This window comes from Exiguobacterium sp. s152 (assembly GCF_018618335.1).
Taxonomy (GTDB): Bacteria; Bacillota; Bacilli; order Exiguobacteriales; family Exiguobacteriaceae; genus Exiguobacterium; species Exiguobacterium chiriqhucha.
In genome coordinates, this window is sequence record NZ_JACSLX010000001.1 from 1 (window position 1) to 56,231 (window position 56,231).

Consider the following 56,231-nt stretch of genomic DNA (forward strand, 5'->3'; position numbering starts at 1 on the left):
GAATAGGTTCATTATAGCGATTCATGCGCACACGAAAAACCCCGAGTGAGGCACTTTTTTCAAGTGTCCATCATTCGGGGTTCAGTTCATAATTCGTCTGAGGGTCTTTTCTGTTCGTCATATTCAAGTTCTTTCGGCGATTATAATTCTGTACTTCTCACCATTTTCAGACACGTAGTCCAAGTCTTGTCCATACAATGACTTCAGACTCATTTCCTCTATTTCATCTGTAAGATCCATGACAAGGTGTACTGTTCTATCTAGTAACTTCACCAAAACCCCTCCGTTTACGAACGACCGTTCATGTATTTATTTTGTACCCTAAAGATACCATCACATTTTGAATCACAGTCAATAAAATCCAAATATTCAATTATATCTTTGAAGTATATGAAACAACATAAAAATGTTATAAACATACTATAATTATGTTATAAACAAGATATTAGGAACGTTTGTTCCTATTTATGTACTCAGTATGAGCCCAACACAAAATATTTTCAACAATTTTCCCCATTGAGACAATCTGAGATGTTCGACAAAGTCCCAAAAATAGCATATTTTTGTCGAATGATTCTCATTTGAAAAATATGGGTGCTCTATATTCTGAATGGTACACTTATTTTGTATTCGGATAATTACATAGACGCAATGTCCTATTGATTTAGCAAGTAATAAAAAAGTGGCAAGGCGAAACAATCGTCCTGCCACTTTTTCATGTTCAGTAAAACTTTGGAGGGAGATGAATTACATGGGTTGGTGGCAAGATATCATGAACGCCCGGCAGAACCGGGAGGAAGTCGAGCGTTTGACTAAAGAGATCGAACGGATTGAGCTGACGAAGGAAGAGGTTCAGTATTTAGACCTGAAAAAGGAATCAGAATTCATCAAGTGGGAGAATCAAAAAAATCTTCAGTCTCATAAAGAAGAACTGGAGTCTATTACAGAAGCTTTGAAATTAGAACATGGTAAACTTCGTAATGAAATTTCTTCGTTGCAGAGTAAATGTGTTCTATTGAAATCTGATATTGGCGAATACGAAGGAATATTGAATTCACTTGAGCATGGACTTTATTCACCACCGCGTTATTTAAGCGATGAAGATTCATCGGAGAAGTTGAAAGCTAAACTCGGCTCTGTGCGCGCTAAACAAAAAGCTCTTATTAAAAATAAAAATGCAACTACACATCCACCTGCTTACACAGTTGATGGCGACAAAAAGAAAGGTAAGGAATTTGTTAACGACACAATTAAATTGTTACTACGAGCTTTTAATAACGAGTGTGATGTGATTATTTCTGGAGTCAAACACACAAATTTTGAACGATCTGTCGAAAAAGTTCAAAAAAGTTTTCATCAGCTGAACTCCTTGACAGATATGCAAACAGTCTTCATGACAACAGAGTACAAAAAACTAAAAGTCGATGAACTTACTATAATGTATAAATATCGCGTGAAGAAGCAGGAAGAGAAAGAGGAGCAACAAGCCATCAAAGAGCAGATGCGTGAAGAAGCTCGTGTCTTGAAAGAGATTGAGGAGGCTCGGAAAAAGGTCGAAAAAGAAGAGACTCATTTCAAGGCCGCCCTACTCGCTGCACGCACCAAGATCGAGAACGCGAGCGAGTCTGAGCGTACGGCACTCGAGGCGAAGATCGCGGAACTTGAGGCGAAACTTCAAGAAGTCGAAGAGATCAAAGGCGACATCGAGAATCGTGAGCGCAACACGCGCGCCGGTTACGTCTATGTCATTTCGAACATCGGGTCATTCGGGGAACATGTCTACAAAATCAGCATGACCCGTCGTCTCGAGCCGCTCGATCGGATCCGTGAGCTCGGGAGCGCATCGGTTCCGTTCACGTTCGACATCCATGCCATGATTTTCTCAGAGGATGCACCGAACCTCGAGAACAAGCTGCACAAACGTTTCACTGACCGTCGCGTGAACCAGGTCAACTTCCGTAAGGAGTTCTTCAAGGTCAACATCGACGAGGTCGCCGACGTCATCAAGCAGGAATTCGATCAGACGCTTGAAATCACTATGCTCGCGCAGGCTGAAGAGTATAATCGAACGCTTCAAATCATCTCTGAAAAGAAGGTTGCAGTGTATTAAGCTTATTAATAAATTTTACGTTTTGAAACAAGGGGAGAATTTACAGTGCAAATTTTAATGGATGTTCAATTTTTTAAGTGGAACGGAGACTTTGGTTGGTCTGATTTGATCAGTGCAATAGCTGCTATATTAACTTTAATTGCTGTTTTCATAAGTGCCAAAGCATCAAAAAGTGCCCAAAAGTCTGCAGAAATATCTAGTGCAGCTGCTTTGCTAGCTGATGAACAAACAAAATTAATGAGAGAAGAATTGGAGTATAATCAGCTTCCGACCGTTCTCCCTATACAAACACACGCAAAACTTAATCTTCAATCCATTACTTCTTACTCCAAAGAAGATCTAAATCCTTACACTGGTACTATACATTTTTCTTTAGTAAACATCGGACAAGGAAATGCGTACAATATAAACTCTTGGTTCAACTTAGAAGATAAAGATTTCTTGTTTGAACATAATCCAATAAAATCTGGCGTATTATATAATCAACTTTTTAACTCAAGTGGCTATTTACTTCGCTTCGAAAAAGATTATAAAACTAAAGTAATCGGACTTGTAGACACCTTGAATATAACTTTTATTGACGAGGATTCGATTAGAAGATTATCTATAGATGATTCTAAAAACTATAATACATATTTGAGGAACAATGAAACTTTTAAAGTGAATTTCCCTTCGTTTGCTCAGGTGATTATAGTTGATCATGCTCTCAGACGAAAAAATTATTTTCATCAGTACGTTGCAAAAAAAGTAGAGGGATCATTATCAGAGACAATGTCACCTGTTTTAAGAAGTTTTGAAGAGGCAGACTATATTAATTTAATCAATAATTTAACACTCAATGTAAAATACAAGACAGAAAAACAATTGAAAACTAATTCATCCTTACTAATTAAATATAAAATGAGTGTAACAGAGACAAAAATAGAGTCAGTTGTAAGTGCGAGTGTAGCATTTAAAATCTCATTTAACTACCTCAGTGAGGAAATAATCGAAGATGTGAAGCCTGACTTACTTCAAGATTAAACGAAAAAAAGAAGAAACCTTCTACGTAATCTTGCTGCAAAGATACGTAAAAGGTTTCTTTTAATTACTTTTCAGTTTCTGATTCAAGTTCGTCCACAGGGATGAACCAGGCTCTCTTGCCATATGTCTTCGCATAAATCTTTTGTTGGGTGCGAGGGTCAATTCTCCATGCACGAAAAACTCCGTAGCAACCAAACTTCTCACTGTATACCATTTTCGACATATATATCATGTCCCTTCTTTACAAGTTTTTACTTGTAGAAGGGCCGAATATTTTGTTATCATATTTAAGTACACCACTCGGCAAAGTATGTACAAGAACATGATGCAGCAAACAAAATGATGTATCTTAGTTCGTCGGCCCTCTACAAGGGCTATTTTTTTTGCCCATTTTTTTCTCCTCACTTTCGGATGTTATTAAAACGATGCGACGCTACAGACCAAGAAACTCCGCATTGCTCAACAATCTGATCAACGTCCAAATCTGCAATTAGATGTGCCGGAGCTAACAATTCACCAGCGAATTCGTTGGCCTGCCATTCCGGATTTTCGTAAGCCTTGATATTAGGAAGCTTGCCTTGAATACGTGCAAGCTTCCTAATGTCATTATGCAGCACAGCGTGACCAATTTCATGAGCGATGGTGAAACGGTGCCTCGGATTTCCTTTGAGAGCTTGTTCATAAACATCTTCGCGAATCACAATTGTTTTTATATCCGGTAGATACAGAGCGTACTCGTGCATTTCATCTCTATCTACAATTTGCAATTCGTACGCTTCCCCAAAGAAATTGAACATCCCAGCCTCAAGTACATCAATGATGTCTAGATTCATATTCATTCCTTGCCCAAAGATTCCTCTTAATACAAACGCTATATCTCTGATGTCTTTTCGTGATAGTGGCTTCGTTTTATATTGTGATTGTGTCATCGTAACCTCCGGGTTATTGGAATTATTTAAGGATGTCAAAGACTTTTTTCAGTTGTTCCTCAGAAATGTCTTCGGATTTTCTAGCTAATGCTTTGAGCAATACTTGGTTGTTCTCGCCTGTCTCGTTCAAATTAAAGGCGATGAGATTTTCTGTCTCGATGACGGATTCTTTGAGCTCCCATCGTTGGATATCGTCAAATTGATACAGAAGCGGGATTGATGTTTCCCATTCGTTAGGGATAGGACGTTTACCATGTTCGACCGCCGATAGATACGATACGGTCACACCGAGTTTGGAAGCCATGTCTTTCAAGATTTCATTGCGATCAATTCGAAGCTTGCGACAAAACTTCCCGAATGGAGTAAGCATAATAGTTCCTCCTAATGTTGATGATAAATTTTTGAGGCAGTCGGTTATTATCGACTTAGAAAGTCATTTTGCACTTTCTATGTATAATATAAACCTAACTAACCGAACTAGTCAACACTTATAATTTATAGTTCAACAAATTTGTTGAACTAACTTTTTTTATTTTCGATTTGTTTAAAATCGTATCGTCTTATAAACTTATTCCAAAGGAGTGAACATCATGGCAAACAGCAAGAAGAACGAGAAGACCGGCAAATGGGAGGTTCGACTCTCCGGGGTTCAACGAGGAAGGCAAGCGCGTGCAGCGCTACTTCTCCGACGAGCGAAAGAAGACGGTCGAATATTAGGTCGCCGACCAAATCCGAGCGCAGAAGGAAGGCGAGTTCGTCAAGGTACGTCCGAAAGGACGGGTCGGCGAGGTGCTCGATGGCTGGCTCGAGTTTTACATCAAGACGACGATGGCCAAGACGACGTACCACTCATACACGAGTTTAGTCGAGAACGTGCCGGGTTGGTTCAAGCGCCTGAACATGGACAACGTGAAACCGCAGCACTGCCTACGTTTACTCCGTGAATACCTCGACTCTGGCTTACAGCCGAACACCGTCAACATTCGCCGGAGCGTCTATGTCGGCTTCTTCTCCTGGGCGCGCCGTCTGGGCTATTATAAAGGTGACAACCCGATGGCTGCCGTCGAGAAACTGTCGGAGGGCTTAAAAGAATACAAGACGCTCACGCCTGATGAGCTGAGATGTTACCTCGAGACGGCGGATGAGACGATGGCGAATGGTTATCGTACAGCGGTCCACCTGATCGCCTATACCGGCATGCGTGCCCGCGAGGCGACGTCCCTCCGTTGGTCCGACATCGACTTCGACCGGAAACAGATCACGATTGCCCGTACCGCCATCGAGACGAAGGGCGGCTATTCGTTCGAGCAGACCAAAGGGAAAAAGGTGCGGGTCGTCACCATCCCCGACCAGTTGATCCGCTTCCTCGAGAAGTCGCGGCTTCGTCAGAAGTATGACATGGTCAAGTTCGGATGGCGCAACGACGAGGACCTTGTCTGCCTCGGCATCAAGGGCGCCTATGTCTGGTATTCCGGATTGCGACGACGCCATACCCTGACCGTCAAAACGGCCGAGATTCCTGAGATCACGATGCGTGAGTTACGACATACCCATGCGACGCTGCTCATCAAGGCCGGTGTCCATGCGAAGGTCATCCAAGAACGTCTGGGGCATGCCGATGCCAAGACGACGATGGATATCTACGCTCACGTATTGCACACTACTCAGGGAGATACGGCCGAGCTCTTCTCCACCATGATCGAGGACGTAAAAAAACCGCTCTAGGGAGCGGTTTTCGTGTGTCTGCGGCAGAAAAAAATAAAAAGTGTGCAATTAGTGTGCAATGGGTGATTACTTACCCTCTACAAACGTCTCTGTTGAGCGTCTTTTTGGACGTAAACCATAATACTGGTAGTATTGCGTCTCAATATTTCCGTTGTACAGCTTACGGCGTTTCGTCGCTGGACGGCCGTACGCTTTCTCGAAGTCCTCATAGCTCGTCAACATATAGACGCTGTAACCCGGATACTTGGCGAACTGTTGCCCGATCCGCTCGTACAGGTCGATAATTTCTTCTTCGGTCTGCAACCGTTCCCCATATGGCGGGTTCCCGATGATGACGCCGTACTCTTCTTTCGGCTTCAAGGCAGCCGCGTCACTGTGGACGAACGTGATCGCGTCACGGACGTCGGCGAGCTCGGCGTTATCCTTGGCGAGCTTGACCATGCGTGGGTCGAGGTCGATGCCGTAGATTTTAAGCGGTTTGTCCCACTCGGCTGTATCGTTTGCTTCATTGATGGCATCATACCAGGCCTTCTTCGGCACGCACGGCCAGTCTTGTGAACAGAACTCACGGTTGAGACCCGGCGCGATGTTGCGGCCGATGAGCGCCGCCTCGATGGCGAGCGTCCCCGAACCGGTGAAGACGTCGTAGAACGGCATGTCCGGCTTCCAGTTCGTCAGCTGAATCATTGCCGCAGCCATCGTCTCTTTGAGCGGTGCCTGTGAGTGGAGCTCACGGTAACCACGACGGTGAAGCGCGTCACCTGACGTGTCGATCGTGATCGTCGCCACATCTTTCAACAAGGCGACTTCAATCGGATAGTAGGCGCCCGTCTTCGGCAGCCACTCGCCCGGCTTATCGTATCCGCGTTGCATCGCGTCGACAATCGCCTTCTCCGTGATTTTCTGACAGTCGCGGATCGAGAACAACTTCGACTTGACCGAGCGGCCGTCGACGATGAATCGAGCGTCCCACGGCATGAGATCCTTCCAAGGCAATTCGACGACACCGTCGAACAGTTCCGTGAACGTCGTCGCTTTGAACTCGGCGACGACGAGCTTGACGCGGTCTGCCGTCCGGAGCCATAGGTTCAATCGCGGAATGTCTTCCATTTCTGCATCGATATAGACGCGTCCGTTCTCTATCTCACACGTGTAGCCGAGGTCGCGCACTTCTTTGGCGACGAGTGCTTCGATGCCCATCGCTGCGGTGGCAATCAGTTTTCGTTTTGCCATACTATCCCTACTTTCTATAAGTGTTACTCCTAAAATGGTCATGTAAAAAGGAGCTCAAGTAGGATTGCTTGAACTCCTGGTCAATGTTAAATGAGAGACTATGCTGCCCTGTAAGCCATGTTCTGTACTCCGGTGCTCATAACGGTCTCCCTGGCACGATGGAGTGACAATCATCTATCTGCGCCGATTGGCGCCTTCCGTCCCGTTCGGTTCCAGTCAGGAAGTTCCCCTACCATAGTTTGGGTTTCTCGCTCGTGGGGTTTACCTCGTTCCACTCTGAACGTTTCCGATCAGACTCCGTCACTGTGGCACTTTCAAGAAGCTTGCACCATATCCGAGGACTTAGGTGCTTCTTCTGCCGTCAACTTGCGTTGCCTACACTTATCTTTTCGTGTAGCACGATCACTACAGCCATCACAGGCTGTGCGAGCATGGACTTTCCTCAAGACTTGCGTCCCGCGATTGCCCAGACCTCATAGTCACTTTACCCATTGTAGCGGATAACCCGTGAAATGACAACCGAGAACCTGAACTTGATTTTCACCGGCGTCAGCGCTAAAATAAGGCGTGTTCCATTGAACAAGGAGGGATTTTGATGCGTCAAGATGCAAAAAACGGTTGGATTCAACGACTGACCTATGTGATTGAAATCGATGACATTAAAGCGCTCCACCCGAACAACGGCGTGTTCGCCTTCTACCGGAATAATCGACTCGTCCGAGGATTCGAGCCGTTTGACATTAAAGCACCGAATGAACTGTCTAAACGCCCGTATCACTTCGACCATCATAACTTGGCCCACTTACAGGAACGTTTTCCTGAATCGATTCCGACGTTCGACGCGTCGACTCAGACACGTCGCGCATGGAGCGAGGATGTCCGTGTCGGTCTCTGTGAGATTATCGTCGACGGGAAACTGAGTTTTGAACATATCGACGACAACGGCAACGTCTTAGAAGCGAACATTCGTTGGAGCGGTGAAGCCATCACGAAAGTATAAATCAACACCCGGAGCCAGCGCTGGCTCCGGGTGTTTTTTCATGTCGATTCCGCCGAGGTGTCCGTCTCGGCTTGGACCGGTTGTGGCGCATACTTGACCGTCACCACTTTCTCAGAGACGTCGGTCGGTTTCAAGACAACCGTGTAAGCGACGCTTGTGTTGCTCCGGACCGGGAACTTGCCTGGTACATGAAGCGCCTCATAGACGACTTTTTTGTTCGCATCGATTACGGTGACGACCCCTTTTCGCGTCGTCGCCAATTCGAACATACCGACTTCTGTAGCTTTAATCGAAACCATTGTCTTAACCGGACTAATATAAGAAAATGAGCGAGTAAAAGAGCGTTTATACTTTCCATCGGTTACTGCGCCTTGCAAGGTATACTTTCCAGAAGGTAACCAGTCACCAGATGCATACATTGTAAACGGTGAATCTGAAATTGAAAGAGTCTTAACTTTTCGAGTTCCCTGATAAAGTGCATACGTTGATTTTAAGTTCTGTTTCTTCATAGTCGTCATTCTTGCTTCCTTAACGTAGTTACTTTTAATTACTAAAGGTGCCGTAATGGTAATCGGTCTCGGTGTGTGATCGAGGAGCCGCTTCGTGTTCAACTCCGTATATGTCTTACCACTAGCCTTTGGCATCTTTTGAATCAAGCCTTCCACTTCGGCCGGTGTCAAGAACGGATTGACCGACTTGACGAGCGCGAGACCCGACGATACCATCGGCGCGGCCATTGACGTGCCGTCCATATAAACAAAACTATTTTTCACTCCGAGTGAGAGGACATTCACGCCTGGTGCAACGATTTTGACTTGGCTGCTCATATTGCTGAAGTTAGCGACGCGACGGTTCGCATCAATCGCCCCGACCGCGATGACTTCCTTCATATTGGCCGGGAACGAGACGGTCTTCTTCCCATCGTTTCCGGCCGACGCGACGATGATGACTCCTTTAGCTCGGGCCCGGCGAATCGAATCGGCAAGGACTTGATCGTAATCTTGTCCGCCGAGCGACAGGTTGATGATGTTCGCCCCCTTCGCCACGGCCGTATCAACCGCTTTGGCGACGGTCCAAGAATCTGTGTACTCCGAGTTCTTCCCATAGAAGACGTTATAAAAATGATAGCGTACGTTCGGAGCAAGTCCGGCCATCCCAAACTTGTTATGACGACCCGCCATGATGCCGGCCGTATGCGTCCCATGATAATCGACGCTGTATGGCCCTTTCATCGAATTGACGACGCGAGGGACATTATAGAGTTCTTTATGACTACGGTCTGCCGACGAGTCAATCAGAGCGATTACGATGTCTGAAGCACCACGCGTCGTGTTCCACGCCAAATCGGTGCCCGTTTGCTTGATATAATATTGGTTCCCAACCCTCGGCTCGGCCACGACGTAACCATGTTTCTCCAACACGACCGGTTTCGCCGCGTCCACCGACGTCGGCACGAGCAGCGCAAGCGCCGCCATAAGCATCATTTTCTTCATCGCCTACCGCTCCATTCCAAACTTCCTAAGATACCACCATTATCTCAAATTACGGAATCAATTTCCCTTTTTTTTTCGAAAAATAGATTGTGACATTTTTCCGACGCTCACCAATAGTTCGGTTCGTCGGGCTCGTCCATCTCATAGTCGACAATCTTTCCGATGGTCAAATACGTATAATAACGCGCCAGTTCTATCCGATATGGATCGGGTGTGAACCCGTCGAGGTCCTCACCGAGCGGAGAGCCGTCAATCGTCTCGAACTGTTGACAGAAAAACGATTCCGTCTCTTTGTCCCAGACGATATTATCGCCGATATATCCACTACCGAACCGAATATAGTCGATGATGGAAGGGACGATCACCTCGGCCGGGAGCCGTTCACTCATCCGGCCGACCAGTTCATAGCGGTCTCGGTCGACATAGTCGGCCTGATCAAGGGACGTACATTTTAATACTTCCTTGTTGATTTCAATCAACACGACATAATCCCCCGGTTCTATCGATAGCTTCATCTCATCACCTCATCTCAACATCCGCATAGCTCTATCATATTCAAGTATTCGCAATCAATCCACGAAATCCTGTATGCCTGTAAAATTTTCCATCTGGTCGATTCGTACAACATGTCGAATTTTGTTTTTGGTATACTAATTCATATGAATGCAAGAAAGGAAGTGCAACATGGCCAAACGTCCTCTGACCCCTCGCGAGAGTGAATTGATTGCCACCGCCTTGTTCGTCGTCGGACACGTCCCGTACGTTGGGCATATCGACCGTCTCGAATCAATCACACTCCGAGATATCGCCGACGATTATTTGAGCGGAAAAAATTCCGTCACCGACGCCGTAGAGGCGCTCGATCAATACATCTTCGTCCGCCGGCATCGTTTCAAGAATGTCACACCGAACAATCTATGGACGCTCGACGACAAGACCGAGCAAGAAGCGCTCCGCTACATCGTCCGTCGGCCAGAACTGAAAAAAGGCGAGACGCTCAACAAACAGAACCAACCGTTCACGGTCGGTCAGGACATCGAGTTCAAAGTCGATAAGCAACTCGACCGCGGCCAGTTCCGGATTTATATCGGCAAACTGAACGGCTACACGGTCAAAGCCCAGTCGAAAGACAAGGATAAGCTCAAGACGGTCAAAGGATGGATCACCCACCTCGATCGCAAGGACCGTCTCGTCTTCGTCAACATCTCCGAATTCGGACGCGAACCGATCGAGCCAGAAGCCAAGGCTCGACTCGAAGCGATGAGTGCCGGACTGCTCGGCTGGTTCGCCACGGCCACGCTGCCGTCCGAGGCGGAGGCACAGACGGCCAAACAGATGATTGCCACGTTGCAGCGTCGGGACCAACCGTATTGGTTCACGCTGACCGTCGCGATGGACCATCCGAAGCCCGAGCACGTCAAGCGCTGGGGAACGGTCGTCAACCTGCTCGTCAAAGCGAGCGCCGGCGATACGACCGCGCTCGAGACGCTCGAGGCACAAGAAGACAAATATTTCAAAGATGCCTTCCTGCGGGCGCTCCGGGCACTACACAAAGAACTGACCAAAACGACATAACGGCCAGGTGACCTGACAAAGGTCACCTGTTTTCGATGTCTTCACGAGAAAGGAAGAGAGTCATGCACGTACTGATTGTAGAAGACGACCTGGCCATCTTGCATCTGATTGAAACGACGCTGCAGCGGGCCGGTCACACCGTCACCACGGCCATGGACGGAAACGTCGCCGAGCGATTGTTTTTAGAGCGACCTGCAGATGCTGCCGTGATTGACATCCTGTTGCCGGGCCAAGACGGGCGAACGCTCTGTTCACGGCTGAAACGATTGACAGATATCCCAGTCATCCTATTGACCGCCCTCGGGGAATGGGAGGAGAAACGGAGCGGTTTTGAGCACGGGGCTGACGATTACATGACGAAACCGTTCATTCCGGAAGAACTGCTCTTCCGGCTCCAAGCCGTTGCGAAACGTTACGCCAAGAATGCGGCCACGGTTGTCACTGCCGGACCGCTCAAACTCGACTTGCGTGATTATCGGCTCGAACTTCATGAGGAGACGATCCACTTGCCGAAAAAAGAGTTCGAGCTGCTCTATCAGTTGGCAGCATTTCCAAGTCGCGTGTTCACCCGAGATGAATTGATTGAGCAAGTATGGGGCCTCGAGTTTGAAGGCGATGACCGGACGATCGACGTCCACATCAAGCGATTGCGGGGTCGCCTCCGTGACGAAGGCAACATGATTCGGACGGTGCGAGGCGTCGGGTATACGCTCAAGGTGACGCCATGAAGACGCTATACACACGGATTGTCTTGACCGTGTTTATGATTTTATTGTTGTCGGGCGCCATCGCCCTGCTCGTCAGCAACGTCGCCTACTACGTGTGGTGGCAACCGTCCTATAGCGACAAGACCGAACAGACGGCTGAAGCCGCGAAATCGTACTTCGAGACCCATACCGATGGTGAGACGTCTATGTTTTATACACTGCTCGCTCAGACCGGCTATCAGTTGTTCGTCGTACGACCGGACGATACGATTGAACGCTATGGCGGAGCGTTCCGGGATGAGCGGCTCGACACCGACGTCATCGCCTCCATCCGGACCGGCGAAACCTACGACGGGATGCGCACTTATCCGTTCCACTTGTTTTTGCTCGGACTCTTCGACAACGAGGTCGTCAATACGTACGGATTTAGCATCGATGGTGAGGATGCCGTCTTCATCCGTCCCGACCTGAGTGCCCAAATTCGCGAGCTGCATTTATTCGTCGGGTTATTCTTCGCCTTGTTGACCGGGCTCGCCTTCATCTTGATTGCCTTGTCGACGAGTCAACTCGTCCGCCCGTTGCGGACGTTGACCGCGGCGACCGATTCGGTCGCGTCCGGGGGACGGCCGAGTGACCTCCCGCTCGAGCGCAACGATGAGATTGGCACGCTCTCCCGTCGCTTCAACGATATGGTCGACTCGCTTGAAAAATCGGAAGGCGAGCGCAGACGATTTGTCTCGAGCGTCTCCCATGAGTTCCAGACCCCTCTCACTTCCATCAAAGGCTACGCCTCGGAACTCGTCGGGACAACCGACGGTGACGCGAAGGCGCATGCCGCCATCATTCGTGACGAGGCTTCGCGCCTGTCCGAGCTGACGAGACAGTTACTGCTCCTCGCCCGGCTCGACGAGGCCAACGTGTCGTTAACGAAACCGGTCGATGTGCGTGCGTCCATCGAGGATGTCATCCGCCGGCACACGTTCCAACTCGACGAGAAAGGGATTGCTGTCGCCACAGAACTCGATTCGACGCTCATCGTGACCGGCGACCCGCTGTTACTGGCACAAGTGTGGTCCAACTTGCTGACGAACGCGATTCACGCTTCTGCAGACGGTGGCCTCATTACCATCAAGGCGTATCAAGGCGAACGCCCGACCGTCTCGATTCAAGACGTTGGTGTCGGCATGGATGAAGCGACGCAGGCACGGCTGTTCGAACGTTTCTATAAAGGAGACACCTCACGATCCGGACGAGGCACCGGGCTCGGCCTCGCCATCGCCCGAGATATCGTCCACCTGCACGGCGGCACGTTGACGGTCGAATCTCAGCTCGGGTCGGGTACCGTCTTTTACGTCACGTTGTAGTCATGTTCATATTCCGTTCATCTTGGTCGGTTATGCTTCCTTCATCGCTATGAAGGAGGCTTTTTTTATGAATTTAGGATTGAAAGAAATGTGGCGGCAAAAACGAAAATTTTCTCTCATCTTCGTGATCACGCTACTCATCGTCTTGTTGTCGACATTGATCACCGGACTCGCGGACGGCCTGGCTTATGATAACGGGGCCACCTTGCGTGAACTCGATGTCGAGTCGTTTCAACTGGCCGATGATGCCGACGGGCAATTGACCCGCTCGTTCATCGAACTGCCGACGCCCGATGCGCTCACCCCGCTCGGCGTCAAATCGATGACGCTCGTCCATGGGACGAAAAAACAGGATGCCACATTATTCACACTACCGAAAGATTCGACAATCGGCCCCGAGCTTGACCTCGCCGTCGGGGACGTGCTCGTCGACCCAAGTTTTCTCGGTGACGTCGAGATCGGAGATACGGTTCGCGACTTTACGTCCGGGTATGCATTCACCGTCGTCGGGACGACGGACGGTCGCTATAGCCACGCCCCGGTCATCTGGGCAACACAGGACACGTGGAAAGCGTTCCAGACGTCTAGCGGTCAGCCCGCCTACGTCTCGGCCTGGCTCGGGAAGGCTGACACCTCACTCGCGCCGATGACGAAACAGGAAGTCGTTGAGGCCGTCCCTGGGTATACGGCAGAGCAAGGCACATTCATGATGATGCGCGGCTTCTTGCTGTTCATCGGAGCGTTCATCTTGACCGCGTTCTTTTATATGTTGACGCTCCAAAAGCTCCCGGAGCTCGGGATTTTGAAAGCAATCGGGATTCGTCCCCGTGTGATCGGCACGGCACTCGTCATCCAGGTCATGGTCACAGTGCTCACGGCGAGCCTGCTAGCCACGGTGCTGACAGGGCTCACCGGCACGTTCGTCCCCGACGCCATCCCGTTCCGGTTCGACTTGGGCAACGTGCTCGCATATGGTGCGATCATGGCCGTCCTCTCACTCATCGGGACGCTGTTGCCACTTTGGAAATTACGCCGGCTTGACGCCGCCGACGCGCTAGGAGGAATTGGACAATGAAATTGACGAATATTTGCCATACGTATGACGGACAGCCCATTTTGCGTGGCATCAATTTACAGGTCGAGCCCGGGGAATGTATCGGCATCATCGGACCGAGCGGGAGCGGGAAGAGCACGTTGCTCCAAATTCTTGGTTTATTGAAACAACCTGATGTTGGGCACATCGAGCTTGAGGGACGGGAGTTGCTCGCTGCGAGTGAAGAAGAACGACGCTTGCTTCGCTTGAATGAAATCGGCTTCGTGTTTCAGCAGGCCCACCTCGTTCCATATTTGACGGTTCGAGAACAACTCGAGCTCGTCCAGGCCGACAGCGAATCCAAACAAGACCCGCTCCACCTGCTCGACGTCCTCGGTCTGAGTCATCGCCTCAATCAACTGCCGAAACACTTGTCGGGCGGCGAACGGCAGCGTGTCGCCGTCGCCCGTGCCCTCATCAATCGGCCTCGGCTCTTGTTGGCCGATGAACCGACAGCGAGCCTCGATTTCGAGAACGGGCGCCGGGTCATGGAGTTGCTCGTCGCTGAAGCACGTAATCACGGACGTCGAGTCCTCGTCATCACTCACGATGAACGCATGCTAGACGTCTGCGACCGGGTCCTGTTGCTTCAGGACGGACAGCTTCAACCCTCGCCCCGACACTAACAAAAAGGGAAGACCGCGTCGGTCGCGGCCTTCCCTTTTTGTTGTTCAAGTATGTCACATGGCGTGCACGCGAGGCGGCAGCTCGACCCACTCGCCCGATAGATGGTCCAAATGATGCGTCAGCCAAGCGTTGAAACCGATGACGAGCGTCAATCGACCCGCTTCATCGATGCCCGCCGAGACGACACGAATCAATCTCTCCTCGATATGTTGCGAGACGAGAGTAATGCGGGCGAGCGCGAGCACAGACCGGACAATTTCGTCCGCCGACACGTCGATGGAAACGGCGATGTCCGGGACCGATAGTTCGATTGCCTGCCCAGGCCGACATAAGTAGCGGTCAATTAACACGTCCAAGACGATTCCATGTTGCCGTTCCCCGTTCGTCGGAGCGCGATAAAACGTCACCCCGTCAGTCGTCGTATAATCCGTCTGTCCCATCAAACATGCCTGTAAAAATTGATACATCGCCTGTCGCTCCATCGGTTCATATCCTCCCACTTGGTGACTATTCGCTACCATCATATGTGGCAACTCTATTCGGCACAATGTGTCTTATCTTACATAAGCCTTGGCGTTCCGTCATTGAAAACTCACCATGATCCATATGGCACGTGAATTGGGAACGCGTTTTCGGGTACAATAATGGAGAAAGGAGCGGTTCACATGCAGAAGAGATGGAAGGTTGGACTCGCAACATTATTCACTGGCTATTATGCCATCAGCTACTATGCGTTCAAACGCATGACACGAGGGAAACGCAAGACGCCCGAGATGCTGTTGGCCCCCTACACGAAGGAAGATCAATCCTTTTATCACGACGTGCCATTTGAGCACGTCTCGCTCCGCTCGCAAGACGGATATCGCCTCTATGGGCGTGTCTACCGAAACGAAGGCTCATCGAAGTGGATCGTCTTCGTGCATGGCTATACGGCGTCCCACAGCTTCATGGCCCCGCATTTGGCGATGTTCCATCGCCTCGGCTACAATCTGCTCGCCGTCGATTTGCGGTCCCACGGCGAATCCGAGGGCGTGTACGCCTCGTACGGCTATCATGAGAAACATGACATCGTAGATTGGGTCGACTGGTTGCGGGTTAATGAGTCCGTCTCCGAGGTCGGGCTGCATGGCGTGTCGATGGGCGCCGCCTCGATTTTACAGGCCGGTCCATTGACAGATGTCGATTTTTTGATTGCCGAGTGCCCGTTCGACGACATGAGACAACTCATGCGCCATCAGTTGAACGTCTTACACCGACTGCCTGGTGATTTGTTGTTGCCGGGAATCAATTACTTCCTTTGGACGCGAGCCGGATTCCGGATGCACCAAGTCCGACCGAAACGAGCGCTCGCGGCAATCGATGTGCCGGTCTTGTTCATCCATGGGACAGAGGATGATTTCGTCCCTACCTGGATGTCCGTCGAGATGAATGCGCTCAATCGCAAAAATGAGATCGCCCTCATCCACGGCGCGGAACATACGAACTGTATTTTGAAAGACCAGCCCGCGTATGAGGCGGCCGTCAGTCAGTTTCTGAATCGACGACGTGAATCGGTCCAGCAATAAAATCGAGCAAGGCATGAACGATCATCACCGGCCAGAGGATACCCATCGCCACATATAAATAACCGAGCCCCCACCCGACGAGACCGGTCACGAGGATGCCTCGGACACCTTGATAAGCGTGGGCCAACCCGAATAACGCTCCGCCGATCAAGGCGAGCATCAGGGGCGAGACGTCCACCCACAATGTGACCGTATAGAGCAGCACGCCACGGAAGATGAACTCTTCGGTCACTCCGGCCGTCCAAGACACGGCGCCCCACGCTCTCGCCTCCTGAATCGTCTGAGGCAACAGCAACCGTTCAATCTCGAGCTCATAATATGGCCGTAACCGGCGCCGCAAACCTGGGGACGTTTTCACGAGCAGATAGAACGCAATCAATGCCGAGATGAGGACACTCGTCAAAAAGAAGAACTGCCAGGCGCGCAAATCCCCTTCAGCCGGGGCGAAGCCAAGCCCGACTGCTTCAGGCGGGACCTGGAACAAAAAGACGAGGGCGAGCAACAGCAAGCAGAGTCCCCACGCCGATTTGATGGTCTGATCGTACACGCGGCTTCGCCCGAGCGTTTCAATCATCGGTTTCATCAACCGGGCGTTGAACAACTGGACAATCAATAAGTACACGAGAATGATGGTAAAGACGGCCTGTTCGAGCATGAATATCCACTCCTGTCCTTCCTGTTAGCTATATGCTACACTATTCGGGTATTGTCTAGAAAGCTAGGAGGCGGAATCTTGAAACGATTGATTTTGCGACTGACCGGTCTCTTGCTTGTGATCGTGCTGTGCCTCGGCGCAATCGGCTGGTTTGGTCAACATGATAAAGTGAACAACGCCCTTTACCGGGCCTATTACGGGGATCATGGCATCCCCGCCGTCCATCGTGACGTTTATGAGGATGCGGCGGCGACCTATGACGTCGATTGGCGACTCCTCGCCGCGGTCCATCGCGTCGAGACGATTTTCTCCCATAGCTCATCGATGCGTTCATCGGTCGGGGCGATTGGTCCGTTCCAATTCATGCCGCGGACGTGGCTCGGTTGGCAGTACGACACCAACGACCAAAAAGGAGATGTCCCCGAGGATGAAGTCGATTTGACAGACCTCGCCCTTATCGAACAGTATGGCGGTCTCGGACGGGACGGCAACAACGACGGTCAGGCCGACCCGCACAGTCTCGTCGATTCGGCCCATACGGCCGCATATTATTTGAGTGAGCACGGTGGGACGACGGCAGACTCGACGGATTCGATTCGGAACGCCATCTTCGAGTACAACCGAAGTGAGCAGTATGTCAACGATGTGATGTCGTTTTATGAGTCATATCAAACTGACGTGTCTTATTTACCAGATGACAAGGCGTCGGCGACGCAACAAGTCGCCCGCTATACGATTCGCTATTTGGAATGGTTCGCCGGCTGGGTCTGACCTGGCACTATTTGAGCAAAAGTGAGGAAACATTATGAACACCCATATCGAGGAAGTGACGATTCGCGTCAAGTCGGTCTTCAATGAGGACAAGACGAAACGATATATGCGAACGTACGAATTCACCGATGTCGTCGACGGCGTCATCTGTGCCGTCATTATCTACTCGCCCCGGATGAGCGATGCCTTCTTGTCCGGCACGACCACGCAGCGGGCGTATATGCTCATGCGTAACCATCTCGATCAACCAATTCGTGAGATGCGCGTTATCAGTCTCGTCCCGACGCTTGCCATCAATGACAATCTGCCTTACGTCGAGTCTCAGCTTGACGAGGTCAACTTTCATTACGTGGAGGAAACGCTCGACGAGGTTGAGGCGACCGGCGGGATGATCATCGTCGGCTGGGGCTCTCCAGGACGCTTGATGCACCATGCGACTCCGTATAAGACGCTGTTCGCCGACCATGAGGCTCATATGTTCTGTATCGGTACGACGTCCAAAGGCGAGCCGCAACAGATTCGTATGGCCAACGAGAACACTGTGCTCGAGGCGTTCAATAACGAATCGGTCAAACCGAAGTTTAGAATCGTGAAAGAAACGAAACAAGACGACTCCGAGTGAGTCGTCTTGTTTCGTTTATATGCCAATCCATACGCTCACTCCGAACAATACAATCAAGAGCGACGCCAACAGAAAGTCGTACCGAGTGATGGCGACGACTTCATACGTCGCTCGTGGTTCGCCCGTGAACCCGCGTGCCTCCATCGAGAACGCGATGCGTTCCGCTTGTCGGATCGATCCTGCCAGAAGCGGGATGATTAAATTCGGAACGTGCCGAATGTGATCGAGTCGCGTCTCTAAACGAACGCCTCGCAAAGCATGCGTTTCATACAGCTGCATCAGTTCATGCTTCAAAATCGGAAAGAAACGAAAGCCGACGAAGACACTGTAAGCGATTTTAGGCGACAACTTCCCTTGTTGCATCAAGCTGTAGACGAACCGTTTGGGGTCCGTCGTCAGTGTGAATAGGAGTGATAACGCGGTGAATGCTAATACCCGTAAGGAGAGCGTCGATGCTAGCATCACATTTTCGACGGTCACGTCGTTGCCGAACAGCGTGAACATGACCTCCCCGCCCGCCTCTTTTCCAAAGACGAGCGTCGTCCACAATGTCCCGAGCGCGGTGAATAAAAACGGAATCATGAACAGCCCCCAGCGTTTCCAGTTCACGTTAGAAAAGAGAATTTGAAGTATAAGCGTTCCGATGAATACAGCAAGCGGCGTCCATGGATTGTACATAAAGGCGAGACCGAACATGAGCAACGTGACGGTCAGAAATTTAATCGTCGGGTTCATCTCATGAAACGTCATCACGATTCCTCCAGCAATAAACCGTGAGCTTGTAGAAGCTCTGTCTCATTCCAGAGCGATGCATCATATGGCCCACTCAAGTAACCTTCACGCATCAAGTAATATGTGTTCGCGATTCTGGCGAAACTAAGGTCGTGCGTCACAAACAGAACCGTCTGGCCGGCGCGGGTTCGTTCAACCATCAATTCATAAAGCGCACGAAGCGATATCTCATCCTGTCCAGCAGTTGGTTCATCGAACGCGATGAGCCGTTTATTCGAGAGCATCATCACCCCGATGGCGAGCCTTCGTTTTTGACCGTGACTAAGCGAGAGTGGATGGTCGTTACGAAACGGTCCAAGCCCGAGCCGGTTCATGATGTCCTCAATCGGACGATTATGGCCATATGCGAGTTCACGTGTCACATCACTCGTGATAAACAGACGAGCCGGAGATTGTGGGACGAGTCCGACTTCTTGATGTTCGCGGGCAAGGCTCTTGAGCCAAGTCGATTTGCCACTGCCGTTTCGACCAAGTACGGCAATGAGATCACCCTCGGCGACGGTCAGCTCGCTCGCTGCTAGTTTGAATGTTATTCGTTTCAATTGCGGTACGTGAAATAAAACAGTATTTCCTTGTGTCACCTTAACCGGAGAGAACGTATAATCCGGGCGGGCAACGAACGGTCCGTCATAGTTGATGCGTCCGTTCACGAGCTCCACTTCTCTATCGAAGAACCCGCCCCATAGGAAGGGTCGATGTTCGATGACGACAACGTTTACCGTCTGTGCGACGTTGTCGAGCCACTGAACGAAACGGGTTGAGGTTTCGGGATCAAGGTGCGCGAGCGGCTCATCGAGTAGTAGCCATTCCGGCTTCCCGATCAAAGCACAGGCGACAGCGATTTGTTGCTTTTCACCACCTGACAGGTCATGAATGACTCGGTCACGATAATCGGTCAACTGCAATTCCGCTAAAATCGTGGCCACACGCGCCATCATCTCGTCCCTCGCCACGGCAAAATTTTCAAGTGTGAAAATCAATTCCTCCTCGACCGTCTGCATGACGAATTGACTGTCAGGATCTTGAAACACCGTTCCAACACGACGATTCACCTCACCAGCTGTATACGTGTCGTAAGAGCGGTCAAACAAATGTAATTTGCCTGTCACGATGCCATCGCAGTTATCCGGGTACAGACGATTCATCAAAGAGAACAATGTCGATTTCCCCGATCCGCTCGCCCCTGTGATGAGCGTCCTCCCAGCCGTTAATTGAAGCGTGATGTCTGTCAATACTTCGCGCTGTTTGTCCGGATAGCGGAACGCCAGCTGTTCTGCCTCAACCATGTACTCGTCCCTTACGCGCGAGGGCATACCCTTCGAGCGCACCCGTACGAAGCAACAAGTCGCTCAAAATCTTACCTCCCAGACCGGCAATGAGCATTCCGCTTGTCGCACGTAACGCGAACATCGTCGCTACGTATGTCGGACTGAGGGCAACGAGTCCACCCATGACATACGTATACGCGAAACTCGTCGCAGCTGCACCAAATCCGGCCAGCATGAGCACCCAAAGGTCATATCGCTTGTAGCCCGTGACCGCAAACGCCGCTTCAGCACCAAGTCCTTGAATGATCCCGACTAAAATAATACGAGGTCCAATCGCGTTACCAATCATCATCTCAATCGTCGCCGCAAGCACTTCTGACAAAAATGCTGCGCCAGGTCGGCGGATGATATAAGCCGCAATAATCGAGACGATGAACCAAATCCCAAAAATCCATTCGTACGCGATTGGTCCAATCAAGCCTGCCCATAGATTCCCGACATGGACGAACGCCAAATAGACGACAGCGAATACGACCGATAAAATGGCCAACAAGACGATTTCTTTTAACTTCCACGACTTAAGCATGCTGCTGTCCCTCGTGTGACGGGCTGTTCACGCTGAACGTGACCGTCATGACGACATGGCTCGTCTTCGCACGGACGCGGTCGAACGTCGCCTCGTAAAATGAAAACACCGGTTCGATGTCGCCGTGAATACCCGAGGCATAATGCATCGAGTCATTGAAAACGCCACGCTCTTTCGCAAACGCAATTTCTTCGTAGATGATGTCCATATACTTCGGGTCCCCGAGCGGATAGAGTGCAAATTGTGAAGATACGTACTGCGAGCCCGCCGTGCCATTCCCCGGCTCAGTCGTCACGTCGAGCAGATTGTCTCCTGCCGTGTCGCCTGGGCAGCCGACCGAGAACGTCCCGCTCATCGACACATGTTCTCCTGTCTTCGTCGCATGTGACAGGACGGCTTTGGCCACATCGAACACATGCTCACTTCGTCCACGGATGACCGTCGAGACGTCGTCGGTATGTCGCCAGACGTTTTGCAAGTTCGTCTCCTTCAATGCCCCTTTGATGACACTCACAAAATCAGACGTCATTGGGCTCAGCGTAAAGCGGAATCCGACGATCGGACTCCTTTCACATTGATTGTTCATGTTCTATTCCCCCTTAATTGTATGTACACAAAAAAGCCGCATCCATGAGAATGCGGCCACTCGTCCAATTTACAAATCCATTAGAAAAAGTGCCACACTTCCTCACGCCGGTATTACCCGGATCGAGTCATAAGGGATTGGAGCCATGCTCACATCTCAGCCGAAGCACCCCTAGTGTAGTCCAATGTATGCGGTTGTCTATGCAACGAAAAGTATAGACGACCACTCCGGATTTGTAAACGGTTTATGTGAAAGTCACGATACCGTTCCCCGGAAGCGTATCTTGCAACGTCGTCCAATCGAGGGTCATCTCCTCGTCTGTCAACAGACACGCGTCGAGTCCGGCCTCGATGACCGAACGCTCCATCCGCTGCCCAATCAAGACGAGCTCCGTCTGACGGTCCCCGTACGGCTCGACGTAATCGGCGGCGAGCTCGGGTTCTGCTGCGAACATAAGACGACGCTCTTCCTTCGGCAGCGTCGCGAGCCAACGTCCTGCGTGTTCAAGCGTCGAGGCGTACCCCGCTTGCGAGAACAGGCAGGCGAGGTCGTTTCGAGAAGCAATCCATAAGAACCCTTTGGCGCGGACGACTTGTTCCGGGAACGCCTCGATCCACGCATGAAGCCGCTCCGGGTGGAACGGACGGCGTCGACGATAGACGAACGAGCTGATGCCGTACTCTTCTGTCTCCGGCGTATGTACTTCCGCCTCAAGCTCGTGAATCCAGCCGGCGGCATGCATCGCCTGCTCGAAATCGAACAGATTGACGTCTAACAGCTCGGTCAATTCTACGTTCGCAAGGACCGACGTCAACAGTTTGGCGGTAGGATTGAGCGCCTTTAACAGCCCGGCCATCTCGTCGACTTCCGTCTCTGTCACGCGGTCCGCCTTGTTCAAGACGATGATGTCCGCGAACTCGATTTGATCGACGAGCAGATCGACGACTTCACGGACGTCCGTCTCATCGATGGCCTGCTTGCGTTCATGGAGTGACTCGCCCGAGTTAAAATCTTTCAAGAATCGATATGCATCGACGACGGTCACCATCGCATCGATATAGACGCGGCTCGTTAAATCGATCCCGAGGGCGTCATCGGCGTATGTAAACGTTTGAGCGACCGGAATCGGTTCTGAGATGCCGGATGATTCGATGATAATCCCGTCGAGTTCACGGTCGTTCGTGATGTCCTGTACCGCTTCGAGCAGGTCCTCACGAAGCGTGCAACAAATGCAGCCGTTCGATAGCTCGACCAATTTTTCGTCCGTCCGCGAGAAACCGCCCTGCTCAATCAATCGTTCGTCGATGTTCAACTCGCTCATGTCGTTGACGATGACCGCATATTTCTTACCTGACCGATTGTTCAACAGATGATTCATCAACGTCGTCTTGCCGCTCCCTAAATAACCGGACAGCACCGTGATTGGAATTCGTTTCATATATCCCCACTCCTAAATCGTAATCATTACTTTTTAGATAATGACGGGTCACCATTGTCTTGTCAAGAAAAAAACACGCCCGTTCCCAGACGTGTTCCTTTCCCTATTCTTCCAACGCCTTGCGTTCCGCCTCGGAGCGGGGATACGTGTTCGCCTGCCACTCGGCCCGATAAATCGAATCGAGCTGCGTCAGACCGACCTCATCCTCATCCTTATCGGCATCGACACTCGGGGCCTCATCCCAGCGCGGATTCAAATACGTGTGGTCGTCTTCCCGGTTCGCATCCAATAGTTTTTGGATCCCGACCCGGGCCACTGCCGCGAGTGCCAAACCGATGCCTGCACGAACGAGCAATCGCTTCACCATTTCTTTACCTCCTTATCGTCCAAACCGATAGAGCGGCATCCCTTTCACGTCTGTATCGATTTTAAAGACCGACCCTGCGTCCGGATGGGCTTTGAGCGCCTCGTCATCCATCCCTTCACGAGCCGTCGTGATGGCGAGTTGGTTCAAGTTGTCGCCGACAAAACAGCACGACGTGACGTTCGGGGCCGGCACGAGCACCTCGAGCACTTTTTCACCCGTCTCCGGGTTCCAGCGCGAGACGCGGCCGCCGGCAAAGTGCGCAATCCATAAGAACCCTTCCTCATCGGACGTCATGCCGTCCGGGAATCCTTCTTCGACTGTGAAATCGATGATGGCCTCCCCTTCGCCGAGCGTACCCGTCTTCAAGTCAAAGGCGTATTTACGGACCGTCTCGGTCGGTGTATCGATATGATAGAACGTCGAATGGTCGGGTGACCATGTCAGTCCGTTCGATAATGTCAACTCGCTCAACATGACCTCGGTCGTGCCGTCGCGATTCAGACGGTATAGCGTCGCTTGTTCCGCCTCGTCTTCAAGATGGAGCGTGCCGGCGAAGATGCGTCCGTACGGGTCGGCTTTGCCGTCATTGAAGCGGAGCTTTCCTTCTGGGTCGTCGAGTTCGACGATTTTATCGAGCTCTTTTGACGTCTCGTCCCACTCATAAATCCCGTCTTTCAAGCCGACGACGACGCCGTCCGTCACTTTCGGGACCGCGAACCCGATCTGTTGTCCCATATCGAACGACGACAGTTCATCTTCTTTCTCATCGTACCACCAGAGTGTATGTCCCTCGATATCGACCCAATAGAAGCGTTTCAGTTCCGCATCCCAACACGGCCCTTCCCCAAGCGTATTTCGAACTCGAATCCATAACGCAGCGTTTACTGTCTCCATTGAATTGCCTCCACTCTCTACATTGATTTCAAGTGACTATTCCCTGAGGGGGCAATCTCTATTCAACATTTCCCAAAATAGCAACCGCTCGGAAGAAAAATATTGAACCGGGCCGGCATCCTTCTAGGGCAGAAGACAAAAAAACTCCTTGAATCATGAGATTCAAGGAGTCTCTGTCATTTTGCGCCTTCGACATTCATATGCTTGCTGCGCAACTGGCCACAGGCCGCATCGATATCGGTCCCGTGCTCGAGGCGGACCCCGGTATTGATGCCCCGTTTCTTCAAGACGTCATAAAACGCCATGATGTCCTCGGACGTGCTCCGCTCATACTGGATATGCTCGTTGACCGGGTTGTACGGAATCAAGTTGACGTATGACTTGTCTTTAATATCGTCAATCAAGTCGGCAAGTTCCTCGGCGTGCTCAGGCAAATCGTTCACTTTCGATAAGAGAATATATTCGAACGTGATCCGCTTGTTCGTCGTTTCGACGTAATAACGGATGGCCGGCATGAGCTTGTCGAGCGGGAACGCCCGGTTGATTTTCATGATTTGCGTCCGAAGCGCGTCGTTCGGCGCGTGGAGCGACAGCGCCAAATTAATGCGCAAATCGAGGTCCGCGAACTTGTAAATCTTGTCGGCGATTCCGCTCGTCGACACGTTGATTTTACGCGGTGCGATCGCGAGGCCGCGCTCGTCCTTGACGACACGGAGGAAGTCGACCAAGTTGTCGAAGTTATCGAACGGTTCCCCGATTCCCATGACAACGATATGGCTGACGCGAGCACCTTCCCCGACCTCGTCCAAGTAGTGTTGCACGGTCATGATTTGTTCGACGACTTCACCGGCCGTCAAATCGCGTGTCTTCTTCAACAGACCACTCGCACAGAAGCTACAGCCGATATTGCAGCCGACCTGTGTCGTCACACAGACCGAACGTCCGTATTTGTGACGCATGAGCACCGTCTCGATATAGTGCCCGTCGTGTAATTTAAGTAAAAATTTGACCGTCCCGTCGCCCGCTTCTTGTTTGACGAACAGGTCTTGCGTCGAGATGACGTATTCGGCGGCGAGCGCCTCACGCACTTCAGCGCGAACCGAGATGTCCTCGATGTGCTTGACTCGGTCGATATAGAGTGAGTCCCAGATTTGTCTCGCGTGGAAGGCACTGTATCCCCAAGAGACGCACGCTTCCGACAGCTGATCGAATGTCAGCCCGTATATAGATGGTTTCATTGCTATCTGTCCTTTCTTCAATCCGCATACGTACCATTGTAGCGGACGTGGACGACCGGTGCAACGTTCTTATAACGGTGGGACGGGACGTGTCACATGACGCTCGAACGCGTAGGCGAGACGAATCAAGTCGCATTCGGCATAGCTCGTCCCGGTGAACGATAGACCGAACGGGGCCCCGCTCGCCTTCAAGCGATACGGGATCGTGACGGTCGGATGGCCGGCTTTCGCCGCCATGTCATAATTGTGGTCATGCGGCAAGACGAGGGCATGAAGTTCCTGCTCGGCCAACAATCGGTCGATGCCGTCCGTCTTGGCGTGATAAACGTCGTCGAGGCGGCGCGTCAAATAGGCGTCCTCAATCAAGCGGCCCGATTGTTCATCCGCTTTCTCGAACGTCTTCTGTCCATGCGGAATCGTCTCGGGATGACTGTTGTTACAGTTAATCAAATCCGACAACGTCTCATACGGGAGCGTCGTCGAGGCGAGATACGCCTCGATTCCGAGCTTGAACTCATGGTACAGGATATCCCCTTGGTCGAGCCCTGCTTTCGACGGCAGTTCGACGGTGACGACCTCGATGCCGCTCTGTTTCAGCAATGCGATCGCTTCGTCGTAGAGCACCTGCTCTTCTTCAGACAGATCGGTCTTGACGACGCCGACACGCATACCGACTGCTTGCCGCTCATCAAGACAAGTCCGGTAAGGCGGACCGGCCGGAAGATGCGTCGTCGCTGGGTCAGCGGGATCTTCCCCGACCATCGCCTCAAGGGCGAGCACCGCATCCCGTAGTGTCCGTGCCATTGGGCCGGCCGTGTCCTGCGACCGGGAGATCGGGATGATGCCGCTGCGGCTAATCAAACCGACGGTCGGTTTGATGCCAACGATTCCATTATGGACGCTCGGGTGGATAATCGAGCCACTCGTCTCGCTGCCGACGGCAAGCAACGTCAAGTTGGCAGCGACCGCCGACGCCGAACCTGAACTCGACCCTCCGACATCGAGCTTGTCCCCATATGGATTGAGCGTCTGGCCACCAACCCCACTCCAGCCGTTCGGCATGCCCTCAGTCAAAAAGTTGGCCCATTCGGATAAGTTCGCTTTTCCGAGGATGATGGCCCCATTCGCGCGCAGGCTTTGAACGAGATGGGCGTCCCGGCCGGCGAAGTGATGCGCGAGGGCGACGGCCCCGGCCGTCGTCTTCATCAATCCCGCCGTCTCGACATTGTCTTTAATCAACACCGGGATGCCGAGCAACGGCAAGCGGTCACCTCGTCGAAACGCCCGGTCGGCCGCCTCGGCCTCGAACAAGGCGTCCGGGTTCACTTGAATGACCGCTCTCAGCTTGTCGTTCAACTGGGCGATCCGTGTCAAATAGTAGGCCGTCACGTCACGCGCCGTGAACGTTCCTTCTTTATATCCGCGCTGGGCGGTCTCGATATCGAGTTCGAAACATGTGTTTGGTTCAGTCATATAGATTCCTCCTTTGGTCACTCGATGGTATTCGCTATCTCCAGATGATTTCCTGTTTTCGTTCGCCAACGAATATGTAACTTGGTACACTGAAAGAAAAGGGAGGTTACTATGAATCGTTCGTACGTACTCGTCTTATTGTCCGTCTTTGCCTTGTTCTTCTTACAGCTATATGCCGGGGACGCTCCGTATACGCTACCGCTCTCCATCGTCCTCGTCATCTTGATTCTCGGCGCCACCTTGTTCCAACTTCGACGCAAACCAAACCGTTGACGCCGCTTCAAATCTGATGGTATGATGCTCTCACCAACTACATATCGATATCTTGAGTGAACGAGAGACCTGGCTCTATGACTTCACAGCAACCTGCTTCGGCAAGGTGCTACTTCCAGCAAGGCATGTGCCTTGGCCGATATGACAGAGCGCTCATGTCGATGACATGAGCGCTTTTTTTGGGAAAATTGATCGAGGGGGACTTACTAATGGAAAAAGCAACATTCGCAGGCGGCTGTTTTTGGTGCATGGTGACGCCGTTCGAGGAGCAACCTGGCATCGAGTCAATCGTATCCGGTTATACGGGAGGTCACGTCGATGACCCGACGTATGAACAAGTGAAAACAGGGACGACGGGACATTATGAGGTCGTCGAGATCACGTTCGACCCGACGCTGTTCGTTTATGAGCGCCTGCTCGAACTATATTGGATTCAGACCGATCCGACCGATGACGGCGGCCAGTTCCAAGACCGCGGCAGCCAATATGCGCCGGCCATCTTCTATCATACTGAAGAACAACGCGTGAAAGCAGAGCAGAGTCGCGACGCGCTCGCGGCGAGCGGACGATTCAAACAGCCAATCGTCACGAAGATTCTACCGGCCGACACGTTCTATCCGGCCGAGGAATACCATCAAGACTTCCATAAAAAAAATCCGGCCCACTATAAAGAGGACCGGAAGAAATCTGGGCGCGACGCATTCATCGAGCAAGCCTGGTAAACAAAAGACGGGTCGTCTGACCCGTCTTTTTAGCTTTTCGCAATCCCGAGCATGAATCCGGCCACGACGATGAGCCCGATTCCCATAAAGACGAAGACCCGTTCTTTCGTCGTCTTCTCTTCTTTCAATAGATAAATCCCACCGAGCGTCGCCACGACGACGTTCAATTGCGACAAGGCGAACGACGTCGCGATGCCGACCTCACCGCTCGACACGAACAGCCCGAAGTTCCCAATCCCCCAGGCGAGACCGGCCAAGATGTTTTTGAACGTCTTCGGGTCGAACTTCTTGACATCTTTCTCGCGCAAGCTGAACAAGAGCGCTGCGATGAACATCCCGACCGATTGCGGCAAGATGGCCGTGATGCCGTCGACCTCGAAATAGTTCGTCAAGACGGCATACGTCACATAACCGATACTCGACACGAGCAGGACGAGCAAGCCTTTCTTCAAGGCCCCGCTACTGTCGCCGTCTTTGTTCTGCTGATATGACGTCAGTGCCGCCCCGATGATAATCAACACGAGCGCAGAAAAACCGAGCCATAACTCGGTCGACGTCTGCCAATCACCGAGCACGATGACGCCGAACAAGGACGTCCCGACGAGTTGCATACCGGTGCTGATCGGCATCGCTTTCGATACACTTAAAATTTGGAACGATTGGAACTGTAAATATTGCCCGAGTGCCCAGAACACACCGGAGATGAAGCCGGTCACGATTGCTAGCGTCGTGAACTCCGGATTGAATACGAGTGCGATGATGACCGCCATCACCATCGCCCCAATCGTCGTCCCGATTAACTGTTGAATCGGCTTACCACCGACTTTCGACACGATGAGCGGGATACTCCCCCACATCAAGGCAGGTAAGAGTGCGAGTAAAATCATTTCCATAGATAACACCTGCTTTCGTAGAATAACATTACCAATGATTTTCCCACGTTTACGCACGATTAAACTTTGTTCGAAAAAATTTAAAAATATCCATTGCCAAATGTTTTACTAGGATGATATAATAATTTTCGAACGGGGCATTAGCTCAGCTGGGAGAGCGCCACGCTGGCAGCGTGGAGGTCAGCGGTTCGAGCCCGCTATGCTCCATTATGGAAGTCACCACTCATTTGAGGGGTGACTTTTTTTTGCGTCTCCGCCCGGTTTAAGTCACCTGGTAGCGGGTAATGATTGTAAGACATCATTATTCTAAGGGGGACTTACTATGGATCGTGCCTCTGTCGAAGAGACCATTTTAGCCGTCATCGACTGTATGCGGGCAAGCAATCACTGTTTCTCAAAATGTTTACAAGAAGAGGATTTATTGATGGTCGCCGAGTGTATCCGGCTGACGAAAGAATGTTCGGAAGTGTGTGCGCTCGCCTTGAACGCGCTCGAGACCGATTCGGCTTTCACCAAACCGATTGCTGCACTCTGCGCCCAGGTGTGCGACACGTGCGCCGTCGAATGTGGCCGCCACTTGCATGACCATTGCCAACGTTGTTCCGAAGCGTGTCTCCGCTGCGCAGAGGCGTGTCGCAACCTCGTGGCCGCATAATCGCTTTTTAGTCTAACGATATGTTAGACTTTTTTTATACTTGTTTTATGAGAAAGGGACCGATTATGTCATATTCAATTCTTGCCATCGACGTCGAGACGGCCAACCGCGATAGTCGCAGCATCTGCTCTGTCGGCTGGAGCCTACTCGTCGACGGTGAAATCATCGAGACGAACCAACTACTCGTCAATCCAGAAGAAGACTTTGACGCAGGCAATATCCGCGTCCACGGCATCCGGCCGAGCGACGTCTGGGACGCCCCAGCCTTACCCGAGGTGCTTGAACAGCTCTATCCGACGCTGCGGGATGTCGACCTCGTCATGGCGCACAATGCCTCATTTGATATGGGCGCTTTCAAGAAAGCAATCGCCAAATATGATTTATATACGTTTCCGACGATCGAGTACGGCTGTACCGTCAAGCTGTCGAGAAAACTGTATCCTGGACTGCCGAATCACAAGCTGAATACGATGGCGGAATATTTGAACGTCCCGTTCATCCATCACGATGCGGCTGAAGATGCCCGCGTCTGCGCATTGCTCATGCGCGATATGATGCAGAAGACCGGGATACATGACCCGCGTGAACTGCACCGCTTTACATCGGTCAAGCTCGGGAAGCTTGCCTATTAATCGAAATGTACGTCAGACAGGCCAAGACGATCGTCTTGGCCTGTTAGCGTTTAAAGATCCATCTTTTTTGGATGTAATAACTGACGACGAACAAAAGGCTGTCGACAAACACTTTAATCCATACTTCCCCGTCCCGAAACAACAGGAACAATACATAGACGAGACCGGCCGACAACGCCATCTGCAAGCCGACGAGACCGAAGTATTTCGGCATCGCCCGTCTCGCTTTCGAGTCGAACACGACTTTTCGATTCACCACGTAATTGAATAAGGACGAGATGATGCGGGCCAATACCGTCGCAATTAAGACATGGGTCGTCTCTAACCACGGATTCAATAAAAAGATGAACAAGGCATAGGCGCCGATATCTAATAAAAATGAGGCGACCGAGGATAACGAATAGGCTAAAAACATGCGATAAATCAGAATCGAGTCGATGACCGGGCGAAAATGGGATGAGGCGTTCTCGGCCACATACACGGTTTGAATCGGAATCTGTTGAATCGGGACTTGCCAACGTTTCGTGAACGTCAACATGTTCATCTCGAACTCATAACGGTTCCCGGGCACGTCGAGCAACTGTTCCGCATAGCGCAACGGAACGGCCCGTAGACCGGTTTGGGTGTCTTTCAGTCGAAGCCCGCTGCCGACGAGCATGACACCACGTGTCATCTGGTTCCCGAATCGGCTCCGAAACGGAATATGCGCGACAGAAAAATCACGACAGCCCATGACCAGATGGTGCGGCCGTTGAACCCCTGCTTCATACAAGCTTTTTACATCCTCCGGCAGATGCTGTCCGTCCGCATCGACGGTGATGACACCATGCGTACCGGGGAATCGTTCGACGACGTAACGAATCCCCGTCTTCAACGCCGCACCCTTACCTTGATTCCGTTCATGGACGAGAACAGTCGTCACCCACTTCCCGACCTCATCGAAGACAGTTTGGGATGTCTCGACACTCCCATCGTTCACGACGATGACATGGACAAATCCCGTCTCTTTCAGCTCGCGGACAAGTGTGACGAGCGCTTGATCCGGATTATAGGCTGGGATTAAAACGACATACTCATCTAAACGTTCTACGGAATGCATTTGCATCGCCACCCCTCCTTCCCTCCTTCTATACCCAAGACGATGAAAAGTGATTCCTCTGACCGCGGTAAACAAAAAAACACGGTGTCTCGGAGGACACCGTGCCAGATTAACCGATGAAGATGAAGTAAGACGAAGCGAAGTAGACGAGTACGACAAGCACTGACGGCAAGACATAGCGGAACTTCGACGTCACGTCTTTACGAAGGAGCGTATACATGACGAGCACCGACAAGATCGTGATCCCAATCGCAGTCACCAAGTGAGACGCCGACACGTCGGCCAGAATCGAACCGTTGCGGTAAAACACGTCCGACATGGCGATGATAAGCATGTTAAAGATGTTACTTCCTAAAATCGAACCAAACGCCAAGTTGACGTTTCCAAGCTTCAAGGCGACGAAGACAGCCACTGCTTCCGGGAGCGAGGTCGTCGCGGCAATCAAGAAGCTGCCGACGAAGCTCGAACCGAGGCCGGTGACGACGGCGATTTGATCGCCTAACACCGATAGCGCCGTTCCGGCCGCCATGATGACGAGCGCGGCGATGATGAAGCCGATGACCGCACGTTTGACCGTGATCGAGTTCGTCGCACTCGCGCCGACTTCTTGTACCGTCTCGTGGGCAGCCTCACGCTCGACGGCAGGTTGTTGCGGACGTTTTCCGATATAGTAAATCCCAATCCCGTACAATGCCGCGATCAATAAGGCGTCGATTCCGATGCCGAGAACCGTGAAATCGATGCGCACGATGAGAGCAATCATCGTGACGAGCGTCAACATGAGCCCGAGACCGGCCGTATAGAGATGATCTCGGCTCGCTTCATTGAACAAGCGTTTCTGACGATAGAAGAGATCGAACATCGCCAAGATGAAAATGTTGAACAAGTTCGATCCGAGCATGTTCCCGATCGCGATATCCGGATTGTCAATCAAGACGGCCGAGACGCTCGTCGTCACTTCCGGCAGCGATGTCGCACCGGCCAGCAATACCGTCCCGACGAGCATCCCGCTCATCGTCGACTTCTCACTGATGACGTCAGCGTAAGTCGAGAGTTTCATGGCAGCGTAAACGGTGATGGCTGCGGCCAAAATGAAATAAATAAATACCATTTGAATAAGTCTCCCCTTTTTCATGAATTCAAAAAGACCTTTTTATGGACGCCGAAAAAGCATCCATAAAAAGGTCTTGCGGACTTGGTAAGAAGCTCGATGGACCGAGTGCGTTGCACCGTAATGACGACCCATCGACCACAGCTGTGGTCGCTACTCCCCCTCTTATGTTCACGACGAATATATCACGTTACAATTCATTTGACAATCAATTGACCCTTAAATGGGCGACGACGTCATCGACTGGCATCGCCGTCCGGTAAGACAGTTCATCAATCGCTTGGAGTATCGGGAGCGGCAACGGTTTCCAAAGCCCCGCTTCTTTCAATTGTGCGGACAAGCCGTCGAGCTCCGGTTGATTGACGTCCGTGCCGTGGCGATAGCCTTCGCGCATTGCCTCGTGTAACTCATAGGCGGTCTGACAGAGCGTCGTCGTCTCTTGAAGCCAGTCCTCTTCGTGAAATCCGTGCTGTATGACATCAAACAATTTCCCGAGTTTCTCGAACCGCTCGTCGGCGACGCCGTAAAACAATAAGTTCAGCTCGGTCTCGAATGACTCGATGAGCGTCGTCGTCTGTCTAAACGGTCGGAACGCTTGGAGCAGTTCGTGATAATACCATGACTGGTCGCGGAGCGGTCGTCTGAACCGGTCCCGCACTTGTCTCCCGGCAGACTCGACGTCGAGTCGAATCGAACGAAGGTTATGTAACTTGTCCGCCGCCAAGAGCGCCACTTCATCATACTGCATCGTCTGGACGTGTTGAACCGTCATCCGTTTCCGCTCTTCCCATGACAGGTGCTTCCCGGGTTCGGACACTGCTTCGACGAGTCGTCTCACTTCGCTTCCGAATCGTTCCTCGATCTCTTCAGGTGTCGTCAACGTGTCTTCAAGCAAATCGTGGAGCAGGCCGGCCGCCACGACCGGGACCGGTTGCCGGTCTTCGACGAGCAACATCGACACGGCGACGGGATGGGTCAAGTAGGGAATATTCGTTCCTTTTCGAAACTGTCCGTCGTGTCGGACGGCCGCGAATCGGAGTGCCTCTTCAATCAACTGGTGCACGGCGATTCCTCCTTCAATGGGTTGATAAAGCGTCCCCATCCTTTACCCGTGCCTAGTCCTATCTACTCACATCTGTTGTTAAAACATAGGGTAATGGTCCCGGTTAGACGAATTACGGCTCATAAATCATCTTCTTCGTCATCCCGCCGTCAACGACGAGGTTATGCCCGTTGACGAAATCGTTCTGTTCATCAATCAAATAGGCGACCGCACGGACGATATCATCCGGTTTCCCGACCCGGCCCGACGGATGTTGCGCATGATCGATGTCACGGAGCGACTCGTCCGACGTGTGGATCCAACCGGGACTAATCGCATTCACCGTGATCGGGCGTTCCGCGAGCGAGACCGCCATCGATTGGGTCAATGATACGATGCCGCCTTTGGACGCGCCGTACGCTTCCCAATCTGGTTCGTTTTGAAGGGAGCGCGTCGAGGCCAGGTTGATGATGCGGCCATATTCAGCTTTCTCGTTCAACGTTAAGAACGCCTTGGCACAAGCGAACGTCCCGACGAGGTTGACGTCAATCACCTGCTTGAACGTCTCGACGTCAAGTTCAGCCATTGGTTTGACGAGTGACGAGACGCCGCCATTATTGATGAGCACGTGAGCGATACCGACTTGGCGCTGAATGTCAGTGAATACGTGAGCAATCGCCTCATGGTCGCCCAAATCCAGCTCGTGGAACGTCACTCCGTCCAGTTGCGGATCATCGCTTTTATCGAGTCCGATGACGTGATACGTCTCGCGGAAATGACGTGCCAATTCATGTCCGATGCCTTGGCTGACACCTGTGATAATCATAACTTGTTTCATATACATCCCTCCTGCACACTCACATACCCGGATTCGATGGATTTGAGTCCTATCCGTTCGTCCAAAGCCGTTGGTCGGACGTCGTCACGACCGTCGCACCGGCCTCGAGGGCGGCCTCGACTTCCTCGGTCGACGAAATCAGTCCGCCGGCAAAGACCGGGATTCCGGTTTCCGCCTTCACGGCCCGGATATATTTCGGGACGAGACCCGGTAACACTTCAATATAGTCCGGTTGCGTCCGCTTGATGAGGCGATAGCTTCGCTCGAGCGAGCTCGAATCGATTAAAAACAAACGTTGGACCGTTTTGACCTGTTTTTGCTTCGCTTTTAAAATGACGCTTCCTTTCGTCGAGATGATGCCGTACGGACGATACGTCTGGCAAATATACTCGGTCGCATACTCATCTGCCTTCAATCCTTGAATCAGGTCGAGATGGACGAAGACGTGTTTATCGTGGGCCGCCAATAATTGAAACACGGCATCGAGCCGGGCGACGTGCACTTCGAGCAGGACACCGATGTTAAACGGACCTTTTACAAATTTTTCGAGGTCACGCATATCACGCAGGGCGGGTAAAATCGTTTGACCATCTATCATCTGAACACGTCCTTTTTTTCATATCCTGGTTTCATTATTTGAATAACGCGGACCGGAAATCAAGGTTTACCGATTCAATATAGCGGGAAAATAATTTCAACTTATGCACAGAGAGGAAGTAGCGATATGGTCAATGAAGTGGAAGTACGAATCGAGACACCGACACCGGAGGAACATCAGCGCCTTCGCGTCATCGCCGGGATGCCGAAACGTTCCGACTCGGGGACGGTGAAAGGACTGGCCAACACGTTATATGGCGTCTGTCTATATAAAGATGATCACATGGTCGGGATGGGCCGCGTCGTCGGCGACGGCGGAATGGTGTTCCACCTTGTCGATATCGTCGTCGACCCGGATTGTCAGGGGCTCGGGCTCGGAAAATTGATCGTGGAGCAGTTAATGGACTGGATTTTACAGGAAGCCGACGAGACGGCCATCATCAGCCTGATTGCGGATATCCCGGCCGACGGACTGTACCGTCAATTCGGCTTTGACTATTCGCGCCCGGAATCGGTCGGGATGGAATACCAATGGAACCGAGACTGATTTGTTACCCGGTAATCCTGTCTGATATCTGGGGTGTCATATGGAACTGAATATGATCGTCTTACTCGGTTTAGCGTTAGCCGTCATTTCCGTGCTCAGTCTCATCATCGAGCGGTTATTCTTTCCGAGTATTCTTGCCTTTATCGCCATCGGCGTCGCCGTCGGCTTCTTCTGGGACGGAAATGAGGTCTTTAAAATCGCCGGCGAAATCGGGATTATCCTGTTATTCTTTTTACTCGGTTTGAAGTTTCCGCTCGGCGAGTTGATGAAGCGCCTAAAACGGGTATGGAAGGCAGGCGTCTTAGACATCGTGCTCGCCTTTGGCGTCACGATCGGGATTGCCATGCTGTTCGGACTCGATTTTTCACAATCTTTTTTAATCGGTGCCGTTTTATTTGCGACGAGCTCGTCGATTTCCGCGCGCCTGCTTGAACGGCATGCCGATAAACATGAAGATGTGAAAGAGTTCGTCTTGGCGCTCCTCATCTTTGAAGATATCTTCGCCCCGCTCATCTTGACAGTCGCCCCGTTCATCATTCAAGATGAGCCGATTGAAGTGTCCGATATCGGGAAAGTCTTCGCCGGTTTTCTCATCTTTGGCGTCTTACTCTTTATTGGATCGAGCTTCGTCAAAAAACAGCCGAAAATCGCCAAACATCTGTTGCGACAAGATGATGCGAGCATCGGCTTGATTGGCTTGATTCTCTTTTTCGCCGGAATCGGGATGGTGTTCGGACTGTCCGAGATTCTCGGTGCGTTCATTGCCGGGATCATGCTTGCTGGCATCCACGACGTGCGTCCGTTGAAACGGTTGACCGTCCCCGTTCGCGATTTGTTTTTACCGATTTTCTTCATCTCGTTCGGAATTTCAATCAACCTGGAACAAGGCGTCATCGTCAACACGCTCTTCTTCGTCTTAATCGTCTGGGGGGTGTTATCGAAATGGATTGTCGGCCGCGTCGGGGGCCGTCTGTATGGCCTGACACGGGTCCAAGCCAACGAGGCGGGTTTCTCGCTCGCTCCGCGCGGGGAGTTCTCGATTCTTTTCACGGCCCTATCGAACGGGGCAATCAACCTGTTCGTCGGACTATATATTTTCGTCTCGGCTATCATCGGAATCGTCTTGTTCCGCTTCTCTGAGATTTTAGCCGCCAAAACGGAAGAAAAACTTGAAAGAGTCTTGCCTGACGAGAACAAGGATGATTCGAACAAATGAAACGTGATATAAAGGACCGATCTTCTCGAGAAGATTGGTCCTTGTCGTTTAGAAAGAAGAGGCCCGTTTGTCCTGCTTCTTCTTCCGTTTTTTTCGCCAAACGAAAAAAACGATCACCCCGATTGCCAAAAGTCCGTAAATGGCGTACGAGTATACATCCAAATAGCTTAAAATCGATTCCCAATTCTCACCGACGCGAATGCCGATATAGATGAGAATTGTATTCCAAATCACCGTCCCCGCCGTACTGAGCAATAAAAATTTCAAGAACGGCATATTCGACATACCGGCCGGGATTGAAATCAAACTCCTCACGACCGGCATCAAGCGGCCAAAGAACACCATCCATCCTCCGTATTTGTCGAACCAGGCGTCGGCCCGATGCACGTCGGCAATGTCGAGCCGAATCCATTTGCCGTACCGTTTCGTCCACTTCTCGATTTGTTCGACATCCAAATAAAGTCCGATACCATACAGCAGGACCGCTCCTAGGATGGCGCCTGCCGTCGCTGCGAAGATGACGAGCGGGACGATCAAATCGGTCTTCACGGCGAAAAATCCGCCGAACAAGAGCACGACTTCCGAAGGAATCGGCGGGAACACGTTCTCAATAAAGATCATGAACGCGATACCGAAGTAACCGAACTGTTCAATGACTTGGATCATCCAGTCTCTCATGTGCTTCACCCTCCAATAGTTCCTACTATACCCGTCACGCCCGGTCAAAAACCGAAACAGCATGTTAAAATGAAGTACTTGAAGGAAAGCGAGGACATGACATGACTGAAGTAACACGTTGCCCATGGTGCGGCACCGACCCGTTGTACGTTCGTTATCACGATGAGGAATGGGGCAAACCCGTCCATGATGATCATAAGCACTTCGAATGTTTGACGCTCGAGAGCGCCCAGGCCGGTCTCAGCTGGATCACCATCTTACGGAAACGCGAGCATTACCGGGACGCCTATGCCGGGTTTGACGTCGCGACCGTCGCGACGTTCGACGAGACGGACGTGGAACGGTTGCTGACCAATCCTGGTCTCGTCCGAAACCGTCGTAAAATCGAGGCATCCATCAACAACGCCAAGCGATTCATCGAGATTCAACAAGAGTTCGGGTCGTTCGATGCCTACATTTGGTCATTCGTTGACAACACAGTGATTCGCAACGAGTGGGAATCGACCGACGACATCCCTGCCACGACCGAATTGTCCCATCAAGTGAGCAAAGACTTGAAGCGCCGCGGATTCAAATTTTTGGGACCGACGACCGTCTATGCCCACCTGCAAGCGACGGGCCTCATCAATGACCATCTCGCCTCTTGCTTCGCCAAATAATTTGATTATTTGGTCAATCCCTAAACAAAATCGTGCACTTCATTCATTTTTGTGACAAAATTTTGTCATGGTGCAATCCATAGATTTTGAAAGCGTTTTCATTACGAATGAGGGGGATGTTGTATGAACGGTGTATTGATTTCGATTACAGTGTATATGGCGCTCATGGTGTTACTCGGTGTCATCGCCTATCGGCGTACTGAGAGCATCGGCGACTATATGCTCGGAGGACGCGGCCTTGGTCCGGCCGTGGCGGCTTTGTCGGCCGGTGCTTCCGATATGAGTGGTTGGCTGTTGATGGGGTTGCCGGGGGCGATGTTCGCGACCGGACTCTCGAGCGGATGGATCGTCATCGGGTTGACGATCGGTGCGTACTTGAACTGGTTGCTCGTCGCACCTCGCTTACGGACATATTCGTATTTGTCCGAGGATGCCATCACGATTCCAGATTTCTTTGAGAAACGATTTAAAGATTCACGCGGGACGCTCCGGACGTTCTCGGCGGCCGTGACACTCGTATTCTTCACACTCTATGCCACGAGCGGGTTCGTGGCCGGTGGTCGCTTGTTCGAAGCCGTCTTTGATATCAATTTCGGGACCGGGGTCGTCATTTTGGCTTCGATTATCATCATCTATACGTTCATCGGTGGCTTTTTGGCCGTCAGTTGGACCGACTTCGTCCAAGGGCTCATCATGTTGTTCGCTCTCATCCTCGTACCGGCCATCGCCATCACGGCGACCGACGGGGTGAGCGCCGCGTTCCAGACGATCGGTGATATCGATGAGGCGCTACTCGATCCATTGACGGGGCAATCGCTCATCGGCATCGTCTCGCTATTCGCTTGGGGACTCGGTTACTTCGGACAACCGCATATCATCGTCCGTTTTATGGCCATCGAGAAGTTGCAGGACATCAAGAAAGCACGACGCATCGGCATCTCGTGGATGTTGTTCACCGTCGTCGGGGCGATGGCGACCGGATTGTTCGGCCTCGCCTACTACACCCAGCGCGGACTTGAAATCGACAACCCGGAAAATGTTTTCATCAATTTATCTGATTTGTTGTTCGTCGATCTCATCACCGGGGTGTTGCTCGCAGCCTTGCTTGCAGCTATCATGTCGACGATTTCGTCACAGCTCCTCGTCTCATCGAGTGCCGCGACGACCGATTTCTATCAGAAGTTCTTCCGAAAAGACGCCGGCGACCGCGAACTCGTCATGGTCGGCCGAATTACCGTCATCCTCGTCTCGTTGATTTCGATTTGGCTCGCGTTCGGGGCGGATGACACGATTTTGAACTTGGTTGGCTATGCTTGGGCCGGATTCGGCTCGTCATTCGGTCCACTCATCTTGTTCAGCCTGTTCTGGAAACGGACGACGCGTCAAGGTGCGCTGGCAGGCATGTTGACCGGTGCGTTCATCGTCATCGTCTGGAAAAACTTTGCTGCCGATTGGTTCGGGACCTTCGGCGAACTGTATGAGATGATTCCAGCGTTCTTGTTGTCGAGCCTTGCCATCTACGTCGTCAGTTTGATGACACCACCGCCGAGCTCGATTATCACGAACGAGTTCGAGGAGATGGAACACATCTTGAAGACAGAACGAATTTAACAAACAGCGTGCCAGGCTACAATCGCCTGGCACTTTTTCTTATTCCCTGACAAGGATATTCTTCTTCCATGGCGAATGAATGGAGTAGTCCAGTTTGAATGACACGAAAGGAAGTGACTCGTCCGTTGAAACGAGTAATCCGATATAAACAAACGATGTTGACTTTGCCCCTCCTCCTGCTGTTCGGCTGCGCGACCGCCGACGTCGAGACGTCTCCAGAGCAAACGGAGACCCCGGCTCCAGAGACCGAGGAGGAAGCCCCGGCACCCGTTCCGGAAGAGCCAGAACCCGTCGTGACGACGACGTCGCTTTATGCAATCGGCGACATCTTGTTACATGACAGCGTCTATAACGCCGCCAAGAGCGGAGACGGCTATGATTTCACTTCCGCCTTCGAACCGATTGCGCCGATTTTGACCGAGGCCGACATTGCCATCGCCAACCAGGAGAGCATGATCGGCGGCAGTCAGATCGGATTGTCGAGTTATCCCGCCTTCAACAGTCCGTATGAGGTCGGCGATGCACTCCAAGACGCCGGCGTCGATTTGGTGACGACCGCGAACAACCATACGCTCGACCGGGGTGTCACGGCCATCGAGAATTCAATCGCGCACTGGAACGAGATTGGCATGCCGTACACCGGTTCGTTCTTATCGGAGGCGGACAAGTCTGAGCTTCGGACGCTGACCGAGAATGACATCTCATTTGCCTTTCTCGCCTATACGTACGGGACGAATGGGGTCGTTCCGAAACAACCGTATCACGTCAATTACATCGATCTCGAGGCGATGACCCCTGAAATCGAAGCGGCCGAGCAAGCGGCCGATATCACTGTTGTCTCGCTTCATTTCGGGAACGAATACGAGACGGTCCCGAACGAGGCGCAACAGACGCTCGTCCAACAACTGTCCGACCTCGGGGTCGATCTCATCATCGGCCACCATCCCCACGTCCTCCAACCGGTCGCCTGGGTGGACGGCGCCGAAGGCAATCGGACATTCGTCGCCTACTCGCTCGGCAACTTCCTGTCCGGACAACAAGGGGACGACCGGAATACAGGTGGCATCGTCGGCATCGATGTCGTCAAGACGGTCGAGGCGGATGAGACGACGTTCGAACTCGCCAACCCGATGTTCTATCCGACGTTCACCCGCCGCACAAGTGCCGACGGTCCGTTCGAGGTCGTACCGCTCCAGACCGGCAAGCCGGAGCTGTTCGAGGCCACGAGCCAACACATGTCCCAATGGATGCCCGAGCTCGAAATCGTCCAATGAAGGATCACTTTTCACAAGTGATTCTTTTTTTTTTGCCAAAAAGGTTGCTTTACGGAGAATCATACGTTAGAGTAATTCGTATATTTATAAATACAGATGAATAATTATGTATAAGGGGTGTAAGGAAATGAAACAAAAACTCGTATTAGCTTATTCAGGTGGACTTGATACATCGGTCGCAATCAAATGGTTGGATGAACAAGGGTATGACGTCATCGCCTGCTGTTTGAACGTCGGCGAAGGAAAAGACTTGGAGCGCATCCAACAGAAGGCACTCAAAGTCGGGGCCGTCAAATCGGTCGTCATCGATGCGGTCGATGAGTTCGTCAACGATTTCGCCCGTTACTCGATGCAGGCCCATACGATGTATGAGGGCGTCTACCCGCTCGTCTCAGCCCTATCGCGCCCGCTCATCTCGAAAAAGCTAGTCGAGGTCGCTCAAGCCGAAGGCGCCATCGCCGTCGCCCACGGATGCACGGGGAAAGGGAACGACCAAGTCCGGTTCGAAGTGTCAATCCATGCGCTCGACCCGTCGCTTGAAATTATCGCCCCGGTGCGGGAGTGGAAATGGTCACGGGAAGAAGAGATCGCCTATGCGGCCGAGCACGGTATCCCGATTCCAATCGTCCAAGAAGAACCGTTCTCGATCGACCAAAACATTTGGGGCCGGGCCGTCGAATGCGGCATCCTCGAGGACCCTTGGGCCGCTCCACCAGCGAGTGCCTACGAATTGACGGCGCAACTCGAAGACACACCGAACGAACCGACGTATGTCGAAATCGAATTCAACGCCGGTGTACCGGTCGCCATCAATGGACATGCGGCGACGTTCACAGCCATTCTTGAGCAGTTGAACATCGTCGCTGGGGCCCACGGCATCGGGAAAATCGACCATATTGAGAACCGGGTCGTCGGCATCAAATCGCGGGAAGTGTACGAGGCACCGGGTGCGATGACGCTCATCACCGCACACCAGGCGCTCGAGGCACTCACACTCGTCCGGGAAGTCGCCCATTTTAAACCGATCGTCGAACAGAAGTTGACAGAGACGATTTATAATGGCTTATGGTACTCACCATTGACGAAAGCACTCCTCGCCTTCATCGATGAGACGCAACAGACGGTGACAGGTACGGTCCGGATGAAACTATTCAAAGGACAGGCCATCGTCGACGGACGGAAATCACCGATTTCGCTCTATGACGAACACCTCGCGACATACACGTCAGCCGACACGTTCGACCAGCAAGCGGCCGTCGGCTTCATCAAACTTTGGGGGCTGCCGACGAAAGTGCAAGCGGAAGTGCTCGCCGAGAAAGGAACGATGGTGCATGAGTAAATTATGGGGCGGCCGGTTCGAACAGACGGCCAGTGAATGGGTCGACGAGTTCGGGGCCTCGATTCATTTCGACGCCCAGCTCGTGTTAGAAGATATTGAAGGGAGCATCGCCCACGTGACGATGCTCGGGGAGCAACATATTTTGACAGCAGATGAAGTCGCGCAAATCGTCGCTGGTCTGAAGACGCTAGCCAAGAAGGCACAAGCGAGCGAATTGACGTTCAACGTCTTCCATGAAGATATTCATATGAACCTCGAGGCGTTGTTGCATGAAGAGATCGGGCCCGTCGCTGGAAAGATGCACACGGCCCGTAGCCGGAACGACCAGGTCGCGACCGATATGCACCTCTATTTAAAGCGCCGCGTCCTCGAGACAATCGAAGGGATTGAAGCCGTGCAGACGGCACTCTATGACCACGCCGCTCAGAACGTCGAGTCGATAATGCCAGGTTATACACATTTGCAACGGGCACAGCCAGTCTCGCTGGCCCATCACTTGCTCGCTTACTTCTGGATGCTCGAGCGAGACAAGGAACGTTTCAGTGACAGCTTGAAACGGATCGACATGAGCCCGCTCGGTGCCGGGGCTCTCGCTGGGACGACCTTCCCGATCGATCGCCACCGTTCGGCCGAACTACTTGGATTCGCAAACGTGTATCCGAACAGCCTGGACGCCGTCAGCGACCGTGATTTCATCTTGGAATTTTTATCGAACGCGTCGCTCCTCATGATGCACTTGTCACGGTTCTGTGAGGAGTTGATTCTTTGGAGCAGTGAAGAGTATCGGTTCATCACGATCTCTGACGTGTTCTCGACGGGATCGAGCATGATGCCTCAGAAGAAGAACCCGGACATGGCCGAACTCGTCCGCGGGAAGTCGGGACGGGTCGTCGGCAATCTGATGGGGCTGCTGACCATTATGAAAGGCTTGCCGCTCGCCTATAATAAAGACCTGCAAGAAGACAAGGAAGGCATGTTTGACACCGTCAAGACGCTCCAAGGAAGCCTCAGCATCATGGCCGGCATGATTCAAGACATGACGTTCCACACGGACACGATGAAACAAGCGACCGAGCGCGATTTTTCGAACGCAACCGAGCTCGCCGACTATTTGACGGCGAAAGGCATGCCGTTCCGGGAGGCGCATGAAGTGACGGGGACACTCGTCCGCTACTGTATCGACCATCGGCTGTATTTGGTGGAGCTCCCGCTTGAGACGTATCAAGCCCACTCTGGATTGATTGAACAGGACGTCTACGAGGCACTCTCACCGGTGACGGCCGTCAAACGCCGCAACAGCTACGGCGGGACGGGCTTCGACTCGGTTCGCACCCAACTAAACGAGGCGGCAGGAAAACTGCCACAGCGCACTTAAATAAAAGAGCATTTGGTCACTTAAGACCAGGTGCTCATTTTATGCTTGTCAACCTTATCCAATGGTGTTAACCTTATTTTAGTTAACGTTAACAGAAAAGGGGTTTACATAATGAAGATTCATGATTTAACGCAAATCGCTATCGGCGCCGCCCTGCTCGCGAGCATCGGTTCAATCGCTATCCCGATCGGCCCTGTGCCAATCACGCTGCAAATGCTCGGCATCATGACCGTCGCTTCGATCCTTGGGGCCAAAAAAGGTGGACTCGCTGTCGTCGTCTATCTCTTGCTCGGTTTAATCGGATTACCGGTGTTGAGCGGTTCGGGCGGACTTGCACCGTTCGTCGGTCCGACGGTCGGCTATCTGCTTTCCTTCCCGATTGCGGCCTTTTTGATTGGATGGTTCTCGGAACGGCATCGTTCGTTCCCTGCCCTCATCGGCTACAACGTCTTATTTGGACTCGGTCTTGTCTATTTGCTCGGCAGTCTTGGGTTGCAAGCCGTGTTTGGTATGACGTTCATCGATGCGCTCAAAGTGAACATTCCGTTCATCATCGGCGACTTAATCAAAGCAGTGTTGGCGGCAGCTATCGCTTATAAAGTGTCCACCAACCCTCAAATGCGCAAAACCCTCGCCTCTTGAAGGTTCAAACGTTTCAGCGGAAAGTATAGGTGGAACGTATATAGTATGGAAGGGGGTGTCCTTATGAGCGATTCGACGTTTAAAAAACGTTTGGCTAAAGCGACCCATCGCTTTCCGAAAGGACAACGACGCGGGAAAGACGAGACGCGGCACGAGAAGCGCGATATCGAGGCGTTCGAACGACGTCTGCTGGAAGCGAAAAGTAAAGTCGGAGAGATTCAAGAAAACATTGACCATATTGCCAGACGTTAAAACCTCGTCCTCGGACGGGGTTTTTTACTGTGCTGAACTGGTTAAGAATGCTTGGTACGTCTCGTCGATTTGAATACCAATGGAATGGTTCCCACAAACAAACCCCCGTCCGTAGACGAGGGTTTAGGATTACTTCGAACGCGGTCGGATGAACAGCGCGACGATGAACGAGAGTGCGAGCACGACGAGCAGTCCGAGCGAGAGATCGTTATAACCGAGCAAATTGAGGGCGACACTGATGGCGACGGCGACATAGAAGCCACCGAGCGCCTTTTTGACGAGTTGCGAACTGAACCGCTGCAACTGTTTCGCCCCGATTGGTGAACCAATCATCGCACCGGCGATGAGCGCCAAGCCGTGCCAATAGTTCGCATCGGCTCCGGCGACGGCATAGTTGATCACGCCCGAGACGACGATGAGGAACGCCGCGGCGATACTCGTCCCAACGGCCCGTTTCATCTCGGTGTTGAGTAACTTGACTTGAAGTGGCGTCAATACGAACCCACCGCTGACACCCATAAGTGACGAGATGAATCCGCCGAACAACCCGATGAACCCGAGGCGTGGGACCGACTCCGAATCGACGCTACCCTCTTCGTGCTGTTTCGACCGGAAGAACGAGACGGCGAAATACGTCAACAGCGCGATATAGGCGAGCGAGATGACCGGCTTCGCGCCGTCGAGTGTCTCTAGATAAAATACGAGCGGCGTCGCCACCCACGTCCCGACGACCCCGAACGCGCCAATTAAGAGGGCGTGTTTCGGATTGACGTTCTTTAATTTGATATGGGAGATCGTACCGGCCGTCGTTGACCCGAGCGTGAGCATGAGACTGAGGGCGATGGCCGCGCTCGCCTCGTATCCGAAGACGAGCAAGAGCGGCGTGAGTAAAATCCCGCCCCCGATGCCGAAGAATCCGCTCAAAATTCCGATGAGCGTTCCGAGCAAAAGAAACGATAGTAATGCTGTGACGTCCATGAACAAACCTTCTTTCTTTCCTTTTCATAACTAATCATAACAAAAAAGGAGCGCATGTTGCGCCCCTCACTTACAACACACGCTCTAAAAATTCGAATACCGTCCGGCGATATTCGGTTTGGAACGATCGATGCGACTGCACGTGCCCATCATTCTCGGTCACCCACAGTTCGACATCCTCGCCGGCTTTGGCCAATTGCTCGCTCTCGCTTACGGGAATGGCATCGTCACCTTGACTATGAATCAATAACACCGGTGCCTCGATTTGAGCCATATCGTCAATCGGTTTGACCACATCCGCGTCGAGCCCCGTAAACCAAGGCGTCACCGTCATGATGACCGGTGTGAACGGGAAGTTCGGTAAATCGCTCCATACCGGCAGATTCGTCTCGAGATAGCCGCGGAGGTCACTGAACGGGCTATCAGCGATGACGGCGGCGACATCGGTCTCGTCAGCCGTCGCGAGTGCTGTCGCGGCACCCATCGAAACCCCATATAAGACGATGGGCCCGTCCGAGCGCTCTTTCGCGTACGCGATGGCGGCAGCAAGGTCAGATTGCTCCTTTGCCCCGACCGTCACGCGATCCCCTTCTGAAATTCCGGAGCCGCGAAAGTCGAACGTCAAAAACTGATACCCTTGCTCATGGAATTCCGGAATCAATTCTTTGAGCGGCAAATCGGATTGTTCACGGTTCTTCCCGTAGCCATGCGCGAAGACAATCGTCGCACGCGGCGTCGGGTGCGGGATCCACCAGCCGTATAATTCCTGTTGATCCTCTGATTCGATCGTGATGTTCTCATACTTGACGCCTAGCGTCTTAGGGGTGAACGTCAACGTCTCCCGTTCAGGTGACGTCAATTGATCCCCGATGTGGGCCGAGATGCCCACGACGGCAAGAAACGCGACGAAAACCAATACGCCGACGGCGATTCCCATATATTTGACCCAACGATTCATCGCAGTGCCCCTCTCCTAAGTATAGTTCGCATCAGCCGTCTCACCGGAGCCAGCTCCGTAAGGCGACGAGCGCATGTTGTACCGGCTCCCACGTCTCAGACGGGATGACGTAACATGTCGCCTCGTGAATCGTGAACGTCTTGACGTCCGCCCGTTTGACGATATTCTCTCCAATGGCACCGAACGGGTCACTGTTGACGTCGGTATGCTCGAACGTCTTCCACACCCGTTGACCGTTCTCCATTAACGCACATTCGAACGGCTTCACCGGACCGTCAATCCCGTATTCGGCATAATGCCATAACGTTGTCGCATCGAGCGGCGAACCGAGATGTAATATTTTCGCATCGCGCTCAATCATCCGTTCAATCGGCGACCCTGGCCCGAAGCCGACGTCGAGCGTATGTCCGGCCACGATGTGTTCGGCGTCCCGTCCCCACGCGGCGACCGACCACATCGGGTGATCGCTCCGGAACACTTCCGGATACGAGCGGAACAGCTCTGGGACACGACCCATCCCTCGGGTCGCTGTTTTCGCCGGGTCATACGCTGGCATCTCATCACGGATGGTCTGCCACCATTCGACTGGGACCGGTGGGGCTTCCCATTCAGCGGGATTTGAATTATCCCCGCTCTGGGTCGCCATCATGATGAGCCCGTCCGGTCCGACCGTTTCTTGGAGCGCCTCGATGACCGTCTGAGGCCCGCCGCACACCCAGCCAAGTTTTGATAGCGACGTGTGGACGAACAGTGCGTCCCCTCGTCGAATGCCCGCCTCTTGCAGGTGGGCCACTAACGTTGTTTTCGTTTCCATATGTTTCATCGGTCTCACTCCACGATGAGCTGGATCGTTGACCCGCTCCTTGATTTCTTGACTTCAATCCGGGCATCGACCCGGTCTTTCAATTCTTGGACGTGGCTGATGACCCCGACGAGCCGGCCGCTCGATTGCAGCGACATGAGCAATTCAATCGCTTGATCGAGCGATTCGGCGTCGAGCGTCCCGAAGCCTTCATCGATCAGCATCGTCTCGAGACTGACCCCGCCACTCAACTGTTGGACGACCTCGGCCAATCCAAGGGCGAGCGAGAGCGATGCCTTGAACCCTTCGCCGCCCGATAAGTTTTGGACCCGGCGTGACTGACCGGTATAGGCGTCAAAGACTAATAATTCGAGACCCGACTTGGCATTTCCTTTCGCCGTCTCGATTTTCCGCTCCAATTGGAACTGTCCGCTCGTCATTTGATCGAGATGGACGTTGGCCGCATGGAGAATTTGATCGAAGAACGCCGTCTGCACGTACGTCTCGAACGTCAATTTTTGCGGATTCAGGCCACGTCCGGTGTCGGCGATCAATTTGACCGTCTCCAGATTCCGTTGATCCTCATCCGTCTTCTCCCGTAACGCGTTCCATTCGGCGACGATGTGACGATGGCGTTTCAATTGCCCGTCCGCCGTCACGAGTTGTTCCGACAGCGTTTCGAACGAACGGCCCTCTTCGTGCAACTTCTCCTGGAGGCGTTCAAGGTCTGGTCGCGGACGGTCCCCGATTTTCTCGTTCAGCGCCTTGACGGCGTGTTCGAGCCGGACACCTTCCTCAAGCTCAGTCGCTTGGCGCTCGCGTAGTTCGGGCAGTTGCTCGACGCGCAAGCGATACTCCTTGAACACAGCTTCAGTCAACTCAATTCTCTCGAAAGCGGCCTCCAGTTCAGCCGTCGCTTCGGAAAGACGAGCATGTTCGAACTCGAGTTGTTCGCCAAGGAGACGGAGTCGTTCCGCTTCCCCCCACTTCAATCGATTCAATTCTTCAAGCCGACGTTCATACGTCTCCACGTTTCGTTCGATGTGAGCGAGTCGCGTCGCGAGCTGATTCCGCTCGGTCTGCAACATCTCTAACGTCGTCCCATCCGGTTGACGCATCGACTGAAGCTTCTCTTGGACGGTTTGGAGCTGTTCGAACAACTTCTGTCGTTCTTCAGCCTGCACACGCTTCGCCGTCTCGAGTTGCTTCAATTCGGTTGTGGTCGACCGCAGGAGACGCTCCATCCGTTGTCGTTCTTCGGCTTCTTGACGCAACTGACGGATGCGGGCGTCTTGGTGTTGCATCGCAGTGTCAGCTGCATCATCTAGCTTCAACTCAAGTCGAGCGAGATCGCGTTCACGGATCAGTTCATCGAGTTGGCGTTTGAGCGCCCGATAATCCGCCCGAGCTTCATGGAGGTCGGCCTCAATCCGTTTCAGTGTCTCAACGGCTGAGCGATGACCAGCTTGGTCGATGGACGTCCCCATTCGCTCGACGTGTCCGTGGGTCAATGAACCGCAGACCGGACAAGGTTCCCCCGCTTCGAGATGCTCGCGTAGCGTGTCGGCCATGAGCGCATGCTCGGCCTCGACGAATTGGTCGACCTGTTTCGTCTGGGCGGTGAATTGTCGTTGGACTTCCTTCCCGTTGCGTTCACAGGCACCGAGTCGTTCCGTGACCTCTGCCACTTTCGACTCGAGTCGAACCTGATGTTGGAGCTGACTATACAGTCGTTCGGCCTCGACGAGTTGGTCTGGGGCCGGTGCGTGTTCCAGTTTAGCCGCAAGTTCACCTTCGGTCGCTCGGAGCTCCTGGAGACGCGCTTCTTCTGAGAACAGACTGAGCGGCTCCAACCGGCGTTTCAAGTCATCCCGACGTCTAGTGGCCCGGTGCCATTCATCGACATAGGGCAACATCTCGTCAATCGCATTGACGCGACTTGTCGCTTGGTCTGCCTCCTGGCGCATGGTCGTGATGGCCTCTGCTTCTGCCTTCAACTCCTCCAACTGTCTCGTGTAGCCTTCGTCTCGTTGACGGGATACATCGCGTTCACGGGTCAACCGTTCGATATCATGACGCACCGTTTCGGTACGTTGATAGAGCGGGCTGATGCTCGCCACTTGTTCAAGTCGCAAGATGAGCGCCTGGCGTTCTTCGCGTGCTTGTGCCGCTTGGCGGAATGCTTGGAGCGCGGTTGCGCGCACGTCCCGCTCTTCCATCAACTCTGCGAGCGCGGTCGCTTGATTTACTTCTCGGCGCAGCGCCTCGAGTCGTTCCTCACCAGTCCGGCGCTTTGCCTGTAGCGTGTCCCGCACCGCCAAGAGTCGCTCCTCCCGGGCGTCGAGCCACGTTACGATTTCAGGCAAGTTGCGGGTCGACATGTCCTCGACGGCCTCATCTTCGAGTTCCAACAGTTTTAAACGCGTCGTCTCGACCGCCCATTCGACTCGTTTGCGATACTTGCCGTAACGTTCGATCCAATCCTCCTGAAAGGCGCGGTACGCCTCCGTCTTGAAGATTGATTGCAGAATCTGTTGCTTCTTCGTCGAATCGGAATCGAGGAGCTGACGGAACTGGTTCTGCGGCAACAGCAAGATTTGACTGAACTGCTCATAGCTCAGCTGCAACAACGATTCAATCGTCTGCTCGACGTCGTTCACTTTCGTCGCCAACGGTTTCCATGTTTCTTTCCATTCATAGAGCACCGCCTCGTGCGGAATCGGTGTCTTGTTTTTCGGGTGCGGCTGTTGTGGTTGGCGGACGATCCGATACCGTTCGTCGCGAATCGTGAACGTGAAGTCGATTTCAGTCTTCCGTTCCGGGTCCGCATATTGGCTTCGGAAATCGCTGGCGTTCCGGAGCGCCCCGCTGGCCCGGCCATAGAGTGCGAACGTCATCGCGTCAAAAATGGTCGTCTTTCCGGCACCGGTCCGGCCGCTGATGACGAACATCGATCGTCCTTCAAGCTGCGTAAAATCGATTTGTTCCGTCTCGGCGTAAGGACCAAAGGCGGAGATGGTTAATTGTTCCGGTCTCAAATCGATTCCTCCCCTTCTAAGAAGCGTTGCACCGTCGCATCGGCATCGCGGCCGTGGACGGCTTTAAAGAAGTCCATATATACATCCTCGACTGATTGCCGCTCGAGCTTCTCACGTTCGAAGCGGGACGTCTGGTCTTGGCGACGCAACAACTCGAGTTCGAGGTGTAAGATATTCGGATAGACGGTCCGTAATTTCGCCATCGGGTCGAATAACGCACGTTCATCGGTCAAGACGATTTTCAAATAGTCGTCGACGGCCTCATCTTGATAAAACGACGGGTCGAGTAGCTCGTTCAGCGTCCCGGTCAAAATGCGCAAATCTCGTCGCGCTTTTAGCGGGCGCCGACGGCGTGTCCATGTCCCGTCCCATTCGATGACGTCGACCGATTTCATATGGGACGCCTCGGAGAACGAATATTTCATGAGCGAGCCGCTGTACGCGACCCGGTCGTCGCGGATGGCGTCACGGTTATGCAAGTGTCCGAGTGCCGTATAGCCGAACGGCGCGTATAGTCCTTTGGCGACTTGCCCTGCCGTCCCGACGGACAGCTGCCGTTCGGAATCGGTCTCGAGTCCACCGGCGACGAAACTGTGGCCGACGGCGACCGCGCGTGCATCAATCGCCCCGTATGAGTCAATGACTGCGGCGAGTGCGTCATGATGGGTCCGAATCGACTCGTCGCCGAACGCATAACGGATGCGCGCCGGCTCAAGGAACGGCATCAAATAAAATGGGATGTCGTTCACGACAATCGGCCCTGTGCCTGGGTCAACCTTCCCGACGATATGGAGACCGACTTTCGTCAACAGTTTGGAGCTGTATTGGAGCCGCTCGGCCGAATCATGATTGCCGGCGATGGCGAGCACGGGGATGCCCCGCTCGAGGACGAGCGCGCGCCACATCTCATCGAGCAGATCGACGGCCTCAACGGGCGGCACGGCCCGATCATATAAATCACCGGCGACGACGATGGCGTCAGGCTTCTCCTCGTCGACGATGTGTAAGAAAGACTCAAATAAAATGATTTGTTGTTCTTCTGTCATATGGCGGCCGTGGACGATTTTACCTAAATGCCAATCGGCCGTATGTATCCATTTCATGCGACTTCACCTCTGATTCCATTCTAGCATTATTCCGGTGTACGATTCGACGTCTTGACACTTGTTTTCGAAACAGCGAAAGTTAATAGGAAAGGGGGACGTATCATGGAGTCCACATCTACATGGCAAGCCTTTCTGCGCTTGTTCCGTGTCGCTCAACCACCGAAAGGTCTGTTTATCGGTGCCGTATTGATTTCATTGCTTCAAGCGATGGCTTCACTCGCCATTCCGCTCATCTTGCAACGCGTCGTCGACAATTGGAGCGAGGCCGCGCTCGACGCCCGCCTCGTCGCCATCTTCGTGACGGCGTTTCTCATCCAAGTCGTCTCGAGTGCGATTTCGATTTATTGGCTACATATCGTCGGACAACGGGTCGTCGCCAATTTGCGGACGACGTTATGGGAGCATCTCGTCGCCCTCCCAATCCCGTTCTATGACGGCGTCAAATCAGGGGATCTCGTCTCACGGTTAAATAACGACACGACGACGTTGCAGCAGCTCTTGTCCGAACAGAGCGTCCGTCTCTTGACGTCGTTCGTTTCGGTCATCGGCGCCGTTGGTATCTTGTTCACGCTCGATTGGCAGATGACGCTCGTCATCTTGTTCTCCGTGCCGACGACACTTCTTATCGTCATCCCGCTCGGGCGTAAACTTCGGAAAATCGCCAAGGCGACGCAACATGAGCTCGGTGACTTGTCCGGGTTTTTCGCTGAACTGCTCGGAGAGATCCGGCTCGTCAAATCACAGGCGACCGAATCCGTCGAGGTCGCAGAAGGAAAACGACGCATTGAGCGTCTCTTCGGCCTCGGTGTGCGCGAGGGACGGATTCAAGCGATTTTGATTCCGCTCCTGAACGTCACGTTGACGGCGATGCTGATCGCCATTCTCGGCTTCGGGGCTTATCGCGTCTCGACCGGTGCCTTATCGACCGGTTCGTTGCTCGCGTTCATGCTGTACTTGTTCCAAATCATTACGCCGCTCATCACGATGACGGAGTTTATCACTCGGCTCCAAAAAGCACGCGGGGCCACCGAACGAATCTCGGAACTGCTCGCCATCGAGCCGGAACCGTACACGGATAAGCCGTCGACGATTCGGCAGTCATCGCTCTCGTTCGAGGGCCTGACGTTCCGCTATGGCGACCAACCTGTCATTGACGACGTGACGCTCACTGTCCCGTTCGGTGCCACGACAGCCATCGTCGGACGCAGCGGTGCCGGCAAGACGACACTGTTCGCCCTCGTCGAGCAGTTCTACCTTCCGTCGAGCGGACACATCCATTACGGGGACCGGGACATCTCAACCTACGGCCGCAACGAATGGCGGCAAGTCATCGGCTACGTCGCCCAAGATTCGCCCGTCTTATCCGGGACGGTGCGGCAAAATATCTTATACGGCTTGACCCGGACCGCGACCGAGGACGAGATTCGTCACGCCTGTGATATGGCCAATGCCTGGTCGTTCATCGAGGCGATGCCGGACGGGCTCGACACGGAAATCGGCGAGCGCGGCGTCCGGCTATCTGGTGGACAGCGCCAACGACTCGCCATCGCTCGGGCGCTGTTACGTGACCCGCAAATCTTATTGCTCGACGAGGCGACATCAAGCCTTGACTCGGAATCCGAGCGTGTCGTCCAAGAAGCGCTCGACCGGCTCATGACAGGACGGACGACACTCGTCATCGCCCATCGGCTCTCGACCGTCCAACATGCCGATCAAATCGTCGTGCTCGAGGACGGCGGCATCAGCGGGCTTGGGACACATCAAGAGTTGCTTCGGGAAAACGTGCTCTATGAACGACTCGTGAAACAACAACTTTTAGGAGGCAATCAACTATGAAGACAGTCGGATTTATCGGACTCGGTGTGATGGGTCAATCGATGGTCAGAAACTTAATGAAGGCGGGATTCGAAGTCCAAGCGTATACGCGGACGAAAGAGAAAGCGGCTGATTTATTTGCGGAAGGTGTCCGTTGGTGTGATTCGGTCGAAGCCGTCTGTCAAAACGCCGATGCCGTCATCACCATCGTCGGCTATCCGTCTGACGTCGAGAGTCTTTATTTCGGGGACGGTATGATTTTGCAATCGGCTGAGCCAGGAACGCTCGTCATTGATATGACGACGTCTTCGCCACTCCTGGCCGAACGGATCGCTGATGCCGCAATCGATCGCAGCTTGCTCCCGCTCGACGCACCGGTCACGGGCGGTGACGTCGGTGCCAAGAACGGCACGTTGTCGATTCTCGTCGGCGGCGGCGAATACGCCTTCACGAAGGCGCGACCGCTGTTCGAGGCGATGGGCCAATCGATTGAACGGATGGGGTATGCCGGAAGCGGCCAATATGGGAAACTCGCCAATCAGATCGCAATCGCCGGCATCATGATGGGCAACGCCGAAATGCTCGCCTTCACGAAACGGGCCGGGCTCAATCCCGATCAATTGCGCCAGACGATTCGGGGCGGTGCCGCGGGCAGCTGGACGCTCGAGAACCTTGTTCCCCGGATGATTGTCGAGGACTATGCTCCTGGTTTCTTCATCAAGCATTTCCTGAAGGACATGAAACTCGCCCTCGAGAGCGCCGAACAGTTGAACATCAAACTGCCGAGCCTCGAGTTGGCGTATAAACTGTACTCCATCCTCGAAGAGAACGGCTACGGCGAGAACGGGACGCAGGCGCTCATCGAATACTACATGCATCAGGACGTTTGAATCGTCCCGCTCGTGGAATTAGTAGTACAGAAGGGAGCGATTACAGATGCCATGGAATATGAAAGACTATCCGGAATCACTGAAAAACTTCGACCCGCTCGTCAAAAAGAAAGCCATCGATATCGCCAACGCCTTGCTCGCCCAAGGTTACTCCGATCAAAAGGCGATTCCAATCGCCACGGAACAAGCGAAGAAATGGCACGAACATGCCTCAAAAGAAGAGAAATCTGAGTTTCGTGACGCTCCTGACCCACAAAAGTCGGATCGGCACGGAACATAAAAACAACCGGTCGGCTCATGAGCCGACCGGTTGTTCGTTTGCATCTGTCTGTGCCTTGATTTCGAGATATAACCCGGCGAGCGCCGTACTGATATAAGGCTGTACGAAGATATAGGCCAATCCGCCCGTGAACATGACGAGGACGTACCAGCCGATGAAACTCGCATACAAGCGCAACATCGTCCGTTTATGGCCGCGCATGAGACGCTGGCTTTCTCGCATTGCTTGAAACGCAGACAGTTCCGGTTGGTCCCGTAACACGAACGGGACCATGCGATACGTCAAATAGAACCAGACACCAGGGACAATCAAGAACAGCATGAGCACGTTCAACCCGAGATAAAAGACGGCATAATACGTGACGGACCGAACGTAATCTTTGAGCGAACCGAACGCATCGAACAAGAGCCCGAACGATGGCTTCTCGGCTTTGGCGATATCGAGGAACACCCAGTTGCGTCCCAGTTCGAGCGGGGCGAGTAAGACGGTCGCACCGTACAGCAGACAGATTGACACGAACAGGACGCTCGGGTCGGTCGATTCCAAATCGAGCTGCGTCGTGATGACCGCCTGAACGAGCATCGTCGCCACGACCGCAAGCAGCGAGATGCCCCAGTTGCCGGACAACATCCGAAGAGCAAATTGTTTATAGACTGATGATTGCATGACTTCACCTACAGTATCGTTTTCTTCATTATAGCAAAAAAACAGTCAGCCGACTTTTTTTAGCGTGCCATCTGTTGTTTGATTGCCTTGAACTTGTGCTCATCCAAGCGGCCCTCGGTCCGTACCCCGCTTCCGACATGGACGAAATCAACGCCTAGCCGGTCGATCAGTTGCGCCACATTATCGGCCGTGATGCCGGCACCCGGGAGGACGTTCATCTCCGCCACCTCATGCATCGCACTTAATCGGTCTATGCCTTCTAGTGCCGTCGCTTGTCCTCCGGACGTCAAGACGTGGTCAACTTCTGGGAAGTCGTTTAGCACCGTGATCGCGTCCATCAAGTCGGCCGCGTCATCGATGGCCCGATGGAACGTGAGCACCATCTCGCCTTTATGTTTAATCACTTCTCCGAGCAGCGCCTCATCGATACGCCCTTCGCTCGTCAAGGCTCCGAAGACGATGCCATCGGCCCCGAGTTCACGGCAAAGACCGATATCAGCCAAAATCGTCTCTTCATCTTCCTCGTCATAGACGAACGAGTCCGCATGGGGCCGAATCATGACGTGCACAGGAATGGTAGCCTGTTCGAGCACGTTACGAATCGTCCCGAAACTCGGTGTCGTCCCGCCGGCTGGCAGATCGGCAATCAATTCGAGCCGGTCCGCCCCGAACCGTTCAGCCGTCTTGGCTTCGGTCAACGTTGTCACAATCACTTCAATCATGAAATCCCTCCTCGTTATGGTGCGAAGCGCCACTCGACCTCATGTTCCGCCAGGGCGCGCTTCCAATCCGTCGGTTCCGGAAAATCAGAGATGATGGTCGTCACCTTTGAAAAGTCGGAGACCCGATAGCGTTTTTGTTGATTGAACTGGGTGTGGTCGGCGAGCAAGTAACATTGACGCGATTGATCGATGACCGCCTGCGTCACGGTCGAGAGACCATGGGCATCACACGTCAAGCCGAGCGAGGCATCGACGCCCTCGACAGACAGGATGGCCATATCGAACACGTACGCCTTCAGTTGCTGCAGGACGTGCTCGCCGACGGTGACGAGATGTTTCGGATCAATCGTCCCACCGAGTAATTGGATATCGCCAGTAAACACGCCC

Annotated in this window: 59 protein-coding genes, 1 tRNA gene, 1 other RNA gene and 2 riboswitches (1 of these 63 running past the window's edge); of the genes, 29 read left to right on the forward strand and 32 right to left on the reverse strand. The window is 52.7% G+C overall.

The genetic code is table 11. The features are described 5' to 3' along the window. The first annotated feature begins 751 nt into the window (after window positions 1-751). Entirely contained in the window at window positions 752-2,110 is a 1,359-nt protein-coding gene (locus KNP72_RS00005) for an SNIPE associated domain-containing protein (RefSeq protein WP_214720165.1), read from the forward strand. A gap of 45 nt (window positions 2,111-2,155) precedes the next feature. Next, window positions 2,156-3,133: a hypothetical protein gene (locus tag KNP72_RS00010; protein WP_214720166.1), complete on the forward strand. Its 978-nt coding sequence runs from the start codon at window positions 2,156-2,158 to the stop codon at window positions 3,131-3,133. Between the two features lie 401 nt (window positions 3,134-3,534). On the opposite strand, the gene KNP72_RS00015 is transcribed toward KNP72_RS00010, so the two are convergent. Together KNP72_RS00015 and KNP72_RS15810 are read right to left on the reverse strand one after the other, a co-directional pair. After that, on the reverse strand, window positions 3,535-4,062 hold the full coding sequence (locus KNP72_RS00015; RefSeq protein ID WP_214720167.1) for an ImmA/IrrE family metallo-endopeptidase: 528 nt from the start codon (window positions 4,060-4,062) through the stop codon (window positions 3,535-3,537). Window positions 4,063-4,084: 22 nt separating this feature from the next. Beyond that, window positions 4,085-4,432 (reverse strand): helix-turn-helix domain-containing protein, encoded by a 348-nt coding sequence (locus tag KNP72_RS15810; protein WP_251128792.1) that lies wholly within the window; start codon window positions 4,430-4,432, stop codon window positions 4,085-4,087. Window positions 4,433-4,851: 419 nt separating this feature from the next. Here KNP72_RS15810 and KNP72_RS00025 point away from each other — a divergent pair, with 419 nt between their 5' ends. Then, window positions 4,852-5,787, forward strand: coding sequence for a tyrosine-type recombinase/integrase (locus tag KNP72_RS00025; protein WP_214720168.1), 936 nt, complete (start codon window positions 4,852-4,854; stop codon window positions 5,785-5,787). 66 nt (window positions 5,788-5,853) lie between these two features. On the opposite strand, the gene KNP72_RS00030 is transcribed toward KNP72_RS00025, so the two are convergent. Together KNP72_RS00030 and rnpB are read right to left on the reverse strand one after the other, a co-directional pair. Beyond that, complete coding sequence (locus tag KNP72_RS00030) at window positions 5,854-7,020, reverse strand: THUMP domain-containing class I SAM-dependent RNA methyltransferase (RefSeq protein ID WP_214720169.1); 1,167 nt, start codon at window positions 7,018-7,020, stop codon at window positions 5,854-5,856. A gap of 106 nt (window positions 7,021-7,126) precedes the next feature. Beyond that, window positions 7,127-7,494: RNase P RNA component class B (rnpB, locus tag KNP72_RS00035), an RNA gene on the reverse strand. 121 nt (window positions 7,495-7,615) lie between these two features. On the opposite strand from rnpB, the gene KNP72_RS00040 reads away from it, so the two are divergent. Further along, complete coding sequence (locus KNP72_RS00040; RefSeq protein WP_214720170.1) at window positions 7,616-8,020, forward strand: hypothetical protein; 405 nt, start codon at window positions 7,616-7,618, stop codon at window positions 8,018-8,020. A gap of 38 nt (window positions 8,021-8,058) precedes the next feature. Here the strand turns inward: KNP72_RS00040 and KNP72_RS00045 are convergent, their stop codons facing one another. Next, window positions 8,059-9,513: a S8 family peptidase gene (locus KNP72_RS00045; RefSeq protein WP_214720171.1), complete on the reverse strand. Its 1,455-nt coding sequence runs from the start codon at window positions 9,511-9,513 to the stop codon at window positions 8,059-8,061. A 107-nt stretch (window positions 9,514-9,620) separates the two neighbouring features. Continuing rightward, complete coding sequence (locus KNP72_RS00050) at window positions 9,621-10,028, reverse strand: hypothetical protein (RefSeq protein WP_214720172.1); 408 nt, start codon at window positions 10,026-10,028, stop codon at window positions 9,621-9,623. A gap of 169 nt (window positions 10,029-10,197) precedes the next feature. Here KNP72_RS00050 and KNP72_RS00055 point away from each other — a divergent pair, with 169 nt between their 5' ends. From KNP72_RS00055 to KNP72_RS00075, 5 genes are all read left to right on the forward strand, one after another. After that, on the forward strand, window positions 10,198-11,088 hold the full coding sequence (locus tag KNP72_RS00055; RefSeq protein WP_214720173.1) for a hypothetical protein: 891 nt from the start codon (window positions 10,198-10,200) through the stop codon (window positions 11,086-11,088). 62 nt (window positions 11,089-11,150) lie between these two features. Then, window positions 11,151-11,816 (forward strand): response regulator transcription factor, encoded by a 666-nt coding sequence (locus KNP72_RS00060; RefSeq protein ID WP_214720174.1) that lies wholly within the window; start codon window positions 11,151-11,153, stop codon window positions 11,814-11,816. Continuing rightward, a complete protein-coding gene (locus KNP72_RS00065) occupies window positions 11,813-13,159 on the forward strand; it encodes a sensor histidine kinase (RefSeq protein WP_214720175.1) in 1,347 nt (448 codons plus the stop codon). The genes KNP72_RS00060 and KNP72_RS00065 overlap by 4 nt, the downstream gene beginning before the upstream one ends. Before the next feature lie 67 nt (window positions 13,160-13,226). Then, window positions 13,227-14,234, forward strand: coding sequence for an ABC transporter permease (locus KNP72_RS00070; RefSeq protein ID WP_214831763.1), 1,008 nt, complete (start codon window positions 13,227-13,229; stop codon window positions 14,232-14,234). Continuing rightward, entirely contained in the window at window positions 14,231-14,878 is a 648-nt protein-coding gene (locus KNP72_RS00075; RefSeq protein ID WP_214720177.1) for an ABC transporter ATP-binding protein, read from the forward strand. The genes KNP72_RS00070 and KNP72_RS00075 overlap by 4 nt, the downstream gene beginning before the upstream one ends. A 54-nt stretch (window positions 14,879-14,932) precedes the next feature. On the opposite strand, the gene KNP72_RS00080 is transcribed toward KNP72_RS00075, so the two are convergent. Beyond that, entirely contained in the window at window positions 14,933-15,361 is a 429-nt protein-coding gene (locus tag KNP72_RS00080; protein WP_214720178.1) for a hypothetical protein, read from the reverse strand. 183 nt (window positions 15,362-15,544) lie between these two features. Here KNP72_RS00080 and KNP72_RS00085 point away from each other — a divergent pair, with 183 nt between their 5' ends. Further along, on the forward strand, window positions 15,545-16,444 hold the full coding sequence (locus tag KNP72_RS00085) for an alpha/beta hydrolase (protein ID WP_021067521.1): 900 nt from the start codon (window positions 15,545-15,547) through the stop codon (window positions 16,442-16,444). On the opposite strand, the gene KNP72_RS00090 is transcribed toward KNP72_RS00085, so the two are convergent. After that, window positions 16,401-17,099, reverse strand: a complete 699-nt coding sequence (locus KNP72_RS00090; RefSeq protein ID WP_214720179.1) for a CPBP family intramembrane glutamic endopeptidase — start codon at window positions 17,097-17,099, stop codon at window positions 16,401-16,403. The genes KNP72_RS00085 and KNP72_RS00090 overlap by 44 nt on opposite strands. Before the next feature lie 78 nt (window positions 17,100-17,177). On the opposite strand from KNP72_RS00090, the gene KNP72_RS00095 reads away from it, so the two are divergent. Further along, the gene (locus tag KNP72_RS00095; protein ID WP_251128793.1) at window positions 17,178-17,870 is read left to right on the forward strand and encodes a lytic transglycosylase domain-containing protein; all 693 of its coding nucleotides are present in this window, start codon (window positions 17,178-17,180) and stop codon (window positions 17,868-17,870) included. 34 nt (window positions 17,871-17,904) lie between these two features. Further along, window positions 17,905-18,492, forward strand: a complete 588-nt coding sequence (locus KNP72_RS00100; RefSeq protein WP_021067524.1) for a DUF1643 domain-containing protein — start codon at window positions 17,905-17,907, stop codon at window positions 18,490-18,492. 15 nt (window positions 18,493-18,507) lie between these two features. Here the strand turns inward: KNP72_RS00100 and KNP72_RS00105 are convergent, their stop codons facing one another. From KNP72_RS00105 to KNP72_RS00145, 9 genes are all read right to left on the reverse strand, one after another. Further along, window positions 18,508-19,242, reverse strand: a complete 735-nt coding sequence (locus KNP72_RS00105) for an energy-coupling factor transporter transmembrane component T family protein (RefSeq protein WP_214720180.1) — start codon at window positions 19,240-19,242, stop codon at window positions 18,508-18,510. Next, window positions 19,242-20,570, reverse strand: coding sequence for an ABC transporter ATP-binding protein (locus KNP72_RS00110; protein WP_214720181.1), 1,329 nt, complete (start codon window positions 20,568-20,570; stop codon window positions 19,242-19,244). Before KNP72_RS00110 ends, KNP72_RS00105 begins: the two co-directional genes overlap by 1 nt. After that, window positions 20,563-21,138, reverse strand: a complete 576-nt coding sequence (locus KNP72_RS00115; protein WP_214720182.1) for an ECF transporter S component — start codon at window positions 21,136-21,138, stop codon at window positions 20,563-20,565. Before KNP72_RS00115 ends, KNP72_RS00110 begins: the two co-directional genes overlap by 8 nt. Next, entirely contained in the window at window positions 21,131-21,724 is a 594-nt protein-coding gene (locus KNP72_RS00120; protein ID WP_214720183.1) for a YkoF family thiamine/hydroxymethylpyrimidine-binding protein, read from the reverse strand. The genes KNP72_RS00115 and KNP72_RS00120 overlap by 8 nt, the downstream gene beginning before the upstream one ends. 82 nt (window positions 21,725-21,806) lie before the next feature. Then, window positions 21,807-21,907, reverse strand: a riboswitch (TPP riboswitch). 61 nt (window positions 21,908-21,968) lie between these two features. Beyond that, on the reverse strand, window positions 21,969-23,162 hold the full coding sequence (locus tag KNP72_RS00125) for a GTP-binding protein (protein WP_214720184.1): 1,194 nt from the start codon (window positions 23,160-23,162) through the stop codon (window positions 21,969-21,971). A 103-nt stretch (window positions 23,163-23,265) separates the two neighbouring features. Then, on the reverse strand, window positions 23,266-23,529 hold the full coding sequence (locus tag KNP72_RS00130) for a hypothetical protein (protein ID WP_021067530.1): 264 nt from the start codon (window positions 23,527-23,529) through the stop codon (window positions 23,266-23,268). Between the two features lie 12 nt (window positions 23,530-23,541). Then, window positions 23,542-24,423, reverse strand: a complete 882-nt coding sequence (locus KNP72_RS00135) for an SMP-30/gluconolactonase/LRE family protein (protein WP_214720185.1) — start codon at window positions 24,421-24,423, stop codon at window positions 23,542-23,544. Window positions 24,424-24,599: 176 nt separating this feature from the next. Then, window positions 24,600-25,661 carry a dual-specificity RNA methyltransferase RlmN gene (gene rlmN, locus KNP72_RS00140; RefSeq protein WP_214831765.1) on the reverse strand — a complete coding sequence of 354 codons (1,062 nt, stop codon included), beginning with the start codon at window positions 25,659-25,661 and terminating at the stop codon, window positions 24,600-24,602. 69 nt (window positions 25,662-25,730) lie between these two features. After that, on the reverse strand, window positions 25,731-27,134 hold the full coding sequence (locus KNP72_RS00145) for an amidase family protein (RefSeq protein ID WP_214720187.1): 1,404 nt from the start codon (window positions 27,132-27,134) through the stop codon (window positions 25,731-25,733). Window positions 27,135-27,245: 111 nt separating this feature from the next. Between KNP72_RS00145 and KNP72_RS00150 the strand changes: the two genes are divergently transcribed. Both KNP72_RS00150 and msrA read left to right on the forward strand, forming a co-directional pair. Then, the gene (locus KNP72_RS00150) at window positions 27,246-27,407 is read left to right on the forward strand and encodes a hypothetical protein (protein ID WP_021067534.1); all 162 of its coding nucleotides are present in this window, start codon (window positions 27,246-27,248) and stop codon (window positions 27,405-27,407) included. Between the two features lie 44 nt (window positions 27,408-27,451). Further along, a riboswitch (SAM riboswitch) is annotated at window positions 27,452-27,552 on the forward strand. Between the two features lie 64 nt (window positions 27,553-27,616). Next, window positions 27,617-28,129, forward strand: coding sequence for a peptide-methionine (S)-S-oxide reductase MsrA (msrA, locus tag KNP72_RS00155; protein ID WP_034806547.1), 513 nt, complete (start codon window positions 27,617-27,619; stop codon window positions 28,127-28,129). 29 nt (window positions 28,130-28,158) lie between these two features. Here msrA and KNP72_RS00160 read toward each other — a convergent pair whose 3' ends face one another. Next, window positions 28,159-29,022, reverse strand: a complete 864-nt coding sequence (locus tag KNP72_RS00160) for a GRP family sugar transporter (protein ID WP_214720188.1) — start codon at window positions 29,020-29,022, stop codon at window positions 28,159-28,161. Window positions 29,023-29,156: 134 nt separating this feature from the next. Between KNP72_RS00160 and KNP72_RS00165 the strand changes: the two genes are divergently transcribed. From KNP72_RS00165 to KNP72_RS00175, 3 genes are all read left to right on the forward strand, one after another. Next, window positions 29,157-29,229, forward strand: a tRNA-Ala gene (locus tag KNP72_RS00165). A gap of 115 nt (window positions 29,230-29,344) precedes the next feature. Then, window positions 29,345-29,677 (forward strand): four-helix bundle copper-binding protein, encoded by a 333-nt coding sequence (locus tag KNP72_RS00170; protein ID WP_021067537.1) that lies wholly within the window; start codon window positions 29,345-29,347, stop codon window positions 29,675-29,677. Window positions 29,678-29,742: 65 nt separating this feature from the next. After that, the gene (locus KNP72_RS00175; RefSeq protein ID WP_214720189.1) at window positions 29,743-30,309 is read left to right on the forward strand and encodes a 3'-5' exonuclease; all 567 of its coding nucleotides are present in this window, start codon (window positions 29,743-29,745) and stop codon (window positions 30,307-30,309) included. Window positions 30,310-30,352: 43 nt separating this feature from the next. Here the strand turns inward: KNP72_RS00175 and KNP72_RS00180 are convergent, their stop codons facing one another. From KNP72_RS00180 to KNP72_RS00200, 5 genes are all read right to left on the reverse strand, one after another. Continuing rightward, entirely contained in the window at window positions 30,353-31,414 is a 1,062-nt protein-coding gene (locus KNP72_RS00180; protein WP_214831767.1) for a bifunctional glycosyltransferase family 2/GtrA family protein, read from the reverse strand. Between the two features lie 103 nt (window positions 31,415-31,517). After that, on the reverse strand, window positions 31,518-32,519 hold the full coding sequence (locus KNP72_RS00185) for a sodium:calcium antiporter (RefSeq protein ID WP_214720191.1): 1,002 nt from the start codon (window positions 32,517-32,519) through the stop codon (window positions 31,518-31,520). 208 nt (window positions 32,520-32,727) lie between these two features. After that, window positions 32,728-33,582 (reverse strand): HD domain-containing protein, encoded by an 855-nt coding sequence (locus KNP72_RS00190; protein ID WP_286038408.1) that lies wholly within the window; start codon window positions 33,580-33,582, stop codon window positions 32,728-32,730. 112 nt (window positions 33,583-33,694) lie between these two features. After that, on the reverse strand, window positions 33,695-34,399 hold the full coding sequence (locus KNP72_RS00195; RefSeq protein WP_214720193.1) for an SDR family NAD(P)-dependent oxidoreductase: 705 nt from the start codon (window positions 34,397-34,399) through the stop codon (window positions 33,695-33,697). 49 nt (window positions 34,400-34,448) lie between these two features. After that, on the reverse strand, window positions 34,449-34,997 hold the full coding sequence (locus KNP72_RS00200) for a glycerol-3-phosphate responsive antiterminator (RefSeq protein ID WP_214720194.1): 549 nt from the start codon (window positions 34,995-34,997) through the stop codon (window positions 34,449-34,451). Window positions 34,998-35,123: 126 nt separating this feature from the next. Between KNP72_RS00200 and KNP72_RS00205 the strand changes: the two genes are divergently transcribed. Continuing rightward, window positions 35,124-35,543 (forward strand): GNAT family N-acetyltransferase, encoded by a 420-nt coding sequence (locus KNP72_RS00205; RefSeq protein ID WP_214720195.1) that lies wholly within the window; start codon window positions 35,124-35,126, stop codon window positions 35,541-35,543. A 40-nt stretch (window positions 35,544-35,583) separates the two neighbouring features. After that, window positions 35,584-36,759, forward strand: a complete 1,176-nt coding sequence (locus tag KNP72_RS00210) for a cation:proton antiporter (protein ID WP_214720196.1) — start codon at window positions 35,584-35,586, stop codon at window positions 36,757-36,759. Window positions 36,760-36,807: 48 nt separating this feature from the next. On the opposite strand, the gene KNP72_RS00215 is transcribed toward KNP72_RS00210, so the two are convergent. Next, a complete protein-coding gene (locus tag KNP72_RS00215) occupies window positions 36,808-37,437 on the reverse strand; it encodes a DedA family protein (protein ID WP_214720197.1) in 630 nt (209 codons plus the stop codon). Window positions 37,438-37,538: 101 nt separating this feature from the next. On the opposite strand from KNP72_RS00215, the gene KNP72_RS00220 reads away from it, so the two are divergent. From KNP72_RS00220 to KNP72_RS00250, 7 genes are all read left to right on the forward strand, one after another. Next, complete coding sequence (locus KNP72_RS00220; protein WP_214720198.1) at window positions 37,539-38,096, forward strand: DNA-3-methyladenine glycosylase I; 558 nt, start codon at window positions 37,539-37,541, stop codon at window positions 38,094-38,096. 123 nt (window positions 38,097-38,219) lie between these two features. Then, window positions 38,220-39,707 (forward strand): sodium/proline symporter PutP, encoded by a 1,488-nt coding sequence (putP, locus tag KNP72_RS00225; RefSeq protein WP_214720199.1) that lies wholly within the window; start codon window positions 38,220-38,222, stop codon window positions 39,705-39,707. A 155-nt stretch (window positions 39,708-39,862) separates the two neighbouring features. After that, window positions 39,863-40,981: a CapA family protein gene (locus KNP72_RS00230; RefSeq protein ID WP_214720233.1), complete on the forward strand. Its 1,119-nt coding sequence runs from the start codon at window positions 39,863-39,865 to the stop codon at window positions 40,979-40,981. Window positions 40,982-41,108: 127 nt separating this feature from the next. Further along, entirely contained in the window at window positions 41,109-42,320 is a 1,212-nt protein-coding gene (locus KNP72_RS00235; protein ID WP_214720200.1) for an argininosuccinate synthase, read from the forward strand. Further along, complete coding sequence (gene argH, locus KNP72_RS00240) at window positions 42,313-43,695, forward strand: argininosuccinate lyase (protein ID WP_214720201.1); 1,383 nt, start codon at window positions 42,313-42,315, stop codon at window positions 43,693-43,695. The genes KNP72_RS00235 and argH overlap by 8 nt, the downstream gene beginning before the upstream one ends. Window positions 43,696-43,806: 111 nt before the next feature. Then, a complete protein-coding gene (locus KNP72_RS00245) occupies window positions 43,807-44,337 on the forward strand; it encodes a biotin transporter BioY (protein ID WP_214720202.1) in 531 nt (176 codons plus the stop codon). A 63-nt stretch (window positions 44,338-44,400) separates the two neighbouring features. Beyond that, on the forward strand, window positions 44,401-44,589 hold the full coding sequence (locus tag KNP72_RS00250) for a hypothetical protein (RefSeq protein WP_214720203.1): 189 nt from the start codon (window positions 44,401-44,403) through the stop codon (window positions 44,587-44,589). 129 nt (window positions 44,590-44,718) lie between these two features. Here KNP72_RS00250 and KNP72_RS00255 read toward each other — a convergent pair whose 3' ends face one another. The 5 genes from KNP72_RS00255 to KNP72_RS00275 form a co-directional block, all read right to left on the reverse strand. Further along, complete coding sequence (locus KNP72_RS00255) at window positions 44,719-45,567, reverse strand: sulfite exporter TauE/SafE family protein (protein ID WP_214720204.1); 849 nt, start codon at window positions 45,565-45,567, stop codon at window positions 44,719-44,721. A 70-nt stretch (window positions 45,568-45,637) separates the two neighbouring features. Then, window positions 45,638-46,525: an alpha/beta hydrolase gene (locus KNP72_RS00260; protein ID WP_214720205.1), complete on the reverse strand. Its 888-nt coding sequence runs from the start codon at window positions 46,523-46,525 to the stop codon at window positions 45,638-45,640. Between the two features lie 40 nt (window positions 46,526-46,565). Further along, window positions 46,566-47,348, reverse strand: a complete 783-nt coding sequence (locus KNP72_RS00265) for an AAC(3) family N-acetyltransferase (protein WP_214720206.1) — start codon at window positions 47,346-47,348, stop codon at window positions 46,566-46,568. A gap of 5 nt (window positions 47,349-47,353) precedes the next feature. Then, window positions 47,354-50,365, reverse strand: a complete 3,012-nt coding sequence (locus KNP72_RS00270) for an AAA family ATPase (protein ID WP_214720207.1) — start codon at window positions 50,363-50,365, stop codon at window positions 47,354-47,356. Continuing rightward, window positions 50,362-51,468 (reverse strand): exonuclease SbcCD subunit D, encoded by a 1,107-nt coding sequence (locus KNP72_RS00275; RefSeq protein ID WP_214720208.1) that lies wholly within the window; start codon window positions 51,466-51,468, stop codon window positions 50,362-50,364. The genes KNP72_RS00270 and KNP72_RS00275 overlap by 4 nt, the downstream gene beginning before the upstream one ends. 105 nt (window positions 51,469-51,573) lie before the next feature. Here KNP72_RS00275 and KNP72_RS00280 point away from each other — a divergent pair, with 105 nt between their 5' ends. From KNP72_RS00280 to KNP72_RS00290, 3 genes are read left to right on the forward strand one after another with little or no spacing between them, the layout of a single operon-like run. Then, entirely contained in the window at window positions 51,574-53,307 is a 1,734-nt protein-coding gene (locus KNP72_RS00280) for an ABC transporter ATP-binding protein (protein WP_214720209.1), read from the forward strand. After that, window positions 53,304-54,176 carry an NAD(P)-dependent oxidoreductase gene (locus KNP72_RS00285; protein ID WP_214720210.1) on the forward strand — a complete coding sequence of 291 codons (873 nt, stop codon included), beginning with the start codon at window positions 53,304-53,306 and terminating at the stop codon, window positions 54,174-54,176. The genes KNP72_RS00280 and KNP72_RS00285 overlap by 4 nt, the downstream gene beginning before the upstream one ends. A gap of 46 nt (window positions 54,177-54,222) precedes the next feature. Next, window positions 54,223-54,456 (forward strand): DUF2188 domain-containing protein, encoded by a 234-nt coding sequence (locus tag KNP72_RS00290; protein ID WP_021067563.1) that lies wholly within the window; start codon window positions 54,223-54,225, stop codon window positions 54,454-54,456. Window positions 54,457-54,471: 15 nt separating this feature from the next. On the opposite strand, the gene KNP72_RS00295 is transcribed toward KNP72_RS00290, so the two are convergent. The 3 genes in view from KNP72_RS00295 to KNP72_RS00305 are tightly spaced (at most 59 nt apart) and all read right to left on the reverse strand, a layout consistent with a single transcriptional unit that may run on beyond the window. After that, on the reverse strand, window positions 54,472-55,122 hold the full coding sequence (locus tag KNP72_RS00295; RefSeq protein WP_214831769.1) for a DUF975 family protein: 651 nt from the start codon (window positions 55,120-55,122) through the stop codon (window positions 54,472-54,474). 59 nt (window positions 55,123-55,181) lie between these two features. Further along, window positions 55,182-55,844, reverse strand: a complete 663-nt coding sequence (locus KNP72_RS00300) for a copper homeostasis protein CutC (protein ID WP_214720212.1) — start codon at window positions 55,842-55,844, stop codon at window positions 55,182-55,184. Between the two features lie 14 nt (window positions 55,845-55,858). Next, a protein-coding gene (locus KNP72_RS00305) for a DeoR/GlpR family DNA-binding transcription regulator (protein ID WP_214720213.1) crosses the window boundary here: on the reverse strand, window positions 55,859-56,231 show its end. The gene runs 398 nt beyond the window's last position; only the last 373 of its 771 coding nucleotides appear in the window; its start codon lies off the right edge, out of view; its stop codon occupies window positions 55,859-55,861.

What these genes read in the sequence shown, in the direction of transcription:
- KNP72_RS00295 (WP_214831769.1), bottom strand. Translation starts at nt 55,122, where the DNA reads ATGCAATCATCAGTCTATAAACAATTTGCTCTTCGGATGTTGTCCGGC.
- KNP72_RS00235 (WP_214720200.1), top strand. Translation starts at nt 41,109, where the DNA reads ATGAAACAAAAACTCGTATTAGCTTATTCAGGTGGACTTGATACATCG.
- KNP72_RS00005 (WP_214720165.1), top strand. Translation starts at nt 752, where the DNA reads ATGGGTTGGTGGCAAGATATCATGAACGCCCGGCAGAACCGGGAGGAA.
- KNP72_RS00015 (WP_214720167.1), bottom strand. Translation starts at nt 4,062, where the DNA reads ATGACACAATCACAATATAAAACGAAGCCACTATCACGAAAAGACATC.
- KNP72_RS00175 (WP_214720189.1), top strand. Translation starts at nt 29,743, where the DNA reads ATGTCATATTCAATTCTTGCCATCGACGTCGAGACGGCCAACCGCGAT.
- KNP72_RS00075 (WP_214720177.1), top strand. Translation starts at nt 14,231, where the DNA reads ATGAAATTGACGAATATTTGCCATACGTATGACGGACAGCCCATTTTG.
- msrA (WP_034806547.1), top strand. Translation starts at nt 27,617, where the DNA reads ATGGAAAAAGCAACATTCGCAGGCGGCTGTTTTTGGTGCATGGTGACG.
- KNP72_RS00120 (WP_214720183.1), bottom strand. Translation starts at nt 21,724, where the DNA reads ATGAACAATCAATGTGAAAGGAGTCCGATCGTCGGATTCCGCTTTACG.
- KNP72_RS00300 (WP_214720212.1), bottom strand. Translation starts at nt 55,844, where the DNA reads ATGATTGAAGTGATTGTGACAACGTTGACCGAAGCCAAGACGGCTGAA.
- KNP72_RS00110 (WP_214720181.1), bottom strand. Translation starts at nt 20,570, where the DNA reads ATGGTTGAGGCAGAACAGCTGGCGTTCCGCTATCCGGACAAACAGCGC.
- KNP72_RS00210 (WP_214720196.1), top strand. Translation starts at nt 35,584, where the DNA reads ATGGAACTGAATATGATCGTCTTACTCGGTTTAGCGTTAGCCGTCATT.
- KNP72_RS00265 (WP_214720206.1), bottom strand. Translation starts at nt 47,348, where the DNA reads ATGAAACATATGGAAACGAAAACAACGTTAGTGGCCCACCTGCAAGAG.
- KNP72_RS00205 (WP_214720195.1), top strand. Translation starts at nt 35,124, where the DNA reads ATGGTCAATGAAGTGGAAGTACGAATCGAGACACCGACACCGGAGGAA.
- KNP72_RS00290 (WP_021067563.1), top strand. Translation starts at nt 54,223, where the DNA reads ATGCCATGGAATATGAAAGACTATCCGGAATCACTGAAAAACTTCGAC.
- KNP72_RS00105 (WP_214720180.1), bottom strand. Translation starts at nt 19,242, where the DNA reads ATGACGTTTCATGAGATGAACCCGACGATTAAATTTCTGACCGTCACG.
- KNP72_RS00245 (WP_214720202.1), top strand. Translation starts at nt 43,807, where the DNA reads ATGAAGATTCATGATTTAACGCAAATCGCTATCGGCGCCGCCCTGCTC.
- KNP72_RS00115 (WP_214720182.1), bottom strand. Translation starts at nt 21,138, where the DNA reads ATGCTTAAGTCGTGGAAGTTAAAAGAAATCGTCTTGTTGGCCATTTTA.
- KNP72_RS00250 (WP_214720203.1), top strand. Translation starts at nt 44,401, where the DNA reads ATGAGCGATTCGACGTTTAAAAAACGTTTGGCTAAAGCGACCCATCGC.
- KNP72_RS00125 (WP_214720184.1), bottom strand. Translation starts at nt 23,162, where the DNA reads ATGAAACGAATTCCAATCACGGTGCTGTCCGGTTATTTAGGGAGCGGC.
- KNP72_RS00055 (WP_214720173.1), top strand. Translation starts at nt 10,198, where the DNA reads ATGGCCAAACGTCCTCTGACCCCTCGCGAGAGTGAATTGATTGCCACC.
- KNP72_RS00145 (WP_214720187.1), bottom strand. Translation starts at nt 27,134, where the DNA reads ATGACTGAACCAAACACATGTTTCGAACTCGATATCGAGACCGCCCAG.
- KNP72_RS00200 (WP_214720194.1), bottom strand. Translation starts at nt 34,997, where the DNA reads ATGATAGATGGTCAAACGATTTTACCCGCCCTGCGTGATATGCGTGAC.
- KNP72_RS00050 (WP_214720172.1), bottom strand. Translation starts at nt 10,028, where the DNA reads ATGAAGCTATCGATAGAACCGGGGGATTATGTCGTGTTGATTGAAATC.
- KNP72_RS00150 (WP_021067534.1), top strand. Translation starts at nt 27,246, where the DNA reads ATGAATCGTTCGTACGTACTCGTCTTATTGTCCGTCTTTGCCTTGTTC.
- KNP72_RS00040 (WP_214720170.1), top strand. Translation starts at nt 7,616, where the DNA reads ATGCGTCAAGATGCAAAAAACGGTTGGATTCAACGACTGACCTATGTG.
- KNP72_RS00090 (WP_214720179.1), bottom strand. Translation starts at nt 17,099, where the DNA reads ATGCTCGAACAGGCCGTCTTTACCATCATTCTCGTGTACTTATTGATT.
- KNP72_RS00255 (WP_214720204.1), bottom strand. Translation starts at nt 45,567, where the DNA reads ATGGACGTCACAGCATTACTATCGTTTCTTTTGCTCGGAACGCTCATC.
- KNP72_RS00280 (WP_214720209.1), top strand. Translation starts at nt 51,574, where the DNA reads ATGGAGTCCACATCTACATGGCAAGCCTTTCTGCGCTTGTTCCGTGTC.
- KNP72_RS00070 (WP_214831763.1), top strand. Translation starts at nt 13,227, where the DNA reads ATGAATTTAGGATTGAAAGAAATGTGGCGGCAAAAACGAAAATTTTCT.
- KNP72_RS00135 (WP_214720185.1), bottom strand. Translation starts at nt 24,423, where the DNA reads ATGGAGACAGTAAACGCTGCGTTATGGATTCGAGTTCGAAATACGCTT.
- KNP72_RS00060 (WP_214720174.1), top strand. Translation starts at nt 11,151, where the DNA reads ATGCACGTACTGATTGTAGAAGACGACCTGGCCATCTTGCATCTGATT.
- KNP72_RS00160 (WP_214720188.1), bottom strand. Translation starts at nt 29,022, where the DNA reads ATGGAAATGATTTTACTCGCACTCTTACCTGCCTTGATGTGGGGGAGT.
- KNP72_RS00100 (WP_021067524.1), top strand. Translation starts at nt 17,905, where the DNA reads ATGAACACCCATATCGAGGAAGTGACGATTCGCGTCAAGTCGGTCTTC.
- KNP72_RS00215 (WP_214720197.1), bottom strand. Translation starts at nt 37,437, where the DNA reads ATGAGAGACTGGATGATCCAAGTCATTGAACAGTTCGGTTACTTCGGT.
- KNP72_RS00180 (WP_214831767.1), bottom strand. Translation starts at nt 31,414, where the DNA reads ATGCAAATGCATTCCGTAGAACGTTTAGATGAGTATGTCGTTTTAATC.
- KNP72_RS00185 (WP_214720191.1), bottom strand. Translation starts at nt 32,519, where the DNA reads ATGGTATTTATTTATTTCATTTTGGCCGCAGCCATCACCGTTTACGCT.
- KNP72_RS00065 (WP_214720175.1), top strand. Translation starts at nt 11,813, where the DNA reads ATGAAGACGCTATACACACGGATTGTCTTGACCGTGTTTATGATTTTA.
- KNP72_RS00260 (WP_214720205.1), bottom strand. Translation starts at nt 46,525, where the DNA reads ATGAATCGTTGGGTCAAATATATGGGAATCGCCGTCGGCGTATTGGTT.
- KNP72_RS00170 (WP_021067537.1), top strand. Translation starts at nt 29,345, where the DNA reads ATGGATCGTGCCTCTGTCGAAGAGACCATTTTAGCCGTCATCGACTGT.
- KNP72_RS00195 (WP_214720193.1), bottom strand. Translation starts at nt 34,399, where the DNA reads ATGAAACAAGTTATGATTATCACAGGTGTCAGCCAAGGCATCGGACAT.
- putP (WP_214720199.1), top strand. Translation starts at nt 38,220, where the DNA reads ATGAACGGTGTATTGATTTCGATTACAGTGTATATGGCGCTCATGGTG.
- KNP72_RS00130 (WP_021067530.1), bottom strand. Translation starts at nt 23,529, where the DNA reads ATGGTGAAGCGATTGCTCGTTCGTGCAGGCATCGGTTTGGCACTCGCG.
- argH (WP_214720201.1), top strand. Translation starts at nt 42,313, where the DNA reads ATGAGTAAATTATGGGGCGGCCGGTTCGAACAGACGGCCAGTGAATGG.
- KNP72_RS00220 (WP_214720198.1), top strand. Translation starts at nt 37,539, where the DNA reads ATGACTGAAGTAACACGTTGCCCATGGTGCGGCACCGACCCGTTGTAC.
- KNP72_RS00285 (WP_214720210.1), top strand. Translation starts at nt 53,304, where the DNA reads ATGAAGACAGTCGGATTTATCGGACTCGGTGTGATGGGTCAATCGATG.
- KNP72_RS00030 (WP_214720169.1), bottom strand. Translation starts at nt 7,020, where the DNA reads ATGGCAAAACGAAAACTGATTGCCACCGCAGCGATGGGCATCGAAGCA.
- KNP72_RS00230 (WP_214720233.1), top strand. Translation starts at nt 39,863, where the DNA reads ATGTTGACTTTGCCCCTCCTCCTGCTGTTCGGCTGCGCGACCGCCGAC.
- rlmN (WP_214831765.1), bottom strand. Translation starts at nt 25,661, where the DNA reads ATGAAACCATCTATATACGGGCTGACATTCGATCAGCTGTCGGAAGCG.
- KNP72_RS00085 (WP_021067521.1), top strand. Translation starts at nt 15,545, where the DNA reads ATGCAGAAGAGATGGAAGGTTGGACTCGCAACATTATTCACTGGCTAT.
- KNP72_RS00275 (WP_214720208.1), bottom strand. Translation starts at nt 51,468, where the DNA reads ATGAAATGGATACATACGGCCGATTGGCATTTAGGTAAAATCGTCCAC.
- KNP72_RS15810 (WP_251128792.1), bottom strand. Translation starts at nt 4,432, where the DNA reads ATGCTTACTCCATTCGGGAAGTTTTGTCGCAAGCTTCGAATTGATCGC.
- KNP72_RS00045 (WP_214720171.1), bottom strand. Translation starts at nt 9,513, where the DNA reads ATGAAGAAAATGATGCTTATGGCGGCGCTTGCGCTGCTCGTGCCGACG.
- KNP72_RS00080 (WP_214720178.1), bottom strand. Translation starts at nt 15,361, where the DNA reads ATGGAGCGACAGGCGATGTATCAATTTTTACAGGCATGTTTGATGGGA.